Source organism: Haloferax prahovense DSM 18310, assembly GCF_000336815.1.
Lineage (GTDB): Archaea > Halobacteriota > Halobacteria > Halobacteriales > Haloferacaceae > Haloferax > Haloferax prahovense.
In genome coordinates, this window is record NZ_AOLG01000053.1 from 1 (window position 1) to 57671 (window position 57671).

At 60.9% G+C, this 57671-nt stretch carries 51 protein-coding genes and 2 pseudogenes (1 of these 53 running past the window's edge); 22 read left to right on the forward strand and 31 right to left on the reverse strand.

What is annotated here, in order from left to right; all coding sequences use genetic code 11:
- Nucleotides 1-132 (forward strand): annotated as a pseudogene (locus C457_RS15410) (IS5/IS1182 family transposase); the annotation flags it as partial.
- A 35-nt stretch (nucleotides 133-167) separates the two neighbouring features.
- Here the strand turns inward: C457_RS15410 and C457_RS15415 are convergent.
- Nucleotides 168-728: pseudogene (locus C457_RS15415) on the reverse strand (IS5/IS1182 family transposase); the annotation flags it as partial.
- Nucleotides 729-961: 233 nt separating this feature from the next.
- On the opposite strand from C457_RS15415, the gene C457_RS20205 reads away from it, so the two are divergent.
- Both C457_RS20205 and C457_RS19810 read left to right on the forward strand, forming a co-directional pair.
- Complete coding sequence (locus C457_RS20205) at nucleotides 962-2599, forward strand: hypothetical protein (protein WP_152420034.1); 1638 nt, start codon at nucleotides 962-964, stop codon at nucleotides 2597-2599.
- Between the two features lie 614 nt (nucleotides 2600-3213).
- On the forward strand, nucleotides 3214-4533 hold the full coding sequence (locus C457_RS19810; RefSeq protein ID WP_008096078.1) for a sulfatase-like hydrolase/transferase: 1320 nt from the start codon (nucleotides 3214-3216) through the stop codon (nucleotides 4531-4533).
- Between the two features lie 19 nt (nucleotides 4534-4552).
- On the opposite strand, the gene C457_RS19815 is transcribed toward C457_RS19810, so the two are convergent.
- Entirely contained in the window at nucleotides 4553-5662 is a 1110-nt protein-coding gene (locus tag C457_RS19815; protein WP_161611451.1) for a glycosyltransferase, read from the reverse strand.
- A 145-nt stretch (nucleotides 5663-5807) separates the two neighbouring features.
- Here C457_RS19815 and C457_RS19820 point away from each other — a divergent pair, with 145 nt between their 5' ends.
- Nucleotides 5808-7250 (forward strand): oligosaccharide flippase family protein, encoded by a 1443-nt coding sequence (locus C457_RS19820; protein WP_008096082.1) that lies wholly within the window; start codon nucleotides 5808-5810, stop codon nucleotides 7248-7250.
- A gap of 39 nt (nucleotides 7251-7289) precedes the next feature.
- Here C457_RS19820 and C457_RS15425 read toward each other — a convergent pair whose 3' ends face one another.
- The gene (locus C457_RS15425) at nucleotides 7290-8534 is read right to left on the reverse strand and encodes a glycosyltransferase family 2 protein (RefSeq protein ID WP_008096083.1); all 1245 of its coding nucleotides are present in this window, start codon (nucleotides 8532-8534) and stop codon (nucleotides 7290-7292) included.
- 210 nt (nucleotides 8535-8744) lie between these two features.
- On the opposite strand from C457_RS15425, the gene C457_RS15430 reads away from it, so the two are divergent.
- Nucleotides 8745-9278 carry a metal-dependent hydrolase gene (locus tag C457_RS15430; RefSeq protein WP_049913645.1) on the forward strand — a complete coding sequence of 178 codons (534 nt, stop codon included), beginning with the start codon at nucleotides 8745-8747 and terminating at the stop codon, nucleotides 9276-9278.
- A 382-nt stretch (nucleotides 9279-9660) separates the two neighbouring features.
- Nucleotides 9661-9816: a DUF7837 family putative zinc-binding protein gene (locus C457_RS21250; protein ID WP_008096085.1), complete on the forward strand. Its 156-nt coding sequence runs from the start codon at nucleotides 9661-9663 to the stop codon at nucleotides 9814-9816.
- Between the two features lie 113 nt (nucleotides 9817-9929).
- Here C457_RS21250 and C457_RS15435 read toward each other — a convergent pair whose 3' ends face one another.
- Nucleotides 9930-10370: a type IV pilin gene (locus C457_RS15435; RefSeq protein WP_008096086.1), complete on the reverse strand. Its 441-nt coding sequence runs from the start codon at nucleotides 10368-10370 to the stop codon at nucleotides 9930-9932.
- Between the two features lie 313 nt (nucleotides 10371-10683).
- Between C457_RS15435 and C457_RS15440 the strand changes: the two genes are divergently transcribed.
- Complete coding sequence (locus C457_RS15440; RefSeq protein ID WP_008096087.1) at nucleotides 10684-11463, forward strand: hypothetical protein; 780 nt, start codon at nucleotides 10684-10686, stop codon at nucleotides 11461-11463.
- A 541-nt stretch (nucleotides 11464-12004) separates the two neighbouring features.
- Here the strand turns inward: C457_RS15440 and C457_RS20450 are convergent.
- The 4 genes from C457_RS20450 to C457_RS15455 all read right to left on the reverse strand — a co-directional run bounded on the left by C457_RS20450 (nucleotide 12005) and on the right by C457_RS15455 (nucleotide 14941).
- Nucleotides 12005-12238 (reverse strand): hypothetical protein, encoded by a 234-nt coding sequence (locus C457_RS20450; RefSeq protein WP_147302754.1) that lies wholly within the window; start codon nucleotides 12236-12238, stop codon nucleotides 12005-12007.
- A 128-nt stretch (nucleotides 12239-12366) separates the two neighbouring features.
- Nucleotides 12367-12540, reverse strand: a complete 174-nt coding sequence (locus C457_RS15445; protein ID WP_008096089.1) for a hypothetical protein — start codon at nucleotides 12538-12540, stop codon at nucleotides 12367-12369.
- A gap of 31 nt (nucleotides 12541-12571) precedes the next feature.
- Entirely contained in the window at nucleotides 12572-13891 is a 1320-nt protein-coding gene (locus C457_RS15450; protein WP_008096091.1) for a class-III pyridoxal-phosphate-dependent aminotransferase, read from the reverse strand.
- 246 nt (nucleotides 13892-14137) lie between these two features.
- The gene (locus C457_RS15455) at nucleotides 14138-14941 is read right to left on the reverse strand and encodes an IclR family transcriptional regulator (RefSeq protein ID WP_008096093.1); all 804 of its coding nucleotides are present in this window, start codon (nucleotides 14939-14941) and stop codon (nucleotides 14138-14140) included.
- A 373-nt stretch (nucleotides 14942-15314) separates the two neighbouring features.
- Here C457_RS15455 and arcD point away from each other — a divergent pair, with 373 nt between their 5' ends.
- Complete coding sequence (gene arcD, locus C457_RS15460) at nucleotides 15315-16784, forward strand: arginine/ornithine antiporter ArcD (RefSeq protein WP_008096095.1); 1470 nt, start codon at nucleotides 15315-15317, stop codon at nucleotides 16782-16784.
- Nucleotides 16785-16797: 13 nt separating this feature from the next.
- On the opposite strand, the gene C457_RS15465 is transcribed toward arcD, so the two are convergent.
- The 4 genes from C457_RS15465 to C457_RS15480 form a co-directional block, all read right to left on the reverse strand.
- On the reverse strand, nucleotides 16798-18045 hold the full coding sequence (locus C457_RS15465; protein WP_008096098.1) for an ABC transporter substrate-binding protein: 1248 nt from the start codon (nucleotides 18043-18045) through the stop codon (nucleotides 16798-16800).
- An 84-nt stretch (nucleotides 18046-18129) separates the two neighbouring features.
- Nucleotides 18130-19341 (reverse strand): ABC transporter substrate-binding protein, encoded by a 1212-nt coding sequence (locus C457_RS15470; RefSeq protein WP_049913646.1) that lies wholly within the window; start codon nucleotides 19339-19341, stop codon nucleotides 18130-18132.
- Between the two features lie 161 nt (nucleotides 19342-19502).
- Nucleotides 19503-20516, reverse strand: coding sequence for an NADP-dependent oxidoreductase (locus C457_RS15475; RefSeq protein ID WP_008096101.1), 1014 nt, complete (start codon nucleotides 20514-20516; stop codon nucleotides 19503-19505).
- Between the two features lie 126 nt (nucleotides 20517-20642).
- A complete protein-coding gene (locus C457_RS15480; protein WP_008096103.1) occupies nucleotides 20643-21326 on the reverse strand; it encodes a transcriptional regulator in 684 nt (227 codons plus the stop codon).
- Nucleotides 21327-21435: 109 nt separating this feature from the next.
- Here C457_RS15480 and C457_RS15485 point away from each other — a divergent pair, with 109 nt between their 5' ends.
- The 5 genes from C457_RS15485 (at nucleotide 21436) to C457_RS20690 (ending at nucleotide 26600) form a co-directional block, all read left to right on the forward strand.
- Nucleotides 21436-22875, forward strand: a complete 1440-nt coding sequence (locus tag C457_RS15485) for an ATPase domain-containing protein (protein ID WP_083864313.1) — start codon at nucleotides 21436-21438, stop codon at nucleotides 22873-22875.
- A gap of 32 nt (nucleotides 22876-22907) precedes the next feature.
- Nucleotides 22908-24320 (forward strand): PAS domain S-box protein, encoded by a 1413-nt coding sequence (locus C457_RS15490; RefSeq protein WP_008096109.1) that lies wholly within the window; start codon nucleotides 22908-22910, stop codon nucleotides 24318-24320.
- 81 nt (nucleotides 24321-24401) lie between these two features.
- Nucleotides 24402-25046, forward strand: a complete 645-nt coding sequence (locus C457_RS15495; protein ID WP_008096110.1) for an SDR family oxidoreductase — start codon at nucleotides 24402-24404, stop codon at nucleotides 25044-25046.
- Between the two features lie 86 nt (nucleotides 25047-25132).
- Complete coding sequence (locus C457_RS15500) at nucleotides 25133-26341, forward strand: MFS transporter (RefSeq protein ID WP_008096111.1); 1209 nt, start codon at nucleotides 25133-25135, stop codon at nucleotides 26339-26341.
- Nucleotides 26342-26450: 109 nt separating this feature from the next.
- Entirely contained in the window at nucleotides 26451-26600 is a 150-nt protein-coding gene (locus C457_RS20690; RefSeq protein WP_008096112.1) for a DUF7535 family protein, read from the forward strand.
- A 105-nt stretch (nucleotides 26601-26705) separates the two neighbouring features.
- Here C457_RS20690 and C457_RS15505 read toward each other — a convergent pair whose 3' ends face one another.
- The 3 genes from C457_RS15505 to C457_RS15515 are packed head-to-tail and all read right to left on the reverse strand — an operon-like array spanning nucleotide 26706 to nucleotide 29985.
- The gene (locus C457_RS15505; protein ID WP_008096113.1) at nucleotides 26706-27848 is read right to left on the reverse strand and encodes an ABC transporter permease; all 1143 of its coding nucleotides are present in this window, start codon (nucleotides 27846-27848) and stop codon (nucleotides 26706-26708) included.
- Entirely contained in the window at nucleotides 27845-28522 is a 678-nt protein-coding gene (locus C457_RS15510; protein ID WP_008096114.1) for an ABC transporter ATP-binding protein, read from the reverse strand. The genes C457_RS15505 and C457_RS15510 overlap by 4 nt, the downstream gene beginning before the upstream one ends.
- The gene (locus tag C457_RS15515) at nucleotides 28519-29985 is read right to left on the reverse strand and encodes a hypothetical protein (protein WP_049913648.1); all 1467 of its coding nucleotides are present in this window, start codon (nucleotides 29983-29985) and stop codon (nucleotides 28519-28521) included. The genes C457_RS15510 and C457_RS15515 overlap by 4 nt, the downstream gene beginning before the upstream one ends.
- A 282-nt stretch (nucleotides 29986-30267) precedes the next feature.
- On the opposite strand from C457_RS15515, the gene C457_RS15520 reads away from it, so the two are divergent.
- Together C457_RS15520 and C457_RS15525 are read left to right on the forward strand one after the other, a co-directional pair.
- Nucleotides 30268-30615: a transcriptional regulator gene (locus C457_RS15520; RefSeq protein ID WP_008096117.1), complete on the forward strand. Its 348-nt coding sequence runs from the start codon at nucleotides 30268-30270 to the stop codon at nucleotides 30613-30615.
- Nucleotides 30615-30941, forward strand: coding sequence for a DUF7521 family protein (locus C457_RS15525; RefSeq protein ID WP_008096119.1), 327 nt, complete (start codon nucleotides 30615-30617; stop codon nucleotides 30939-30941). Before C457_RS15520 ends, C457_RS15525 begins: the two co-directional genes overlap by 1 nt.
- A gap of 401 nt (nucleotides 30942-31342) precedes the next feature.
- Here the strand turns inward: C457_RS15525 and C457_RS20695 are convergent, their stop codons facing one another.
- Together C457_RS20695 and C457_RS15530 are read right to left on the reverse strand one after the other, a co-directional pair.
- Entirely contained in the window at nucleotides 31343-31504 is a 162-nt protein-coding gene (locus tag C457_RS20695) for a hypothetical protein (RefSeq protein WP_162832776.1), read from the reverse strand.
- 130 nt (nucleotides 31505-31634) lie between these two features.
- On the reverse strand, nucleotides 31635-31916 hold the full coding sequence (locus C457_RS15530; RefSeq protein WP_081909148.1) for an HPr family phosphocarrier protein: 282 nt from the start codon (nucleotides 31914-31916) through the stop codon (nucleotides 31635-31637).
- Nucleotides 31917-32044: 128 nt separating this feature from the next.
- Here C457_RS15530 and ptsP point away from each other — a divergent pair, with 128 nt between their 5' ends.
- Nucleotides 32045-33727 (forward strand): phosphoenolpyruvate--protein phosphotransferase, encoded by a 1683-nt coding sequence (gene ptsP, locus C457_RS15535; RefSeq protein WP_008096124.1) that lies wholly within the window; start codon nucleotides 32045-32047, stop codon nucleotides 33725-33727.
- 64 nt (nucleotides 33728-33791) lie between these two features.
- Here ptsP and C457_RS15540 read toward each other — a convergent pair whose 3' ends face one another.
- The 6 genes from C457_RS15540 to C457_RS15565 all read right to left on the reverse strand — a co-directional run bounded on the left by C457_RS15540 (nucleotide 33792) and on the right by C457_RS15565 (nucleotide 38298).
- Nucleotides 33792-34253: a PTS sugar transporter subunit IIA gene (locus C457_RS15540; RefSeq protein ID WP_008096126.1), complete on the reverse strand. Its 462-nt coding sequence runs from the start codon at nucleotides 34251-34253 to the stop codon at nucleotides 33792-33794.
- Between the two features lie 115 nt (nucleotides 34254-34368).
- Nucleotides 34369-35811, reverse strand: a complete 1443-nt coding sequence (locus tag C457_RS15545; RefSeq protein WP_049913649.1) for a PTS galactitol transporter subunit IIC — start codon at nucleotides 35809-35811, stop codon at nucleotides 34369-34371.
- Between the two features lie 172 nt (nucleotides 35812-35983).
- Complete coding sequence (locus C457_RS15550; RefSeq protein WP_008096130.1) at nucleotides 35984-36280, reverse strand: PTS sugar transporter subunit IIB; 297 nt, start codon at nucleotides 36278-36280, stop codon at nucleotides 35984-35986.
- A 107-nt stretch (nucleotides 36281-36387) separates the two neighbouring features.
- Nucleotides 36388-37065, reverse strand: a complete 678-nt coding sequence (locus C457_RS15555) for a triose-phosphate isomerase (protein ID WP_008096132.1) — start codon at nucleotides 37063-37065, stop codon at nucleotides 36388-36390.
- A gap of 28 nt (nucleotides 37066-37093) precedes the next feature.
- Nucleotides 37094-37870 carry a class I fructose-bisphosphate aldolase gene (locus C457_RS15560; protein WP_008096134.1) on the reverse strand — a complete coding sequence of 259 codons (777 nt, stop codon included), beginning with the start codon at nucleotides 37868-37870 and terminating at the stop codon, nucleotides 37094-37096.
- A gap of 2 nt (nucleotides 37871-37872) precedes the next feature.
- Nucleotides 37873-38298: a secondary thiamine-phosphate synthase enzyme YjbQ gene (locus C457_RS15565; RefSeq protein ID WP_004967184.1), complete on the reverse strand. Its 426-nt coding sequence runs from the start codon at nucleotides 38296-38298 to the stop codon at nucleotides 37873-37875.
- 212 nt (nucleotides 38299-38510) lie between these two features.
- Here C457_RS15565 and C457_RS15570 point away from each other — a divergent pair, with 212 nt between their 5' ends.
- Nucleotides 38511-39272, forward strand: a complete 762-nt coding sequence (locus C457_RS15570) for an IclR family transcriptional regulator (protein ID WP_008096140.1) — start codon at nucleotides 38511-38513, stop codon at nucleotides 39270-39272.
- A 346-nt stretch (nucleotides 39273-39618) separates the two neighbouring features.
- A complete protein-coding gene (locus C457_RS15575) occupies nucleotides 39619-41079 on the forward strand; it encodes an FGGY family carbohydrate kinase (RefSeq protein WP_049913650.1) in 1461 nt (486 codons plus the stop codon).
- 461 nt (nucleotides 41080-41540) lie between these two features.
- Here the strand turns inward: C457_RS15575 and C457_RS15580 are convergent, their stop codons facing one another.
- From C457_RS15580 to C457_RS15605, 6 genes are all read right to left on the reverse strand, one after another.
- Nucleotides 41541-41753, reverse strand: coding sequence for a hypothetical protein (locus C457_RS15580; protein WP_008096143.1), 213 nt, complete (start codon nucleotides 41751-41753; stop codon nucleotides 41541-41543).
- Nucleotides 41750-42868: an ABC transporter ATP-binding protein gene (locus tag C457_RS15585; protein ID WP_008096145.1), complete on the reverse strand. Its 1119-nt coding sequence runs from the start codon at nucleotides 42866-42868 to the stop codon at nucleotides 41750-41752. The genes C457_RS15580 and C457_RS15585 overlap by 4 nt, the downstream gene beginning before the upstream one ends.
- Complete coding sequence (locus C457_RS15590) at nucleotides 42865-43941, reverse strand: ABC transporter ATP-binding protein (protein ID WP_008096147.1); 1077 nt, start codon at nucleotides 43939-43941, stop codon at nucleotides 42865-42867. The genes C457_RS15585 and C457_RS15590 overlap by 4 nt, the downstream gene beginning before the upstream one ends.
- A complete protein-coding gene (locus C457_RS15595; protein WP_008096149.1) occupies nucleotides 43938-44942 on the reverse strand; it encodes an ABC transporter permease in 1005 nt (334 codons plus the stop codon). The genes C457_RS15590 and C457_RS15595 overlap by 4 nt, the downstream gene beginning before the upstream one ends.
- 1 nt (nucleotide 44943) lies before the next feature.
- Nucleotides 44944-45903 carry an ABC transporter permease gene (locus tag C457_RS15600; protein ID WP_008096151.1) on the reverse strand — a complete coding sequence of 320 codons (960 nt, stop codon included), beginning with the start codon at nucleotides 45901-45903 and terminating at the stop codon, nucleotides 44944-44946.
- A gap of 75 nt (nucleotides 45904-45978) precedes the next feature.
- Nucleotides 45979-47721, reverse strand: coding sequence for an ABC transporter substrate-binding protein (locus tag C457_RS15605; RefSeq protein WP_008096154.1), 1743 nt, complete (start codon nucleotides 47719-47721; stop codon nucleotides 45979-45981).
- Nucleotides 47722-47903: 182 nt separating this feature from the next.
- Between C457_RS15605 and C457_RS15610 the strand changes: the two genes are divergently transcribed.
- The 3 genes from C457_RS15610 to C457_RS15620 all read left to right on the forward strand — a co-directional run bounded on the left by C457_RS15610 (nucleotide 47904) and on the right by C457_RS15620 (nucleotide 51988).
- Entirely contained in the window at nucleotides 47904-49166 is a 1263-nt protein-coding gene (locus C457_RS15610) for an amidohydrolase (protein WP_008096156.1), read from the forward strand.
- A 129-nt stretch (nucleotides 49167-49295) separates the two neighbouring features.
- Nucleotides 49296-50552, forward strand: coding sequence for a M20 family metallo-hydrolase (locus C457_RS15615; RefSeq protein WP_008096157.1), 1257 nt, complete (start codon nucleotides 49296-49298; stop codon nucleotides 50550-50552).
- Between the two features lie 617 nt (nucleotides 50553-51169).
- Nucleotides 51170-51988, forward strand: coding sequence for an IclR family transcriptional regulator (locus C457_RS15620; protein WP_008096158.1), 819 nt, complete (start codon nucleotides 51170-51172; stop codon nucleotides 51986-51988).
- Nucleotides 51989-52167: 179 nt separating this feature from the next.
- Here the strand turns inward: C457_RS15620 and C457_RS15625 are convergent, their stop codons facing one another.
- Together C457_RS15625 and C457_RS15630 are read right to left on the reverse strand one after the other, a co-directional pair.
- Nucleotides 52168-53265, reverse strand: a complete 1098-nt coding sequence (locus tag C457_RS15625) for a TrmB family transcriptional regulator (RefSeq protein WP_008096159.1) — start codon at nucleotides 53263-53265, stop codon at nucleotides 52168-52170.
- Nucleotides 53266-54262: 997 nt separating this feature from the next.
- A complete protein-coding gene (locus C457_RS15630; RefSeq protein WP_008096160.1) occupies nucleotides 54263-56413 on the reverse strand; it encodes a glycoside hydrolase family 3 N-terminal domain-containing protein in 2151 nt (716 codons plus the stop codon).
- 515 nt (nucleotides 56414-56928) lie between these two features.
- On the opposite strand from C457_RS15630, the gene C457_RS15635 reads away from it, so the two are divergent.
- Nucleotides 56929-57671, forward strand: the beginning of a protein-coding gene (locus C457_RS15635) for an ABC transporter substrate-binding protein (RefSeq protein ID WP_008096161.1). The gene runs 856 nt beyond the window's last position; the window shows 743 of its 1599 coding nt (coding positions 1-743); it begins with the start codon at nucleotides 56929-56931; the stop codon falls past the right edge of the window.

Below are 57671 nucleotides of genomic sequence, written 5' to 3' on the forward strand. Positions count from 1 at the left end.
ATGTGTGAGACCGTCTTCTCGTCGATCAAGCGCACGCACGGCGACGCCGTGCGTGCGCGAACGTGGTACCGTGAATTTCGTGAACTCGTTTTGAAATGTGTCGTTCATAACATCAAGCGTGCCGCAACATAGCCAAATCAACCGCAGTATGGCGATTCACCAGAGCCGTCTGCTTGTTTGGCCTGTGTAAACTCCGCTGCTATCGAGATCTTTGCGCCGGTTGAGACGATCGTACAGCCGAAGCCGTAGTAGTACTCTTCCACTGTTGGATCGTAGTTCTACGGGGCAGCGTCGTTGTACTGGATCGCCTCGATGTGCGTCGAATCGATGGAGTACGTCGAGTCGAACGGGCCGCGGGCCGCGGCCTGCTCGACGAGTCTCTCGAAGATATCGTCGATGACGTGTTCGAGGTCGGTGAGAAAGCGGTCAATCGTGTCTCTGGATGGAAGTTTGTCGAGTCGCAGTAGTACAGACGAGGCCGTTCTGGAGCTCTCGTGCAACCGGACGTGTGCCGTAGATGTCCTTGTAGTAGCAGTGCAGAAAGCCGCGAAAGAGGTCTGGTGGCCGGTGAACTCATGTTCGCCCCCTCAAGCGGGGGCGAACACGTCGTACTCCAGCAGAAACTCGAACTCAAGGTGCTCGAACAGCGATATGGTCTCGGTAGCCGCGACATTCAAGAAGTCGTCTACCGAAGCTACGTCTTGCAGGGTTGCGCTTGTGTTGGACACATTTCGCGCACCCTGCTGCTTCGTACGTGACGCATCCTATGACACGCTCGTATCCAACTCAACGACACAGATTCGGACGGGAACTTCGAGGGCAACCATCACCTTCGAAGATGCTGGGGGCGCAGCGATTAATCCCAACTTTCATGCAAAGGTGAACGGTGAGCCTGTATGATAGAAAGAACCCACCAACGCACAGACAGATTTATTTGTAGTCACTTAGAAACCAATCTTTGATGGACAGAGTGACAAAAGGGAACCTCATTCTTGCATTCTTTGCGGTCTTCATTGGCGTAGTCGGTGTTCGATTGCAGGAATTTATTTTAATAACTCTCGCCCTACTGGTTTCTGCGTTCCTCGTCATACAACGTTCTAAAAGCGGTGTTTTTCCGGCGACAATCACTCTCTTGTTTCTGTTTCCCGAAGCATCATTCGGAAATTTGTACGGCTTCGACACTCATAGCCCGGTTATCATCGCCAGAGAAGTGTTGAATAACGGATGGCCCGTCTCTGGGATCGAGCTCTCGTGGGGGTATGTCGGTACACCTCTAATGCACATTCATACCGCTGTCGCGTCTGTTTTGCTGAATCTGCCGATCGTCCCAACTTCTGGTTCGAAACTACTTATTTCTGCGTTCTTACCAATCATCTATGCTGCTTCCACATTCTTGTTCATATTTGTTCTCGCGCGGAGATACACCTCTACAAAAGTTGCATCAATAGTTCCAGTTCTTTGTTGGGTTGCATTTTACACGTGGAAAGTTCCATTCTCAAGGCAGGCACTGGGTATTTTCTTTTTCGTAGCATCGGTTCTCTGCGTTCATCGCTTACTTGATTCGCCAAACCGTCGTAATATTGTTCTCTTTTCATTAGTAACGACTAGCCTCATTCTGACACACCACCTTTCATCAGCTATCTTTGGAGTTTATCTCGGGATTGTGGTGTTGAGTGGATTCATCACTTCCCGCCCAGACATTTCAGCACGATTCAGAGTTCCGACAATATTGTACGTACTAATATTCATTCTCTGGTTCGTTCTATCAGGGTTCCAGGACGAATTTGTCCTGATTGGCGCCTCTGTTCTCAGGGGCATGACTGTGTCCACATCAAGCATCTTCCCCGCTTGGCTCACCCAGCATGGGATAAGCTATTCACAGACATTCAGTATAAAAAAGATATACGCTATCTGGGCCTATCAAATTGTTCTCGCGACCCCCATTCTTGCTATTGCACTACTGCAGTTTCGTAAGAGAGAACTCAACCCCCGTACGACGATAGCACTACTATTTGGTGGGGTCATTGCATCTCTTTCAGTCATCGCGTCGCTCACGCCCACATTAGACGTACCTCGACTCATGACATTCTTCGTTGTTGCTGCTGGCTGGTATGCGATTAGTGCGTGGGGCGATGTTGGCGATATCGTGAATTACATCTCAGCGAAGCAGGTCGTTACTGTCGCAGTGGTCTCCTGTATCGTTTTAGGAGCAGTCATGATACCGCTGTTTGAAGTCTCCTCAAGCCAGCCAAACTACTATGATGGTCAGAAAGACGAGAAATTAGGTGACGACGCTCTGAAGATGACGTCATGGGTCGGATCCTTTGTCTCCGAACCAATTTACGGAGATGCACTTGTGCAAGAGATTGTTATCCCGTTTACTCAACAACCAGTAGAATCTGGATTCGAGAACTTGGTTCAAGAACAGCCAGAAGGCACGGTCGTCTTAGCTGAGCGCAACAATTATGTGTACTTTGGTCACTACGAAGGTAGCACCGTGATTATTGATTCATCCCCGGTGATGAATAAAACACACACAATGTCGAAGCCTTATACTAATGGAGGCTATGATATTTATCAAAATACAACTCCTAACTGATTTTAAATAAATAATGTCGCATATCGTAGGAGACCGGATGCGGTTTTACCTGACAACACTCTTGATCGGTGGAGCCATCGCGTTAGTGGAGCATCTCCAAATCGTCCCAGAGTTTGCCGGAATTGTCTCAGTCTTGTTCGTAACCTTTGTGCAGCGATCTATGATTTGGGCTAAAATAAAAACATCTCATCGCCGAGTTAAAACTGTAGTATAAACTTTAATTAACCCATATCGTGCATAATTCCTGGTCTGAGAAGTATGTATGATTTAGATTATCTTGATTCGTATACTGTTGTGACTGAATCTGGGACAAAAGGTACTGTTGCTTGGGGGGGTCCGATTCCAGCTGTGACTCCTCAACTTCGTAGGGGGAATGCAAACCGAGTTTATTCTAATGGAATGGATGCGTGGTACTACCGTAGCAACCGGACATGATGAAGTTGGATGTACGCTAAGATTGGCCCTGTTGACTGATTTTTTGCTTGTCTCCACAAGATTCAGACCTTTGTCAGCATATTTGAACAATAGGGAAAGGAGTCTGTATCTGAACTTTATTGATACCTAATGCAACCACGGGCAAAACAGTAATTAGGATTCATAGAAACATATGCTGCATGACGAATATCGCCCTCGTTGTCTTAGATACACTTCGGAAAGATCGGTTTGATGACTACTTTGGTTGGTTACCTGGACTCAGATTCGAACAGGCATATTCCGCGGCGAATTGGACTGTTCCCTCACACGCAGCTATGTTTACTGGGTACTACCCTAGCGAAGTTGGAGTTCATGCTAAGCACACCACATTTGATTATCCAGGCCCAACTCTCGCTGAAACACTCTCTGAAGCGGGTTACAGAACCAGAGGATTTTCGGCAAATATGCACATTACTGGGCCTCTCGATTTTGACCGAGGGTTTGACGAACTCACTACACCCGGCGCGATAAGGCACCTTGATAGTGAATCTATCTTCGATTGGCAAGAGTTCGGCGAACGTAACGATTCACAGGGGGTGCAAAAATACATTGACGGTCTCCGGGAATGTATCTCATCAGATGTTAGTACTATCCGTTCGCTCATCGCTGGCGTTCGATTCCAGTTGTCGAATGACGATCCAAAATCTGGAACTGAGTATGGTGGTGCCATCGAAGCTACCGAGAAAATTAATGAAATGTCGTTCGGTGATGACGAGTTCCTGTTCCTGAATCTCATGGAGGCCCATGAGCCTTATTCTGTTCCCGATGAATACCAAACCGTTCCAGAACCGGGGTTAACGAATGCGGTCGGAGATATTCTGTATGGTGACGACGACAATACAGGTGTTGAACAGGCCTATGACGATTGCGCACAGTATCTATCGGACCAATACGAAATCGTATTTGAGCTATTGACTAACGAATTTGACTATATCATTACGGTTTCTGATCATGGAGAGATGCTCGGAGAGCGAGGAATGTGGGGACATGAATATGGCGTGAGTCCCGAGTTAGTACACGTCCCTCTCGTCATCTCTGGGCCAGAGATTGAAGATGGTCAACGTCATGACCCCGTTAGTTTGGTTGATATTACAGCTACGGTACAACAGTTGGCAGGCGTTCCATCGTCAAGTGATCGGAGCAGACCCTTGTTAGACAGTGACCAGAGAAGGAGTTGTCTCAGTGAATACTGTGGACTCTCATCGTGGAGCGAACAGGCGCTCAATGAGAACGGGTACAGTAATCAAGTGGCAGAATATGATAAAAAGCTCCGAGGGGTCGCGATAGATTCAGGATACTTCCACGAAACTATGGGTGGATTGTCTGGTAGCGGCTCATCAGAAGCTGCACAAGCAGAACTCAACGAGCTGGTTGATAGTCTGAGTGAACGGAGCGTGAGTACCGATAATGGCGTCCCGGACGAACTCAAAGACCACCTAAAGGATCTCGGCTATGCGTGATTAGACTGTTTTCAGTCTACTATCGATCACTCTGATCTGATAACTCCTCAACTTTATTTTCCATCTGGTTGTAGAAGTGTTCCTCATCGAACTTCTTGGCCTGCTCAAAGCATTCCTCTCTCATATCCCTGAGTTCCTGCTTACTAGCTGACTCAATCTTGTGTCTGAACTCATCTTTGTCTAGTGGTAGCAGCCAGCCTGTTTTCGTATCAACGACGGTCTCCTTGTATCCCCCCTCGTTAACGGCTATTACTGGCTTGCCTGACGCCATCGCTTCGACGGGTGTTAGTCCAAAGTCCTCATCCTTTGCAACTGTAACTAATCCCTTGCACATAGAGTAAAGATTCTTTAATTCATCCCATTGAACACTCCGTAGTAATTCGACATTCTCGTTTGCCATCTGCTTGTACTTTTCATAATATTCTTCTCTGTCGGGGGATCCAACGATTTTAATATTCTCTCCCGTTTTATTGAAAGTATCAATTAAGAATTCAATTCTTTTTCCAGGCCCTAATCTGCTAACATTTAGCCAAAAATCGCCTACTTCTTCAAAGTGGAATTGGCTTGTTTCTACTGGAGGGTAAATGACTTCTGGTTGAATACCATAGTACTTCAGACACCGCTGTTGAATATTTTTGCTATTGCAGGTAATGGTGTCGATCTGATCAATGTCTCCTTGATCTAGCGGTCTCATCATCGAGGTGAATATCTTGAATGCTGCTGCTTTCGGGAGGGATCGCTGTTTAAGCCAGTTGTATCTGAATTCATTTGCGTCGTATAGATGACGTTCCGGCGAGTGACAGTAGTATATCGTCGGAGTGTCTGCTGCTCTGGCAATACTCTTTGACCAATCTTTGTTTATAATTATCACGTCATATTCATCAAACTGACCGGTGTATGCTCTGAGGAGATTCTTAAACCAGATTTTCGACTCTCTAGCCCCAAATGGGTAATTCTCCACACTCCCAAGGCTTATAAATTCTATATCACTGAACTCTGATGAGTCCGGTGGGTCAAACGTTGCTATCGGTGCATCGAAATGACGGGAGGTCTTGATTGCATCCCACTCTGCACCACCGATACTAAAAAAGAAATCATGCAGCACTAAAACACGAGGTTCGTTATTCATTGATGTCACAGTGTTATGATTTACAAATACACCAACCTGCATAATAATATTCATCCAGCCATCTCTTCCCAATTCTTTATGTCATGTTTTTAGTCCGCAAATACTATTACTTAACACCTGAACAAATCAACTGACGGTAAGAACTATGTTCAATAAAGACTCCGCTGACTCTCTCAGTAAATTTGTCAGGGACCTTGGGTGGTATTCAATTGCTGGACTAATTCCCTCTGTTCTCGGAGTTATCGCGCTTACGGTATTCACACGAATATTTGACCCAACGGCTTATGGCCGCTATGCCTTAGCGATGGTATTTGTTTCCGTTTTATCGACTGGGTTATTTGATTGGGTGCGTCAAGCTGTTCTTCGCTATAACTCAGATGAGGAGAATATCACTCCGACTATTCTCTCGTTGTTGTTCGGCGTTTCAGCACTTGTGGTTCTTCTCGGAGTGTTTGCATACTTTCTTCTCGATTCTGCTCTAGGGGTGTATCGCGTGTACTATTTCGCTGCCTTAGCTGCTGTCATCTCAATTGGCGGATTCAACGTTTGTACTGCTATATTTCAGGCCAAACTCCAATCAAGGGCCGTGATGAATTTTAAATTAATTAGGGGAGTGCTGAGGCATGGTCTCGGATTCTTAATCTCTGTTTATCTACTACAGAGTATTGTGGGATGGATTTGGGGTGCCTTTGTGGGTAGCTTTTTGGTATTCTTATTAATGGTATACGAACTAAATGTAAGCAAGCTTGATTTTGACCGCCCTGCTGTAATTAAACTAGTCAGATATGGCGTCCCAATGATGGGTTGGTTATTTGGGTTTACTCTCCTCACATTTGTAGACCGAATTTTAATCGAGGTCCTGCAAGATACCCAAGCAGTTGGTATTTACACAGCGAATTACACGCTAGTTCAAACTGGGTTACCTTTAGCACTCGTCCCAATTATTGAAACAGTCCACCCAATGATTATGGAACGGTGGAACGGGAATAACACTGATGAGATTGCTGAAATGATATCCAAGTACAGTCGGTATTTTCTCCTCATTGGGATGCCTGCGATGGTATTTGCTGGGATTATCAGTCGCCCCCTAAGTTATATCGCCCTTGATTCTGGGTATCATGCTGGGTTTATTGTCATCCCAATAATTGGTGTCGCATTATTTCTCTGGAATTTCTCAATGATTGGGCACAAAGGGTTAGAAGTCCAAGACAACACCAAGATGATGACTATCGGGGTTACAATCGCTGTCCTTGTGAACCTTGGTTTGAACTATCTGCTAATCCCGGTATTGGGATACATTGGTGCAGCGGCAGCCACTTTGGCAAGTTCTAGTGCATATGTCGTGTTTGCGTATGCAACTTCATTCCGCACAGTTCGTTGGTCGATCCCGATTCATTCAGTACTCCGAATCGGATTTTGTAGTCTCGTGATGGTTGTTGTTGGATATGGTGGCTATCTACTTCCAGAATCCCCCGTCTTAGGGCCGATCATCAGTGCTATACTCAGCGGAGGCGTCTATCTAATTCTAATTGTATTATCTGGAGAACTAGACCCTAGCGAGATTAATCAAATTCGATCAATTCTGTAACCCGAACACCCGTTCGGCAAAGAGAATTAAAATAGACGCTTAAGCGTTCACCGAACCCAACAGGAACGACCCGAACACCATCTGCAGGCCAACGACCACAGCCACGGTGGCCACAACGTCGGCAACCGCGATCGGCAGCGCACTGAACCCACTGGTCACCCACGTCACTGCAAGGTAGCCACCGTAGGCCAACCCACCGAGGAACACGAGCGAGCCGATCGTCGCCCCTCGCTCGAGCGAAATCCGCTTCGTAAACCAGGTCGTAAACGGGTCAGAAGCCCCACGAACCGGGTCAGACGACACCGTCGAGAAGGCTCCGAACAGCATCAGTTGAAACCCAGCGAGCGTCAGCAGGCCACCACCAATCCCGGTGTGAATGCCGAACTGCGCACCACCGATCTCCAGACCACTCCACGCCAGCACCAGCGCCAGCACACCAACCACAGACAGGCCGAAGCCGGGTGCCGAAAACAGGTAGCCGGGCGCATTGACCAACATAAACCGAACGTGTCGCCAGCCATCGGGGAAGCTCTCCAGATTGGCCTCACCCTCACGCGGGTGATACGTAATCGGCTTCTCCTCGATCTCGAGGTCCTTCGCGCCGGCCTCCATAATCATCTCGCTGGCGAACTCCATGCCCGTCGACGAACACTCCATGGTCTCCCAGGCGTCTCGAGTAAAGACACGCATCCCACTATGCGCGTCACTCACGCCAGCGCCGTAAAACACGTTCAGGAATTTCGTCAACAATGGATTGCCGACGTGTTCGTGCAGCGGCGGCATCGACCCAGGCAAGATTTCACCCTCCAGCCGCGAGCCCATGGCCATATCCGCATCACCGGACCGAACCATATTCAACAGCTTGGGAAGCTCCTTGAAGTCGTAGGTGCAGTCGGCGTCGCCCATGGCGATGTACTGGCCGCGGACGCGCTCGAAGGCGTACAGGTAGGCGTAGCCGTAGCCCTTGCCGTCGGGTTCGATGACGACCGCACCATTCTCTGCCGCAATCTCGGGCGTGCGGTCGTCCGAGCTGTCGGCGACGACGACCTCGCCGTAAATCTGCATGTCCTCGAGGGCGGCTTTGACCCACTCGATACACTGGGCGATACCACCTTCTTCGTTGAGGGTGGGCATCACGACCGAAAGCGTGGGCGTGATCTCGCTGTCTGCGGACAACAGCAACTCATCACCGCTTAGTCTGACGTCCGATACTGACGTACCGCTCTTGCCGTCACCCAGCTGTTTCGCATGCTGAGTGTCGTTGTGTGCGCTTGACGTTCCCATAGAGATTGACCACCTGTTTGTGAGCGCCGCCGAATCACTGTGCAGTGTTCGGTGCACTCCACGAACGGCTTCTATTGTGTTGACTCGGAGAGCCTCGTAAAGAGTTTATCGTCTGAGCACTCTGTGTAGACAGAATATAATATTGAGAATATATATGCGAAAACAATTTCGATGAATGAGTTTATGGGCGGGACGCGCCTGTATCGGCGTGTGTATCCCCTTGGCCACCTCGCATTCGGCTATCTCTCCGTCGTGGCCCTCGCTCGCGTGCGTGACTGGGAGTTCCGCTACCCCCACGGCCTGACGCTCGCCCTCCTCGCGGTCGGGACGCAACTGCCGGACATTATCGACAAGCCGCTGGCCTACGCGGGCGTGCTCCCCAACGGCCGGTCGCTCGCGCATTCACTCCTCATCGTCGTCCCCGTCGTGTTCCTGGGCGTCCGGTATCTCTCGCGTCGAGGCTACGGCACCGAAGCACGCGTCCTCGCGGTCGCAATCGGGTCGCACCTCCTCGGTGATTCGTATCTCCTTGTCGTCCGCCAGGAGTGGCGCGAACTCGGCTTTCTGTTGTGGCCCGTCGTCCCAGCCCTCCAGTACCCGAGCGACGACATCGCCCCGTGGGTCCGGATTCTCAACGCGGGGTTCGACAGCCCACAGATGCAGTTCCAGTATCTGTTGTTCGCCGGTGCCGTAGCCATCTGGCTCGTGAGCGTCTATCGACGACGCCGGCGACCGGCGGCGTGACACTCCAAAGATATAACGTACATATGTTTGTTTCACAAGTCGACGTCGAGAACGGTTAGAATACCAACTATTTTGTTCCGTGCTAACATACGCCAGTATTGGGGGTAGGAACGAGTTGTCAGCTCGGCACCCAACATCGAACGACGACTGCGCATCTGAGTGACCACCACAGCGGTCGGTGAGTCACCGACTCGGGACGCTTGCAGGGGATTGGTTCCCGCAGTCTCCGCTGAGAGAGTGGCGTGCGTGCCGTCGAAGACCACTCCCTGGTCGGCGTCGATCTCATACGAACACGGGTTAGTGCAATCCCAATCGATATACTCGTGGTTCCGGTAGTCAAGGCTAGGAGCACGCACGTACGACACACGCTCCCAGCCACCCTATGATCGACGAGTCAACGACGATTGGCCGTTGCCCGGACTGCGAGACGGAACTCCACGAGTATCACGTGTTAATCGAGTTCGAGACGGAAGACGACGAGACTGGCGTGTTCGCGGACTGTCCTGAGTGTGATGACGTCGTTCGGTTGAATCGGTGACGTTCACCTGCGTGGTTGGACGACGTCTCCGAGCCGTGTCTGCGACTGCGCGCTACGGCACGGTGAATTCTCTCTGGGGTATTAGTGCGCTCCCGAAAAAAGCGAAGGACTGTTTAGCCGTTGTACGTCCAGCTCTGCAGGGTTGCAGAGTTGGAGCCGGATTCGGAGGTCCAGACAATGCGGATAGTGTTGCCCGAGGAGACTGAGAGGCCGTCGGTGGGGTTGTCAAACGTCGTCGAGTCGCCTGCGTTGACGTTGTCGTCAGAACCGGTATCAGCAGCTGGCCACGCTGCGTCGAGGCCACCGCCAATGACTTTCAGGCGAGCGGGGTCGATGGCGTCACCGCTTTCGTGGGTGATGATGAGTTCAGGCGTCGCATCATCGTAGTCGAAACTGAAACTCGCCTGCGGGGCAGTGTCGCCGATTTGGTCGCCGAGGCCGAGAACGAACGTCCCGATGACGGCCGCGAGGATGACGGTAATCGCGACCATCAGAATCACGCCGATAACGGGCGAAACAGCGGAGTCGTCGTTGAAGAGGTTGGTAAGTTGCATTGTATATTTCCTGTGCCCGAACAGATGGCTGTCGACGAGTAGTCGACGCGTGTCGCACGCAACGAACAGATGAATCACCTGTTGGGTACACACGACCTCTGTGAAGGCTTACAACCAAACATATGTTGGGCATGCTAATAAAGATAGATTGAGTGACTATCTCATAGCACGGAACAATCACAAACACAGACAATTCGAGAGGAGACCCACCGAACCAACCCAGCAGAACCGGTCTCACGAGCCGCCATTGTTACGTTCGTCCTGAATGTCCCGAACCACGATAGTTATCTCTGAGCAACACGTTCAGGCTCTCATGCCGCTTGCGACGGAGCCAGCAGTCGCGCGGACGTACGTAACGCCGGTCGACGACGCGTGGGCGTACGTTCTGCAGTATCGCGAGACGATGGACTACGTCGCGGCCACCCCCGACAGGGGGTCGACCGCAGTCAGTACCACCCTCGACCTCCCACGGAGTCGCGTCCGCGAGTGGATGGATGGAAGCGTCCCGGACGTGGTCCGCGGGCTGAACACGGCCATCGAACGCGGTTGGTTCCCCGAGTCACTCCGCCAGCCGGCCGCCCGCGCGCTCAACCGACTCGTCGCCGCGGTGTTCGCGACGGGGAGCATCGCCCTCGAGAACTACCGGCCGTCGTTCGTCGTCGACGACGCGACCCGCGACGTGGTCGCTGACGCGCTCGCAACGCTCGGCGCGGGCCACCGAACGGTACACACTGACGACGACCGACGCGCGACCGAACTCGTCCCGCGACGCGACGCCGCGGTGTTGGGTCGCGTGCTCGCCGCGGCCGGTGCGCCGGTCGGGCCAAAGACCGGCCATGAGACGCTCAGGCTCCCCACGTATCTCGATGACGCGCCGCTGTCGATTCAAGTCGATTTCGTCGAACTCTATGTCGACAGTCGGGGGACCGAACTCGACGGGAAGGCGACGACCCCGCTGCTCGAACAGCGCAACGAGGCGTTTCGGCGCGACCTCGCAGCGCTCGTCTCGCAAGTCACAGACGAACCCGTCTCGGTCGGCACCAACGGCGTGTATCTGTCGGCGACGGCCGCGCGTCGACTCGGCGTGCGGTGAGTCCGCTGGCCGAACACAGACTGTGGTGTCGACTATCCAGATTGAAATCTATTCTTGTTGAGTGACTAAATTGACTCAGCTGAGGTCAGGTGAGTATCCGAAACTTCAGTAGCAGAATAAATTTCGCAGTAAATACGGAAGTATGACAGATTATACCGCAACTGGTAGAGATATCTCCCAGTATTTGGAGGTGAGAAATCGACGATTCTCGATCAAAGATGTGTCGTGTGACGTATTATATCTAAATCATTACACAGACCATACATAGTTTAATTCGAACTGTCGACCCGGGTGAGTGCGTCTGGATGACGCTCCCCTGGAGTTTCTATGCACACGATAATATTATCGGCTGCATACTGATCGACCGCGAACACGAACTGGACTGGGTGGCGTCCCAGTTCACGCGAGTGACCGCTATCGAGTCGATTCGTCTGGTGTGATGGCACTGTTCGAGACCGAACGGGAAGCGTCGCTGTCTCGGGTGGCGCATCGCTCGACGACTGGTATCGCAGGGAGTTGAGAACGGCGTCAATCGACGGTGTTAGTCCGACTGGTCGGTCACGCCGTCGCACGCACAGAGTTGCAGCGCATTCCGAAGGTGGAAGTCCTTCTCGACGGGATCGTCTGTTTCGAGCGCTTTGTGCAGATGGACTTTCGTCTGCTCGACGAACGACGACGGTTCACTCATCGCCCCAAGTACGAAGTTCACCAGCAGGCGTTCGGAGGCCACGCACGGTCCGGTCCACGAGAGGTTCGGATTGTTGCAACATACCACTCATGTTTCCTAGCTAACCTTATTCTCAAAAGTGTTTCTAGACGGTTTCTGTCCCTGTGGCCGTGTTTCAGTGGGTTTCGATGCGAATATCGATAGCTAGGTCCACAAACAGTCAATCGACACCCCACTCACCACTCGGCGAGTCGGCCGTCGTCGTGGTGCCAGACGGGATTGTACCAGTTGACCTCGCCGCGAGAGCGCTCGCGGACGTACGCCTCGTCCACGTCGATACCCAGTCCCGGGTCGGTCGGCCGTTTGACGAAACCGTCGGCGAAGTGGAACTGGTGGGGGACGGCGGACACGTCGACCGCGAGCGTCCGCCACCCACTTGCATCACGCTCGCGGCGTGCTGACGACGCTGTCGAGGGCGGCTTCGAAGCACTCGAGTGCCAGGTCGAGTTCCCGGTCGGTCACGTCGAGCGGCGGCAGGAATCGAAGCGACCGCTTACCGCAGCCGAGCGTGAGAAGCCCCTCGGACAGCGCAGCCTTGAGAACCGCGTCGCGACGGTCCTTGGTATCGAATTCGACGGCAGTCATCAGCCCGAGACCACGCACGTCGGTGAGACAGGGGGTCCGCTCGGCGAGCCGCGAGAGAGCTGCACGGAGCTTCGTACCCTTCTCCGTGGCGTTCGCCATGAGGTCCTGTTCCTGAATGACGTCGAGCGTCAGCGTCCCCTGAATCGACGCGAGGATGTCGCCCGCACCCCACGTCGATGACAGTCGCGCTTCGGTGTCCGGGAACAGTTCTTCGTTCGCCACCGTCGCGCCGACGCGAAGCGCCTTCGCACTGGTGATGACGTCCGGTTCGAGGTCGTAGTGGTCCGAGGCCCACAGCTCGCCGGTCCGACCCACGCCGGACTGAATCTCGTCGGCGATGACGGGGATGTCGTGTTCGTCGCAGATGGCCTGCACCTCGCGCATGAATTCCTCGCTCGGGACGTGATAGCCACCTTCGCCCTGAACGGGTTCGAGGATGAGAAACGCGACCTGGTCGGCGGGGAGGTGACCGTGGGTGTCGTCGAGTTTGTCGCGCAGCGTCTCGAGACCCGCCATCGAGTACGGTACGTCGTGGATGCCGCTCACTTCGGGGAACGTGCGACGGTGGACGGACTTCGAGCGGTTGAGCGACAGCGCACCGAGCGTGCGGCCGTGGAACGCCCCGTCGAAGGTGATGCCGTACTTCGGAGTCTCGCAAGCGTCGTAACAGATTTTGATGGCGTTTTCGACCGCCTCGGCCCCGGAGTTCGACAGGAACACCGTGTCGAGACCGTAGTGGTCGGTGAGGTCGGTCAGGCGGTCCATGAGGTGGGCCGGTCCGGGCAGCGACGCCGTCTCGGGCGACCCACCGGTGCTCACGTAGAAGTCCTGGCCCGCGATTTTCATCGGGTCGACGAGGTCGAGGTCGTCGAGGCGGGACTGCAGTTCGGGGTTGTTGTAGCCGAGCGGGGCGGCCGCGACGTGGCTCGTGAAGTCCAGCAACACGTTGCCGTCGGGGTCGGTACAGAACGGACCGACGGCGTCCTTGGTGATGTCCCACACGAACTCGTAGACGTACGTGCTCGTCGCGGCGGTTGAGTGGTGATACTCGACCCACTCTGAGGCCTTCGGTCCCGGGAGCGACGTGACGGTCGGCTCGACTGAGTCTCGATCCATACGAACACCCTGATGGACAATGTAACATAAATCTACCTAGAAAGATGAGTAACGACCTTAAAATCATCACTCAGCAACCAATCGTCTGATTCTTTGAGAGAGTAGTTTGGTAATAACGAACTATCTCGGCGCGTGCGAACGCGTCGCAGGTCGCGAATCGGCGGCGGTTCGCGCCGAGGGAGCCCCTCGTGAAGAAACTCGCCACGCGCCGGCGTCACAGGGCGTTTGGCATCGTCAAAGTCCGGGTCATCGGGACGGGTCGAACGTGGTCGTTTCGAGGTTCACCTCGATGATGTTCGCCGCCTGCATCACGAGTTCGGGGATTTCCGACCGAAAGCGGTCCCCGGAGAGTCGGCTCGTCGGCGCAGTAACGCTGACCGCCCCGCAGACGTCGCCGTCGACACCGCGAATCGGCGCGCCGATAGAGCGCATGCCGCGAAGTTCCTCTTCGTCGTTGACCGCGTAGCCTCGCTCGCGAATCCGCTCGAGTTCGTCGAACAGCCGGTCGGTGTCGGAGATGGTGTTGTCGGTCTGCTCGACGAGCCCCTGATCGTCGATGATGTCGCGGACGCGGTCGTCGTCGAAGTGGCCGAGCATCGCCTTCCCGGTCGCCGTACAATGGAGGTACTGCGGGGCCTCGCGCATCCGCAGGTGATAGTCCGTCGCGACCGCGTTGTCGCCGCGACTCTCGTAGATGGTCACCTCCTTGCCGCGGGAGACGACCGTCAGGTGGACGTACTCGCTGGTCTCGTCCGCGAGCTTGTCCACCTCGAGTTGTCCCGCGCGGTACAGCGGCGTCTCGTTGCGCACGGTTTCGCCCATCGTGACCAGTCGGAGGCCGAGGCGATAGCGGCCGTCGACCTTCGCCACGAATCCTTCTTCTTCGAGCGTCGCGAGATAGGTGTGGACGGTCCCCTTCGAGGCGTCGAGTTCGTCGCAGACGTCGCTGAACGTCGGGTCGGGCCGTCGCTGTATCGCGGCCAGAATCTCGCTCGCCGTCTGTACGGATTTGATTCGACGCGGGCCGTCCGCGGGGCGACTGTCGTCCATACGAACCCGGACTCGGTGGAGTGCCATTAGTTCTGTTATATCAAACTACGATTCGACTGATAACGCCGTTTGTCTGCTATCGACGCAATCGTGTTTGTCTTTCTCAAACATTACGCGCCAAAATCTCCAAATAAAAATTTATATGGGACATTCATGATTGTTCGAGTGGTATGGATTATCAACCATCTGGCCGCCGCCGGGACACGCCCGCGGTGGGCCGGGTGCGAGCGCGCACGTATCGGCTTCCAACGACGGTCGGTGAACGCGGACCAACGGTATGCGCCGACCGCGCCGCCCCGGTCTCGGGCGGACTCGTCGGCGGAACACCGACGAGTCGGGCGGGCGATAGACGGCGACCGGTGGAGGTGCCACGATGGGGTTAGCGTTCGAGCCCCGCCTGTACGAGGAACTCGACGCCGACGAGCGACCGTCGCTGCTCGAAGCGTTGGTCCCCGTCTTCGGGATGCTCGTCTTCCTCGGTGTCGGCATCGTCGTCTACGGCCTCGACCCGCAGTTCCCCCTGTTTTGGGGCATCACCTTCACCGGGCTGTTCAGTCGGTACTGGCTGGGCATCTCCTGGGCGGACCTCTACGACGGCATCACCGACAGCCTCCACATGGGGATTCAGGTTATCCTCATCATGTTCGTCGTCTACGCGCTCATCGCGACGTGGGTCGCCGCGGGGACGATTCCGAGCCTGATGTACTACGGCCTCGACCTGCTGACGCCGACGATATTCCTGCCCATCACGGCGGTGCTCGCGTCGATCGTCACGTTCGCAATCGGGTCGTCGTGGACGGCCGCCGGCACGCTCGGCGTCTCGTTTATCGGCATCGGCGCCGGACTGGGGATTCCAGCCCCGATGACCGCGGGTGCCATCCTCTCAGGAGCGTACATGGGCGACAAACAGTCGCCGCTTTCGGACACGACGAACCTCGCGGCCGCCGTCACGAACACCGACCTGTTCGACCACGTCAACGCCATGCGCGACAGTTCCCTCGTCGCGTTCGGCATCGCCGTCGTGCTGTACGCCGTCCTCGGCGTCCAAGCCTCCGGAAACATCCCGGTGGGACGCATCGCCGAGATTCAGGGCGCGCTCACCGGGTCGTACGCGATCTCGGTGCTCACCTTCGCCCCGCTCATCATCACGTTCGGTCTCGCGCTCTACGGCGTTCCCGCGTTGCCGGCGCTCGGCGCGGGCGTGTTCGCGGGCGCAATCACCTCGGTCGTGATGCAGGGAACCGCCTTCGGGGCCGTGTGGTCCATCGCGCAGTCGGGGACCTCGCCGTCGACCGGGATGGAACTCGTCGATGGCCTGCTGGCCAGCGGGGGTATGATCGGCGGCGCGTGGGTCGTCACCATCGCCATCGCAGCGCTGTCGCTCGGCGGGATGCTCGAACGCGCCGGCATCCTCGCCGTGCTTGCACACCACCTCGGCCGACTGAGCCGCGGTGTCGCGAGCCTGACCGGCGTGACCGCCGTCTCCGCGGTGTCGATGAACGTCCTCGCCGCCGAGCAGTACATCAGCATCGTCGTCCCGGGCATCACGCTCCGGAATCTCTACGAGGAACAGGGACTCCAAAGCGAGAACCTCTCGCGGGCCATCGAGTCCGCGGGGACGACCACGAGCGCGCTCATCCCGTGGAACAGTGGGGCGCTGTTCATGGCCGGTACGCTCGGCGTCGGGACCCTCGAGTACGCGCCGTACTACTTCTTCGGCCTGCTGTCGCCGCTCGTCTTGCTCCTCATGGGCGTGACCGGCTGGCAGATCACCTACCAACCTGGCGCGGCCCCCGATGACGCCGGCGACCGTCCCGGCTCGCCCTCGTCGACCGACGACTGACGAGGAACCGCCCCTACAGATTCTCGCCCGCGACGATTTCCTCGACTCGCCCGTGGTCGAACAACTGTTCGTCGGCCCCGAAGTCGGGGTAGTCGTCGCCGTCCTGGTAGGTCGGCCAGTCGCCGAACTGGTCGGGATACAGCTGTTTGGCGGTCATCTCGGTCTGGAACAGGTTCATGAGCGGGCCCTGCCACCGGGTACCCTGCGGGTAGACGCGGTCGTTCTGGACGGCGGCCAGTTCGCGGCCGACCGGGTCGTCCCGGAGGTTCTGTTTCAGCCCGTCGAAGTCGACGGTTTCGGTGACCGTCCACAGCGACAGAATCACGTCGGGGTCGGCCTCCAACAGCGCCTCCATATCGACCTCCTGGAACGGCCCCGTGAACTCCTCGTCGCCGAAGGCGTCGACCGCGCCGAGCGGCCGCGTGTGAGCGTTCCAGTAGCCGGGCGCGTTCAGGCGAAGGAGATAGATGCTCGAGAGGTCGGTCGAGAGAGAGAGGTACGCGGCGGTCGGGCGCTCGGAGTCGCCCGGAAGCCCGTCTTCGACGGTGGTGAGCTGCTCGTCGCGGACGGACTGCAGGGCCTCGTAGCGCTCGCGCTCGCCGTACAGCGACGCGACGCGGTCGAACAGCTCCCAGAGGTCGTAGTGCTCGTAGCCGTCGGCCCACTCCTCCGGGGGCGCGGCGTTGAAGTTGCTGTAGTAGTTGCCGAACCACGGGCCGATGTTGTCCGCGACCTCGTCGATGTCGGCTTGGTTCCAGTTGTCCTGCGTGGACACCCACGCGGGGTCGACGAGGTGGAGGTCGCTGTCGAGTTCGTACAGCCGCTCTTTCGTGAAGCCGTACTCGCCCGCGGCGTCAGCCCACTCGATGTCGAAGTCGTCGAAGCCGGCGGTGAAGTACTCCAGGCCCGCGACGGTGCCGTCCCACCAGAGGTTGTTGACGGTGTCGCCCTGCCCGAGCGCGCTCGCCATGTCCGGGAACCACGGGAAGTGGGTGAACACGTTCGTCGGCGGCTCGTCCAGTGTGACCGTCCCGACCGGCGACAGTTCGGCCTCGTAGCTCGATTCGGGCGTCGCGGTCGTCGTCTCGGCGGTGTCCGTCTCGGTCTCGGTCTCCGTGGCTGTCTCGGTCGCCGTCGTCGTCGACGTCGTATCGCCCGACTGCCCGGCACACCCTGCGAGGAGTCCCCCACTGAGAAGTGCGCCACCGTACTTCAGGTAGTCTCTCCGCGTCGGACCCGCGTTCTCGTCGGTCTCGTTCATACGAATTAGGGCCACCTAAACCAATATAGATGCTTCGAAGTTTAGGCGGGGCTAAAAATCATTGGCACGAGCTGAACAGTCGGCTTACGACACCGCTCCGGTGATGATGTCGGCGACGCGCTGGTGGTCGAACAGCTGTGCGTCCTCGTCGTGAAGGGTCTCGATGCCTTCCCACGCGCCGAACTGTTCGGGATAGAACTGCTTGGCCACGATTTCGGTCTGGATGAGGTTGATGATCGGTCCCTGATACGACGTGCCGCCGCGGTAGAGCCGGTCGTTTTGGACCGCGGTGAGCTGCTGGCCGAGTGGGTGGTCGCGAAGCTGCTCCATCCGTGCCTCGAACTCGCTGTGTGAGAGACTGGCGAAGCCGTACGGGAAGACCAGGATGTCCGGGTCGGCTTCGAGCAACTGCTCGTAGTCCCAACTCGCGTAACTCCCGTCGATGTGGGGACCGAACCCATCGACGATGCCGAGGTCTTGATACTGCTTTTTCCCGTTTCCGGCACCGATGGGGTACGCGTCGAGCGACCCCTCCGAGAAGTCGGAGAACGACGAAATGAGGCCGATTTCGGGGCGCTCGCGCTCCGGGGGGAGCTTCGCCTGGATGTCGGCGATGAGCGTGTCGTGGACCGTCCGTATCCCCTCGTAGCGCTCGCGTTCGTGGAACACCTCGGCGACTTTCTCGAACGCCTCGTACAGCGAGTAGTACTCGTAGTCGTGCCAGTCCTGGCCGTGCCGCCGGATGTAGTTGCCGACCACCGGGCCGACGTTCGACGCGATTTCGTCGAAGTCCGCGGCCGAAAAGCCGTCGTGTTTCAGGCTGACGAAGTGGGGGTCGAGCAGGTGCACGTCGGCGTCGAGTTCGTAGAACACCTCTTTGTCGAACGTCCCCGACGAGAGCTGACGGACGCCATCAAACGAGACGTCGACGCCGGGAAGCGTGTCGTAGAACTGCAGCGGCCACCCCTCGCGGTAGACGAGCGCCTCCAGCGAATCGAGTTTGCCGAGGGCGATGCCCATGTCGCCGTAGTTGCTGTAGTACGCCATCCACGTCTCCGGAACGGCGTCGAACGCAACGTCGCCGGCGGGAGCCATCGTCACCGTGTACGACGTGTCTTCCGGCGTGGCCGTCTCGGTTGCCGTCGGTGTCGCGGTCTGCGTTGCGGTCTCAGTCTGCGTCGCGGTCGAGTCGCGCTGCGAGCAGCCGGCAAACAACCCGCCGCCGAGGACCGCCCCACCGTACTTCACGTAGTCTCGTCGCGTCGGACCTCCGCGTCCGTTGTCATCTGTTGGCATGCATTTTTAGGCTCGCCTAAACCAACATAATCACTTCGGTTCCGCGGTGTTGGCCGCCGCTGCTGTCGCGTCCCACCCAGCGCGGCCGCTCGAAGTGTGTTCGACACCGAGTCTCAGTTTGCGGCCGTCGCCCCGACGACGCCCGGCGGCGAAGCCGCGCGTTAAGGTTCCGACACGGCGACGACCTGCTTGCCGATGTTGTCGCCGGAGAACAGGCCGAGGAACGCGTCGGGCGCGTTCTCCAGCCCGTCGACGACGGTCTCGCGGTGTTCGAGGTCGCCCGAGGCGACCCACGACCCGAGCTGTTCGCTCGCCTGGCCGAATCGCGTCGCGTAGTCGCCGACGAGCAGTCCCTGCACCTTCGCGCGCGGCGCGATGAGCTGTGGGAGCTTTCGCGGGCCGGTCGGCACGCCCTCGTCGTTGTAGTGGGCGATCTGTCCGCAGACGGCGACGCGGGCGTCGAGGTTCAGCTTCGTGAACACCGCGTCGGTGATGGGGCCGCCGACGTTGTCGAAGTAGACGTCGACGCCGTCGGGCGCGGCGTCGTCGAGCGCAGCCCGGTAGTCGTCGACGTCCTTGTAGTTGATTGCGGCGTCGAAGCCGAGGTCGTCGGTGAGCCACGACACCTTCTCGTCGGAGCCCGCGAAGCCGACGACGCGACAGCCGTTGAACTTGGCAATCTGGCCGACGACGGAGCCGACCGCGCCGGCCGCGCCGGACACGACGACCGTCTCGCCGGGCGAGGGGTCGCCCACCTCGAGCAGGCCGAAGTACGCCGTCCGGCCGGGCATCCCGAGCACGCCGAGATAGGCGGGGAGGTCCGCGACCGAGGGGTCGACGGGCGCGACCTCGCTGGCGTCGAGGACGGTGTAGTCGGCCCACGTGCCGTTGCCGGTCACGAAGTCGCCGGCGTCGTACGCCTCGCTTTCGCTTTCGACGACTTCGCCGACGACGCCGCCCTGTAGCGGCTCGCCGACCGACCACGGGTCGGCATAAGACTCCGTGTCTCGCATCCGGCCGCGCATGTACGGGTCGACAGAGAGGTATCGCACGCGCACGAGGAGTTCCCCGTGTCGCGGGTCCGGGACCTCTCCCTCGCGGAGTTCGAAACTGTCCATGTCCGGTTCGCCCTCGGGGCGCTCGGCAAAAATCCACTCGCGGTTCGTCTCTCGCATACTCGAACACCAACCCCCGACGGTAACGACGGTGTTGCTTCCAGCAGCACCGTCCGGTTCGACGGGGCGGTGTTGGGTGGCGAGGAACTGTCTGTCGTTTTGCGCTGTCTGAGCGCGGAGCGGACGTCAATCGCCGTGTCCCGTCTGCAGAACCGTCGACTCGATCGTGTCCAGAAGGCCAGCGATATCGACATCTTGGTACGGTGCGAAACTGACGGAATACAAGGTTCCATCCGAGTCTTGGGCGATGAGTAATGCTTCCGGGTCGAAAAAGTACACCTGTGCCCAGCACTCTTTATTTGGGATATTCAGATCTAAATTAACCCGGCGAAACGCCAGTTCTCGGGCACCGTCTGTCAGTTCCTGTTCTGTGTACTCGGCGAGTGCGTCATCATCGGCGTACAAGAGTCTGGCTGCATCTCCATCGTACATGCCGACGAACCGGAGTTTGTCTCCGAGTCGGTGGGTTACTGTTTCGACGAGCCGGCTGCTTGTCTCAGTCGTCGGATCGGGGTCCTGCCACTCCACCTGTAGAATGTCCGTACGGAGATGCTCCCACGCCTCCTCACCGAAATCAGTCAGCCCGTAGTATCGTCCAACAGTTCGCTCTTCTGGCGCGTGGAGTTCCACAATGTCCTCCTCGCGTAACTCCGAAATCGCCCTGGAGAGATGTGACCGTTGGAGCGCCGTGTTTTCTGCGAGTTCGGTTGGGGTCGCAAGGGTAGCTCTCGCCAACCCCTTTAGCACGTGCTTTCGGTATTTGGAACTGAGGACGAACGAGCGTGCCGCTTCGATCCTGTCTCGTTCCATTATCTCATATACAGCGAGCCGGTGTTATAGGCCATGTGTTGGTATACTTTCACATGTGTACCAGTCCGGTACCAGAACGAATATACTCTGGTACACGGAGATAGAAACGATGGACAGCATCAGTTCAGGAATCCCCGGGCTGGATACGGTTCTTCATGGAGGGTTTGCCAGGGGAAGAATGTATCTGGTGAGAGGCGAGCCAGGTGCCGGAAAATCGCTGCTTGGTGCACATTTCCTCGAAGCCGGTCTCGAGGCGGGTGAATCGGTTGTCTATATGCACGGTGAAGAATCGAAAGCGAACGTCTTGCTGAATGCGAAGCAAGTCGATATCGACATTTCTGGGGCGCATTTTCTCGACCTCGGCCCGGAAACCGAGTTTTTCACCGAAGACCAATCGTACGATCTCGTCGAGCCGGGTGATGTACAGTCGGAACGACTCACCGAAGACATCATGCACGCGATCGAGGAGTACAATCCGTCACGCATACTCATCGATCCGATAACGCAGCTCAAGTATATCGAGACAGACCAGTACCAGTACCGTAAACGTCTCCTGTCGCTCATGCGGTATCTCCGTGACCGAGAGACGACAGTCGTCGGGACACTCACGACCAGAAGTGACGACAGCGGGAACTGGCCGGAGGACGCCGAGTCGCTGAGTGACGGACTGCTCGATCTCACAAATGGAGCTGCTGGACGCCGATTCGAAGTGAAGAAACACCGCGGGCTCGGTCAGGAGGCTGGGACACACGGACTTGAGATCCGCGCGCAGGGGCTCGAAGTGTATCCGCGGATCGCCCCCCAACAGCGAACAACGCCGTTCGACCCGAACGTCCTCACTTCGGGGAACGACAGTCTCGATGCACTGCTGGGGGGCGGTATCCGAGAGGGCTCTGTAACGTTCATTAGCGGCCCGAGCGGCGTCGGGAAGACGACGACTGGAACACAGTTCTTACACGGCGTTGCCAGCCAAGGCAAAACCACCCTCGGGTTCCTCTTCGAGGAGTCGACGGACCAGTTCAGCTACCGTGCTGAAAAACTCGGGACGCCTGTCGGAGACCTCGTCGATCGCGGGCTGTTGGAGCTACACGGTATCGAACCGCTCGTACGCTCGCCTGAAGAGTTCGCACAACTCGTGCTCGATGCCGTTGAACGACGGGATCCAGAGGTCGTGCTGATCGATGGCATTGCGGGCTACAAGATGTCGATTCGGGGTGCTGACATGCAACTCGTCCGACGGCTTCACACACTCACACGGACGTTGAAGCAGCGAGATATTTCGGTCATCATCACAGACGAAGTTGGCAGAGTGACCGGGGTTGAGTCGCCGACGAGCGCAGGTGCCAGCTACCTGGCGGACAACGTCGTGTTTCTGTCGTACGTCGAGCAGGCAGGAGGGATGGAACGGATGATTGGCGTGCTGAAAAAGCGCCTCGGCGATTTCGATAACCAGTTTCACCGGTTCACGATCGAAGATGCACAGGGGCTGCAACTGCACGGGCCCTTTGAGACGGCCCCAGACATCACTCGCGGACTCTTCGACGAGTGAGCTGTCCCACGACTGTTTGGCGGTCTTAACTGATGTTTGAGACGAGACACGACGAGACGACGGTTCAGTTGCTCGTGAGTGGTGAACAAGACCAATCAGCAATCCGCGACCTGCTGTTGTCGGAGTACGATGTCGTCGTCGACGACGAGATTCAACCCGCGTCGTGCTACCTGATTGAAGACCGCCTCCTCCCGAAATACGGCTCTCAGCTATTAGCGCACAAACAGGCCGAACATCCGACGTTTTGTCCGGTCGTGGTGATCAAGCGTCAGGACTCCTCGTTCAGCCTCGGGGGTACACAGCAGGTGTGGCAGCGAGAGCAGGCCGTCGTCGACGATATCGTCGCTGCACCGATCAACGAGCAGGTCCTCAACTATCGTCTCGAAAATCTCTGTATCCGACGGGTACAATCTCGAAAGCTGACGACCCAGTACGAACAAATCGAAGCGCGATACGAACGGCTGTTCGAGTCCGCAGAGGAGGCCATCATCGTCGTCGATGTCGAGTCGAACGAGATCGTCGAGTGCAACAGGGCCGCTTGCGAACTCTTCGGCTACTCCAAGTTCGAACTACAGCGACTCGACCCGTCGGGCGTCATCCAGTTCGAAGACGGCTGTGAGTTCACCGAGTTCACCGAGCACCTCTCCCAACAGGATGCTGGCGTCACGAAAACACTCATCTGTACCACACAGTGGGGACAGAGCGTCCACGCCGAGGCCTCTGCAGCGGCGATCGAACACGCCGAACAACAGTCGGTGCTGCTGTTAATTCGAGACATCTCCGAACGGGTCCGGCGACAAAAGCAGATCCGTGTACTCAATCGGGTGTTGCGACACAACATCCGAAACAGCATAAACGTCGTCAGCGGGTACGGCGAACTCATCTCCGAATCGACGGCCGACGACGACGTCAGTGCGTTCGCAGCGAAGGTCGTCGACCGCTCCAAAGAGTTGCTCGATCTCAGCGAGAAGTCCAGAACCGTCAGTAACGCGCTCCAGGCGGGAGATGAGTTACAGTCACTTGACGTCGTTGCGGTACTCGACCGAATTCGAGCAGCGCTCTCCGACGAGTATCCGCATGCGCGAATCGAGCTGACCGCCCCTGAGAGTGCGCACGTCTTCGGAAACTCGTATCTGCAGACCGCGCTGTACGAACTCTGTGAGAACGCGATCGTCCACTCGACGCAGGACGCGCCGCTCGTCGACATCTCCGTAACTGAGGCACAATCAGCCGTAACGGTTCGGATCGAAGACCGTGGAACCGGTATCTCCGAACAGGAGCTTGCGATGCTCGAAGGCGAAGAGACCGCGTTACGTCACGGGAGCGGGCTCGGTCTGTGGATGGTGAACTCCGTCGTCGACGGTATCGGCGGCGAGCTCGATATCAGCACCGACAGCACTCGGGGAAGTGTGGTCACGGTCTCGCTCCCGCAACCTGCGGACTGAGTCGCGCTGTTCTCGCGGACCACCTTCACCTTCGCCGACCCCAGCCCCTATCTGGCCCGGCCGACTACGCGACGGCGAACCATGCAGGTCGCAGTCATCGGCGCGAACGGCGGTATCGGACGACAGCTCCTCCCCCGGCTCGCGGACGCCGGCCACGACCCCATCGGCGTCGTCCGGGACGAATCGCAGTTCGAGGCGGTCCGCGACCGCGGCGGCGAGCCGCGACTGGGTGACCTCGAAGGCGACTTCGAAGCGGCGCTCGATGGGGCCGACGCGGTCGTGTTCACCGCCGGCTCCGGCGGGTCGACCGGCGCGGACAAGACGCTCATGGTCGACCTCTGGGGCGCTCGACGGGTAGTCGACGCCTGCGTCGAGGCGGGCATCGACCGCTTCGTGATGGTGAGCTCCATCGGTGCTGGCGACCCGCTCGCGGGGCCCGAGCCCCTACGCCCGTACCTGGTCGCCAAGCGCTGCGCGGACGACTACCTCAAACAGTCGTCGCTCGATGCGACGATTCTCCGCCCCACGAGGCTTACCGACGCGGACGGCACCGAGGCCGTCTCGCTGACCGTCGAGAGTCTCGACGGCGACACGCCCGAGATTCCGCGGGCCGACGTGGCGCAGGCGGTCGTCGCCTGTCTTGACATCGACCGGACGGTCGGCGAGACGCTGCATCTCACGGGTGGCGAGACGCCCATCGAACGGGCGCTCCGCGGAGACGACTGAGTCGGTGAGGCTCGCGGTCACCGCGAGCCGAAAGCGGACCGACATCAGGCGGTTTCATACGCTCCCAACGTGCACGTTGTGAAACCGTGAGTACGACACCGGACACGGCGGGCACGCGACGCGAGATACTGGGCATCGTCGTCGGCTTCTTCCTGCTTTCGACGGCGGCGGCGGCCTACGAAATCGCCCCGGCGAGCGTGCTGCCGGTGATTCAAGAGTCCCTCGGGCTGAGCGCGAGCGCGGCAGGCTGGCTCGTGAGCATCATGTACGCGACGGCGGTCGTCACGAGCGTCCCCATCGGCGTCGTCCTCGACCGCTTTTCGGTGCGCCGCGTGGTCGCGCTCGCGACCGTCGCCCTCGTCGTCGCCGGCGGGTGGGGCTGGTACGCGGCCACCGCCGGGGCGTACGGCTGGCTCCTCGTCTCACGGGTGCTCGGCGGGCTCGCGTACGTCACGTTCTGGAACGCGGGCGCGAACGTGGTCGGCAGCGCGGTCCCCCCGGAACAGCGCGCGACCGCGGTCGGCGTGTTCACCGCGAGCGCGCCCGTCGGCTTCGCCCTCGGACAGTTCGGGAGCCCGCTCATCGCGAACGTCGCCGGGTGGCCCGCGATTCTCCCGCTGTACGCCGCGGTCGCCGTCGTCGGCGTCGTGGTTTTCTTGCTCGCGACCCGCCGGCGCGTCCCCGGCGTCGACGCGCCCGCACCCGACCGGGCGGCGCTCCGCGAACTGTTCGGCAGCCGGGCGGTCTGGACCGTCTGCGCGCTCTGTTTTCTCGCCTACTCGCTGTACCTCTTCGTCAACACGTGGCTGCCGAGTTTCCTCGCCAGCGAGTTCGAAATCTCGCTGGCCGCGAGCGGCCTCTTGACCGCGCTGTTCCCCGCCATCGGCGCGGTCGCACGGTCGAGTAGCGGCGTGGTCACCGACCGCGTGTTCGGCGGTCGTCGCCGTCGCGTCATCGTCTCGTCGTTCGCCGTCGCCACGCCGGCGGTCGTCGCGTTCGCGTTCGTCTCGGAACTCAGCCTCGTCGTCGGCGCGGTCGTCGTCGTCGGCTTCGCCATCCAACTCGTGACGGGGCTCATCTTCTCGTACATCGCCGAACTCGTCGCCCCCGCGGTGCGGACCACGGCCGTCTCACTCCTGACGAGCGTCGGCCTCCTGGGCGCGTTCGCCGCCCCCATCGCCGCCGGCGCGATTATCGACTACGCGGGATACGCGCCGGCGTTCGTCGCCGCCGGGGGCGTCGCCATCGCCGGCGTCCTGTTGGCGCTTCGAGCGCCTGAACCGAGTCGGGTGTGAGCCTACCGTCGTGCCGTGTTTTCACCCACAACTACCGTCCCCGTTCCCGCGACCATTTATATATTAACTATCCAGTTACATTATGTATGAGGAAATCCGACGGGTACGTATGGCCCGCGCAGTCAACCCCGTTCGAACCGATTACTCGAACACCGAGATGAGCCTCATCGGGACGCTCCTCGTCGCTGGGATTTCGGTGCTCATGATACCGTTCGTACCGTTCATCCTCCTCGGTCTGGTGTGGAGAGCGTTCCATTAGGCGCGTTCCTCTCCCTCTAGGCCGCACGTCAGCACGTGTTTTTCCACCCGTTTGACGTCCGAGTCCGAACCCCCCGACGGGTGTCGGCGAAACGGGGTCGACGCCTCAGCTCCGAAGCGCGTCGACCGGGCGGTCGTTGGCGGCCTTCCACGCGGGGTAGACACCGCTCAGGACGCTCGCCACGACGGCGAATGCGAACCCGAACAGGAGGTACTGAGAGCTGCTCCAGTTGAACACGGCCATCGCGTCACCCGTGAGTAACTGGAACATGACCAGCCCGACCAGGAGCGACCCGAGCGCCCCGATCAACCCGCCGACAGCACCCATGAGGGCGGCCTCGGTCAGAATCATCCGGAGCACCTCACCACGGCGAATCCCGACGGCCCGGAGGACGCCGATTTCGCCGCGGCGTTCGACCGTGCTCATCAGCATCACGTTGAGGATGGCGACGCTCGCCACGACGAGCGAGATGGCACCGATAGCGAGCAGCGCGTAGTTGAGCGTGTTCAGGAACGTTTCGAGGCTGTCTAAGCTCCCGAACGTGCTCACGCGTAGCTCCTCGTCGTCTTCCTCGTTGAACTGGGAGTCGATCACGTCAGCGAGGGCCGTGGCCGCGTCGCTATTGCCGGCGACGACGGTCACGGTGTCGTAACCGTCCTGCTCAGAGAGCGCCGATATCGGCAACACGAGTTGGCCGCCACCGCCGCCGAAGCCACCCGACTCCTCGAGGAACCCGCTGATGCGGTATATCTGACCGTCGTACTCGACGGGGTCGCCGAGTTCGAGGTCGAGTGTCTCGGCGGTGCCGTTGCTGATGAGCGCCCCCGAAGCCAGCCGATTCGGTGCGTCGCCGTTCGTGAGGTTGTACAGCGCGGCCGCGTTCGTCACCCCCGTGACGCTCATCCGCGCCTCCTCGCCGTTTCGCGCGGTTAGCGTCGTCGAGTTCGACTTCTGTGGGACCACCTCCGCGTCACTCACGATGTCTCGGAGCGTTTCGACCTGCGCTCGGGTGACGCCGTCGCTGGCGCTGTCCGCGCCGGAGGCAACCGTCACATCACCGCCGATAGAGCCGAGATCGGAGGTCGCCTGCTGTTGGAGTGCTGCACCCGCCATCCCGAGCGACGCAATGGAAATCACGCCGATGACGATGCCGAGTGCCGCCAGCACCGTTCGCGTTCGGTTGCGGCCGAGGTTGCGCCACGCCATGAGCGCGCTCGGATACCGCCACAGGTAATCGGCGATACTCACGGCTGAGCCACCTCTTGGATGACGCCGTCGACGATGCGGACGGTGGTGTCGGTGTAGTCGAGCATCTGGTCGTCGTGGGTGACCGCGACGATGGCGACGTTCTCGTCTTCCTTCAGCCGCGTCAGTTCTTCGAGAATCGTCTGACCGGTGTCCTGGTCGAGGTTCCCCGTGGGCTCGTCGGCCAAGAGGATATCCGGTTCGTTGATGAGCGACCGCGCGACCGCGACACGCTGTTGTTGGCCGCCGGACAACTGGTCGGGCGTGTGGTCTAAGCGGTCGCCGAGACCGACGCGACGGAGCAACTCAACCGCGCGGTCGTGCCTGTCTACCGAGGTGTTCCACATCGAGGGGAGTTCGACGTTCTCGACCGCCGTCAGCATGGGAAGCAGGTGGAAGTCCTGGAACACGAACCCGATTCCCGTCCGACGTTCTTCGGTGAGTTCGTCTTCGCTGAAGTCGGTCACGTCGCGGGCGTCAAGGTGGACGTGGCCCTCGGTGGGCGTATCGAGCAGTCCGATCATGTTGAGCATGGTACTCTTGCCCGAACCCGAAGGGCCGATGACGGTGACCATCTCGCCGCGGTCGGCGCTGAAGTCCACGCCCTTGAGCGCCTCAACCGTTTCCACACCACTCTGATAGCGCTTGATGACATCCTCGAGTTCGATGACGCTCATGACTGTTGTCGCCGCCAGTAGACACCAGCAGCACCGACCGCAACGGTGAGTGCGAGACCGAGCGCCGCCACGGAGAAACCGCTGCTGCCACCACCGGAACTACTGCTCGCGGCCGCATCGCCTTGCGCGGCCGACTCGCTCGATGCGAGGTCGACAGCGACCGTCCGGACGAACTGCTCACCGCCCGCAGAGTAGCGGATTTCGACGGGAAGGCTGTCGACTGAGCCGTTTGAACCCGTATCGGCAGTCAGTTCGAACGTGGCGAACTCGCTCGACTCGACGGTGCCGACGAAGTACTCGCCGTTCGGCGCGGCCGGGCTGACCCCGGCGGCGTCGCCGACGCTCATGAGCACGGAGTCTGCGTCACTGCTCCCGACGTTCGCGGCTTCGCCGCTCAGCGTGACGGTCGAACCGCTCCGCGTCGCTTCGATACCGGTCAGTTCGATGTTCGACAACTCGCGGGGGTTGTAGTCGATGGTCGTTTCGGTCGTGTGCGCGTTACCACCGGCGGTGTACGCGGCGACAATGGTTACCGCACCCGTGGGAATGTCGGTCCCGCTGAGTGCGAACGTCTGCGACGACTTGGGGTCGACGTCCGAGACGAGGGCGCGTTCAACCACCGTTCCGTCGACGACCGCCCGGAACTGAACGTCGGTGAGGCCGACGTTCCCATACTCTGTGAGCGTCGTCTGAATGACCGACGACCCGTTCGACTCGGCCACCGTCGCGGTGAGACCGGTGTCGATATCAGCGGTTTCGGCGGTCACCGCCTTCTCGACGGTCGCTGTCCGCGTTGCTCCGGTCGCGGTTTTGTACTGGACCGTGGCGCGGAGCGTGTGCTCACCGGCTTCGGGAAATGTCACGTTGTACGTGTAGTCGGCCTGCGAACCGGGCGCGAGCGAGGCGCTCACGCGCTTCGGGTCGTCCACATTCGCGTCGCCGCCGAGCGTGAGCTTGACGTTCGAAATCGCGTCGGTGTCACCGTTGGCGACGGTCACCCCGACGGAACGCTCGTCACTCGCGACGGGGTCAAGGGATTCGAACGAAATCGCGGCCTCGTCAGGGGTCTCGACGTCTACGTATATCGGGTAGCTCACCCGTGTGTATTCACCGCTTTGTCCTCTAACGGCCGCCTGAACAGTAAGCCGTTTTCTCCCCTCTTCGTCGAGGGTGACGCTCATGGGAACGCTCATCTCGCGTCCCGAGATGAGCGATCCGAGATCTTCAGCCCGCGCGTATTCGGCCCCGCTCGGATCGCGGAGATACACGTCGGTCACCTCGGCTGACTCGTCGCCGACGTTGCTCAGGTTGACGGTGACTTCGAACGGTTCGCCCGGTGCGGGGTCGCTCACGGACGCGTCGGCATCGATGGCGACTTGGGTCGCACCTGCCGTACTCGCGACGGCACCGACCGACGATGTGAGCAACAACAACGCGAACACAGCGGAGCAGAGTCGCTTCACCGAGACTCCACCTCGATTACGCTCCGGCGACGTGCGAGTCGTCGTCCACTCGATTGGCAGTGCAATACTCGAACATGGCCATCGGAGGCTGGCTGTCGTTTCACGAGAGAGCAAGCGGGAGATAGGTGATTAAACACCGACACAGATTTTCTGGGTCGGAAAGTTTGACCGGGTCACAGATGTCCGACTGCCGTCTCGCCCCGAGAGCATATAGGGCGACGCACGTTTTCTGGGCCAGAAAATCGACGCACCGATAAACATCACTCACGATGATATCCCGTTGTGTGTGAGGAGTCCGCATCGGAGGAAGTCTACCGCCTCCTCGACGACGAATACGCACGAACCATCCTCACGTCGACAGACACGACAGCGAAGTCCGCCAAAGAGCTTAGCGAAGTGTGCGACGCGTCGCTCCCGACGATTTACCGGCGCACCGAGCGCTTGATCGACTGCGGGCTTCTCGAAGAGCAGACCGAACTCGAAGGCGATGGGCACCACTACAGCGTCTACAAAGCACGACTCAAGCGCCTCACGGTGGAATTAGAGAACAATGAACTCAAACTCACAATCGAAGAACGGGAGCCCGAAACGATGGCGGACCGCTTCACGCGAATCTGGGAGGAACTGTGATGCAACCGCTTCAGATTGACCTTCTTACGCTGCCGATACGCTACGTGACGCTGTTCGTCGCGTTCTTCGTCACAATCGTGATGGGTCTGTTTATCGTCTTCCAGGCCTACCACGGATACCGTCGGAACGCGAACCGACGAATGCTGTTTCTCGCGGTCGGCCTCGCGTTCGTCACCGTCATTCCACCGCTCATGTCGCTCGCCACCGCCTCGTTTGGGCTCCACGTCGACATCTACATGTTTTATCTGCCGCTCGGGACCGCGATAAGCCAAATCGTCGGACTGTCGTTTATCATCTACTCACTTGCGCTTCGGAGTGGGTCCTAGGGGTCAACCGAGTCCGAGGCGCTTCCGACTTCCGTGTCGTTCGCACGCGCTTCAGAACCCGTCCAGCACCGGAGGCGACTCGGTCTCCGTCGTTCTCGGTAACGAACGTCACTCCGGAGTGGGGAGACCGTTCGTGGCAAGGACATACTATCATAAATCAGAAATAGATTTTCGAAATATGAGTTTTTGCTGTCAATTAGGCTCGGAAATACGCGAGTACGCTGATTAATTCAATATCTGGCCAGCTAGGCCAGATTATCGATACTCGAATAGCAGTCTAAGACAAATACTCCTCAAACACCGATAGATGGCCTGATACGTCTATTTATATGTACTGTCCGAACAGACCTAAAATGACATATCTTTAGATAATCTCCATTCCCCTCAATTATTGTATGTTTCTATCTCCGAACGAGAGACACAGACACCCCGCGAGGCCGCTCCCCCCCGCGGTCGAACTCGTCGTCGACCATCGCCAGCGCCCCGCCGGAGTTGAACAGCAGGCGGCTCACGATGGCGACCGTCAGAACGAGGCAGAACATCGGCTTGACGGCGATGCTCATCTGTCGTCATCATCCCGGCCGGCGGTCGCGAGCGTCGGTTCGGCGTCGAAGGTGCAAGCGGCTTTGTGGCCGCGGGTCGCGCTCGCCACGCCGTCGAGCGTCGCGGTCGACCGCGAGCCCGGGCGGCCGTCTACTGATCGAGGTCGAAGTCGTTCTGGACGAGTTCGACGAGTCGTTCGATGGCCTGTTCACCGTCGCTGCCGTCGGCGGTGATGACGATTTCCTCGTCCGGGCCGACACCGAGCGAGAGGACGGCGATGCTACTTTTCGCATCTACTTCCGTCTCCCCGCCGGCTTTCCGCACGGAGATGTCCGTCTCGAACTTCGACGCCGTCTGGACGAACATCGACGCGGGGCGTGCGTGGAGACCGGTCTCGTGCTCTACGACTACTGTCGCTGATTTCGCTGCCATCCGTGCCACCATTTCCCACGCCGGTACTAAGGCCTTTCCGCTTGGCGAGCGTTTTTGCCGGCGGACGTGGACTAGTCGCACGCCATGTTCGCAAGCGCAGCGTATCCAGCGGTAGCTACGAGGGACCGATGAGCGACCGTAGAATCTCGGGCGTCGGGGTGACGCCGCTACGTGGTGTCGGCACGGTCGTCCAGTACGATTCGACGGTCGACCTCGACGAGAGCGAGCGGTCGGCGGCCGACCCCGAAACTGAGCTTCAGCGGTTCGAGGCGGCACGGGAGACAGCCGCGGACGAACTCGCCCGTGAGCAGTCACAGACGGCCGAGCGCGTCGGCACCGAAGAGGCGGAGATATTCGACGCGCACCAGCAGTTCCTCGCCGATCCACAGATAACCGAGGGCGTCGAGACCGCGATCAGCAAAGACGGCGTCACCGCCGAGCGCGCCGTCTCGCGGGCGTTCGAGGACCCAATCGCCACGTTCGAGGAGGCAGACGGGATGTTCGCCGAGCGCGCTGACGACCTCCGAGATGTCCGCGACCGACTGCTCCGTATTCTGCTCGACCACGACCGGGTTGACCTCTCGGCGCTCCCCGAGGGAACGCTGCTCGTCGCGGAGCGGCTCACCCCGAGCGACACCGCACAGCTAGACCCCGACGCAGTCGCCGGGTTCGTCACGGTCGAAGGGGGCCGCACGTCGCACGCCGCCATCATGGCTCGGTCGCTGGCGATTCCGGCGGTGGTCGGCGTCGACCCCGACGCCCTCGGCCTCGCCGACGGCACGCGTCTCGTCGTCGACGGCACCACGGGCGACGTGACCGTCGACCCAGACGCCGACGCCGTCGCCGCGGCGCGGGAATCGAGCGGTGCAACGGTGGAACACGACCCCGTCACGACGGCCGGCGGCCGACACGTCGAAGTCGCCGCGAACGTCGGGACGCCGCGGGAAGCGGTGGCGGCCGCCGAACGCGGTGCGGACGGCGTCGGGCTCTTTCGAACGGAGTTCCTCTTTCTCGACCGGGAGACGCCGCCGAACGAAGACGAGCAGTACGAGGCACTCAGCGAGGTGTGCGAGACGTTCGCTGGGTCGCGCGTGGTCGTCCGAACGCTCGACATCGGGGGCGACAAGCCGATTCCGTACGTCGACTCCGACCCCGGCGACAACCCGTTTCTCGGCGTTCGCGGCGTCCGGTTCGCGCCGGGCGAGCGACCCGAACTGTTCGAAGAACACGTCCGCGCGATTCTGCGTGCGGCCGCCGGGCCGGCGCAGCTCGCCGTGATGTTCCCGCTGGTGTCGACGGTGACGGAACTCGACGCGCTCCTCGACGAAGTGAGCGCAATCGCCGCGGAACTGGACGGCGAAGGCGTCGACTACGCGGTTCCCGAACTCGGCGCGATGGTCGAGACGCCGGCGTCGGTCTTTCTCGCCCACGAGTTCGCCGACCGCCTCGACTTCCTCAGTATCGGGACGAACGACCTCACGCAGTACGTGATGGCTGCGGCCCGCGACGACGACCGCGTCGCCTCCTTACACGACCCGCTTCACCCGCCGGTCCTCCGCGCCATCGCGCGGACGGTCGAGGCCGCCCACGAAGGTGACGCCTGGGTCGGTATGTGCGGTGAGATGGCCGGCGACCCGGCCCTCACCGAACTGCTCGTCGGGCTCGGCCTCGACGAACTGAGCATGAGCGCCGTGACGGTTCCCGACGTGAAAGCGGGCGTCCAGGGCATCGACGACGAGTCGGCGGCGGCGCTCGCCGAGGCGGCCCTCCGCGCCGAGACCCGCGAGGACGTGCGAGCGCTCATCGACTGAGAACTGGAGTGGAGTACTGGCCGCTCACTCGTCGTGACGCGCCACTCCATGGCGTCTCGTCTTTTCAGCCGTCGAAATCGACACAGCGCTCGACGACGAGGTCGAGCAAGCCGTCGGCGTCGCGGCGCTTCGTCATCTCGGCGAACTCCTCGGCCTGAAAGAGTTTGGCGAGGTTCGAGAGGAACGACGAGTAGCCGTCGGTGTCGGTCACGAGGAGTAACACGACGACTTCGGCGGCGACGCGCTCGTCGGGGTTGTCCATGCTTCGGAACGCTATCGACTCGCCCGCGGGCGGCAGTCCGAGGAGCACGGCCTGTTCTGTGACGTGGTCGGGGTCGGCGTGGGGGATGGCGATGCCGAATCCCATCGTCGGAATATCGAGTCCCGTCGGGTAGTCGGCTTCGCGTGTCAGAAGGGCGTCGGCGTAGCTCTCGTCGGCCCAGCCTTGGTCGTAGGCGTACGCGCCAAGTTCCGTGAGGACCGCTTCGTCCGTCTCGCCAGTCAGTTCGAGGCTTTCGGTTCGCATCGATGAGTCGTACGCGAGTCTCCGAGAAAAGTGTTGGTACCGGTTCGCCGACGGTTCGGCGAAGCACGGTGTCTCGTCGCGGTCGGGCCGCGGACGTCAACGGGGAACTGCGCGGTTAGTCGTCGGAGCGACCCTCTGCGCCCGCCGTGTCGACAGTCGAGCCGATTTTGTTGGGCAGGAGGCCACCGCCCTTGCCGGTGTGACGACGTTCGACGGTCTCCTGCGCTTTCTCTTCGGACGCACCGGCGACCATGTACATCCGCTGGGGCCACGTCCGAAGTGCGACCCAGATGCCGAGGACGATGACGAGTCCGACCGCGAGGGCGACCGGTGCCGGGATGAGGGCCAGGATGCCCGTCGCGGGCGACCCCGCGTCAGCGACGGGCGACGTGATGAGCCCGCGGCCACCGAGGTCGAAGCCCGCGCTTCCCGCCGCCTGCGTCAGGAGGGGAGCCACCGCGGAAGAGATGTAGTGCAGCGGAATGAGCAGGATGGTCCCCGTGACGACCATCTTCACGATGTTGCCGTTCATGATGGGAACCATCAGCGCGAAGAAGAACGGGAACGTCGCCAGGTCGATTCCCCACAGGACGTCGTTGCCGGGGAGGATGATCGACATCACGATGGCGATGGGAACGATGAGCAGGCTGGACGCGATGACTGACTCGTGGCCGATCAGGATGGCCGAGTCGAGGCCGATCGCCATGTCGCGGTCTTCGAACCGCGAGGTCATGTAGTTCCGAATCGACTCCGAAAGCGGCGTCAGCCCCTCCATGAGGATGCCGACCATCATCGGGAGGATATGCATCACCGCAGCGAACGAGATGCCGGCGGTGAGGATGGCGTACCAGCTCTCGGCGACGAAGAGCGCGTTACTGTAGGCGGCGATACCGATGACGAGTCCGATAGCGAGACCGACGAAGATTGGTTCACCGAGGATGCCGAACCGGTCTTGAATCGCGTCGGGGTCGGCTTCGATGTTCCCGAGCGGCGTCTTATCCACCGCCCAGTGAATCGGAATCGCGGCGACGGCGTAGGGTGCCGAGGTCCCGTGCGGAATGGAGATGCCGGGCGTGTCGAACGTCTCTTCGACGGCCGGTTGCGTCCAGTCTGCGGCCACGAGGACGAACAGCCCCAGTGTCAGCCCGACTGCCACCGAGTACAGCCAGTTGTTCGTGCTCATGTAGACCAGCCCGCCGATGAAGGCGAAGTGCCAGTAGTTCCAGATGTCCACGTTGAGCGTGTAGGTGAAGCCGATAGCGAAGAGGACGAGGTTCATCGCCACGAACAGCGGAATCATCCAGACGCCGAGTTCCGCGATACCGAAGGCGATGGCTGCGGCGGCGGGCCAGCCGACGTCGACCGCCGGCAGCGTGATACCGGTCACCTCGACCATCTGTTGGGCCAGCGGACTGATGTTCTCGCTGAACAGCCCGATGACGAGATTGATGCCGATGAAGCCGATGCCGATGAGGATGGACGAGCGCGCCGCCTTCAACACGTCCACCCGGAACGCGAGCGCGATGAGGAAGATGATTATCGGAAGGAGGACGCTCACGCCCAACGATTGGATTACGCTGTTGATAGAATTCAACAGGGAACTCACACCACTCTGTAAGAGTACTTCTGGTACTGCCATGCTATTAACTCACAACCCTGTCTCAGGATGAGAGTGATCCCACATAAATATTGCTATCGTTCGTGAAAAATCAGCGTCGGCGACGTATCAATCAGTCTTGGAGCGCCGCGACGATGTCGTCGAGGACCTCGTCTTGACCGATACCGGTCATGAACGCCGTCGTGTGGATGACCGGGATGTCGAACTTGTCTTTGTTGAGTTGCGTCGTGGTGACGATGAGGTCGAAGTTCCCCGAGGAGACCTTACCAGGAGCTTCCGTCGCCTTCGCCTTGGCAATGGTCCCGATGTCGAGACCACGCTCCGGGAGCTTCTCTTTCAGCGCTTCCTTGACGACCGTCGACGTTGCGACCGATGTGCCACACACTACGAGGATGTTTTTCGTTGTCATTGACGTGTATTGCACATCATCGATGATCACTAAAAAGATTGCGCCGGTCTGACGCGCCGCAGTCACCGAGCGGAGCGAGACGGGGCGGCCCGCTGTCGGCGGTCGTCTCAGGGGAAACTCGCGGCGATGTCGCGGAGGAGCGACTCCGGGTCCGACGCGAGCGACACGGCCGACGCTGCACCGGTCGCATGGCCACCCTGTTCGAAGGCGAGGCGGACGTCCTCGGCGGTCGAGATGCCGCCGCCGACGAGGACGCGAGTGCGCGGGTTCTCCGTCTCGACCATCGACATGAAGTCGCGAACGCGGTCGGGGTGGGTCTGCGTGATCGCGCGGTCCGACGAGATGTCTTCGGGCATCTCGTATATCATCGAGTCGGGGTCGAACTCCGCGACCGCGCGACCCATCTCGATGCTGTCAACGCAGACGACCGAGTCGAGATCGAGGTCGCGGCAACGCTCGATTTTCCACACGAGGTCGGACAGCGTGTCGCGGTTCTCGGCGTGGTTGATGACGACGCCGTCGGCCCCCGCGTCCGCGACGGTCTCCGGGAGGATTTTCCCCATCCCGCGACCGGGCTCGACGGCGTCCATCGCGGGCGCGGTGACGGCGAGGTCAGTGTGTTCGGTTATCAGTCGGATGTCCGGCAGTTGGGGCGTCAACACGAAGCGCGCGTCGGTCTCCGCCTCTATCGTTTCGAGCATCCGCGCGAACGAGAGCGCGTCCTCGCCGCTCGTGTCCGGGTACACCTTGAAGTTGACCTGAAAGTGGGGGTACGGAAGGTTCATCAGTGGGTTTGAGGGGTGGTTCGGCGGGTCATAGCAACGTCTCCGCCTCTTCGATGGTCGCGCCCTCGTGGACGATAGCCGAGAGTGCGTCGATGATGGCGGCAGGGTCGTCTCGCTGCCAGACGTTGCGGCCGAACATCACGCCCTGCGAGCCGGCTTCGACGGCACCGTGGACCATCTCCAGTACCTCTCGGTCCGTCTCGACGGTGGGGCCACCGGCGATGTACGTCGGCACCGGCGCGTTGTCTACGATGCGCTCGAAGCCCGTGGGTGGATACGGCGTCTTCAGGATGTCCGCGCCGAGTTCGAAGCCCAGGCGGTTGGCGTTGGCGAGGTAATCGGTGTCGAACTCGTCGTCAGCGCGCTGCCCCCAGAGGGTCGGCTCGACGATGAGCGGAATCCCCGCGTCGTCGCAGTCCTCGGCCGCGGCCGCGACAAACTCGGCGTTCTCCTTCAGCACGTCGGGGTCCTCCCGGCCGAAGACGAGCGCGACCTTCGCGGCGTCGGCCACGTCGGCGCAGTCCTCGACGCTGAACACCTGAGAGTGGATTTCGGCGTTTTCGATATCGCCCGGCATCGTCGAGTCGTACAGGAGGTCGAGCGTGCCGATGGTGTGGACGTCGGCGGCGGCGATTCGGTCCTCGAAGCGCTTCAGGAAGGGAACGCTCGCCAGGATACCGTCGGGGCCGGCGTCCAACACCGTGTCGAGGAGCGCCGCGGGGTCCTCGAACCCCTCGAGGGAACCCCAATGGAGGCCGTGGTCGATAGCGACAGTCACCGATCGTCCGAGTGGTTGGTCCGTCATGGCTATTGTAGAATCGTCGTGGTAATCGTTCGCTCGCGCGGGCCGCACAGTTCGAAGAACATGACCTCCTCCCAGGTCCCGAGGTCGAGCTCCCCGTCGCGGAGGACGAGAAGGACCGGTCGCTTGATCATCGCGGAGATGAGATGCGCGTGAGCGTTCGGCTGCTCGCCCGCGGTGATGTGGTCGAGGTCGTGGTAGTAGCCCTCGTCCGGGGGGGCGATCTCCTTGAACTTGTCAATCATGTCGTCGAGGAGCTTCTCTTCGTACTCGTTGGTCGAGAGCGCCGCAGACGTGTGCGGCGTCGACACGTACACGAGTCCATCGGTCACGCCGAGGTCCTCGATGGTCGCTTCCACCTCGGGAGTGACGCTCAGAATCTCGAACCTGCTGTGGCTCTCGATGGAGAAGCTCTCTGTCTGTATCTCCATACACCGTAGCTCAGAGAGTGAGCGTAAATAGTTTTTGCCGACAGTTTTCCGAACACCGCACAGCGGCCCTTAGACACCAAATACATCGGTTCCACGCTTCTTGCTCCGCCGTTCGAACGGTGTCGACGGTTCTCCCCGCTGTCTCGCCGAGTCGAACAGCTGTTCTACTCAATGGAACAAACTATTTAGGGTTGCCTCGACGACACGCAGTCATGACAGAGAACGCGCCCCACCGGGTCGAAACGAGTCGAAAGACGATTCGGGTGCTCGACGCGCTCCGAGAACACGGGTCAAGCAGCGTGACGTTCCTTGCTCGGGAACTCGATATGAACAAGAGCACGGTCCACAACCATCTCAGCACGCTCGAAGCCGAGAAGTTCGTCGTCCGCGACGGGACCGATTACGATCTGAGTCTCCGCCTGCTCGGATTCGGGGGGTACGTACAGCACCGCCACCCGCTGTATCAGGTGGCGAAGCGCGAGGTCCACCGATTGGCGTCCCAGACGGGCGAACTCGCGAACCTGATGGTCGAGGAGTACGGACAGGGAGTCTATCTCGCCTCCGAACAGGGTGAGCGGGCGGTCGATTTAGACATCTATCCCGGCCTCAGACGGCCGCTTCACGCCATCGGACTCGGAAAGGCGATACTGGCGCACCTCCCTCCCGAGCGCGTCGACGACATCATCGACGAACACGGCCTTCCCGCGGAAACCGACCAGACAATCACCGACAGAGCGGAACTCGACGCACAGTTGGCGACGGTCCGTGACCGGGGCTACGCCGTGGACAACGAGGAACTCATCCGAGGGCTCCGGTGCGTTGGCGCACCCATCATCGCAAAAGACGGGACCGTCCTGGGTGCAATCAGCGTCTCGCAGCCCGTCAGCCGCATGAATAACGAACGGTTCACCGACGAGGTTCCCGACATCGTCCAGAGCGCCGCCAACGTCATCGAACTCCACGCGAATCACTAGGGATTACATATATATTTTTGTAATGCTCGTTTCGACTACGCTTGCAGGCCGCCGCCGGCCCTGACGATGCGGTTCAGACGGGGTGAACGACTGTTCTTAGATACAGAATAGAGAGAATGCCGACGATAGTTCGTGTTTGTTCGTTTATCGCTCATATTTCGGTGTCAACTCTCGGAATGACAACGTCATCGAAACGGATGTCAATTGAACGTGCTCTCGACCAGATTGTATGCTAACACCCACCAAATGAACTCCGCTGCGGTCAGTCGGCCAAACTGCGCGCTCGGGCGCTCGACGGGTCACTACCCTCGGAAGGACTTAACTGCGTCCTACGTGACCCCGTGGTATGGAGAGCCCGCAACTAGTCGGCGTTCATCTCGGTACTGCGAGCGTGCACGTCGATGTGTACAGCACCGACGGCGAACGTCTCGCCGGCGATGAGGCGCCGGTCGCCGAGCAGACGACGCTCGCGTGGGAGCGAGCGCTCCACGAAGCGGCACCGGCGCTGCCACAGACCGGTATCGGCTCGGTTGCGAGTACGTCGGGGACGGCCGTACTCGTCGATAAGTACGGCGAGCCGGTGTTCCCACCGCAGATGTACTTCGATTCCGCGCCCGAACAGGCGTCGAAGCTCCGCGACCTCGACCTGTCCGGCCTCTCGATTAACCAGAACATCGCGTTTTCTCCGACCAGCCCCCTGCCGAAGATTCTGAAGCTTCGCGCGGAACACCCCGAAAAGTTCCAGCGAGTGGAGTGGATTCTCAGTCCGACGACGTGGCTGTTGTATCGGCTCCGGTTCGACGCGTCGACGCCGTGGCGCGACATCGAGACCGACTGGACGAACGCGTTGAAGTTCGGTGCCGACGTGACGACGCCCCTTCCCACGTGGTTCGAGTCGCTGTTCGAGACGCTCGACCTGCCTCGGTCGCTCTTTCCGGCGATTCGACCCCCGGGGTCGTTCATCGGTGTCGCCGACGGTCAGTTAGCCGAGCGGACCGACTTCGAGGGCATCAAACTCTTTCAGGGGCTCACCGACGGCAACGCGTCGGTGCTGGCGAACGGCGGCGTCAAACCGGGGGATTTCAGCATCACCTTCGGCGCGTCGAGCGTCGTCAAGTACGTCTCGGAATCCGTCTCACCGCATCCGGCGCTGTACTACCACCGTCATCCCATCGACGGCTATCTGCCCGGCGCGTCGTTCGACACCGGCAACCTCCTCCGGTGGTTCTTCGACCGCATCCTCAACTGTACGCCGGAGCGCGGGCTCGAACTTGCCCGACAAGTCCCGAGCGGCCACGGCTACGAGATGTTTCTCAAGGGCAACCGAAGCCCGTTTTTCGACGCCGACGTCGCGGGGTCGCTCCTCGGCCTCAACTACGATAACTCCCTGTCGACCGAGGAAGTCCACGGCCGACTGGCGCGCGGACTCATTACCGGCATCATCCTGACCGAGTGGACCTACATCTCGCTGGTGGAAGAACACTTCAACACTGACATCGACCGCGTGCTCGTCATCAACGACGGGACGCCGACGCTCGACGGCAACTACGACTGGTGGAACACGCTCCGCGCGTCGATATGGGACCGCCCGGTCGTCGAGATGGAACCGCGGACGACCGCCGGTGCGGTCATGGCCCCCGCGCTCATCACGTCGATTTACAGCGACGTCGAGACGGCAGCGGAAAACCTCCTCCGCGAGCGCGACGTTATCGAGCCCGACCCGTCGGTCGGTGCGGACTTCGATACCCAAAAAGAGACGTACTTCGACCGATGGCGAGACATCGCGGAGTTCTATCAACGGGAGTGACGCCGAGGGCGGCCGTTCGGTAGCCCGGACACCTCATCGCGGGCCAGTTGCGTCGTGCGCTCGATTCACAACGAGCGGGCGGAGTCGAGATGGCGAGCGACTCTGACCTTGGGGTGGCTACGTCCAGATTCCAAACGACAGTTCTGGCAGATCTCAGTACATGTCAGATTCAACGAGTAGTTTCGTTCGGTGGGTTGTCGGGTGATTCTCAATATCTCGTAGTACCGAGCGAATATTGCGATATATCTCGTTTTGGGGGTTCGGTATCTCTCGAACGTACTAGATGATGGAATAGATTCGAAATCCCAGTATGTTCCACTCTCGGCCCCTCAAACATCTATATTCAGAAATTTTCAAAAATTCAAGTGGTACTACCTACTGTGTTGAACTATTGAGTTATAGTCTGTTATCTTTCATATCGTACTTCGAGGACAGGATACGGACGATGCCCCCGTCGATTGCTACCCCCCGCGGTCGAACTCGTCGTCGACCATCGCCAGCGCCCCGCCGGGGTTGAACAGCAGGCGGCTCACGACCACCCACGTCGGCACCGCGAGGACGACCAGCGCGACCGTGCTCACGACGGGTGACAGCGGCGGCAACAGCCCGCGGTAGAACCACACGATGGCGAACGTCAGGACGATGCGGAGCATCGGTTTGACGGCGATGCTCATCTGTCGTCGTCACCCCCGCTCCGACCCCGGCCATCGGTCGCGAGCGTCGGTTCGGCGTCGAAGTTCTCGATGCTGAACCGCTCGTCGACGTCTTGCGCGGCGCTCGGGACGCCCGCACCGACTTCGAACTCGTCGACGTGGATGCAGGCGGCCTGGTGGCCGCCGGTGGCGCCCGCCACGTCGTCGAGCGTCGGGTCGACCGACGTGCACTCCTCGGTCGCCTCGGGACACCGCGGATTGAACGAACAACCGGACGGCGGGTCGAGCGGCGAGGGAACCTCGCCTTCGAGCACCTGCCGCTGGCGCGCCAGCTCCGGGACCGGCTGGGGAATCGCGCCCAACAGCGCCCGCGTGTAGGGGTGTTGGGGATTCGAAAACAGCTCGTCGGCGTCCGCGAGTTCGACGATTTCGCCGAGGTACATCACGGCGACGCGGTCGCAGACGTGGCGAATCACGCTGAGGTCGTGAGCGATGAACAGAAGCGTCAGGTCGAACTCCGCTTGGAGGTCCTCGAGCAGGTTGAGTATCTGCGCTTGAATCGACACGTCGAGCGCGGAGACGGGCTCGTCGGCGACGATGAAGTCGGGGTCGACCGCGAGCGCGCGGGCGATGCCGACCCGCTGGCGCTGGCCGCCGGAGAACTCGTGCGGGTAGCGGTTGGAGTACTGCGGCGGCAGGCCGACCGTCTCCATGAGTTCGTCCACGCGGGCGTCGCGTTCGCCCTCGTAGAGGCCGTGAATCTCCATCGGCTGTTTGATTATCTGGCCGACGGTCTTCCGGCGGTTGAGACTCGACGCGGGGTCCTGAAAGACGATTTGGATGCGCTTTCGCATCTCCGTCATCTCCCGGTCCGACAGCGCCGTCAGGTCGGTGCCGTCGTAGCTAACCGTCCCCTTCGTGGGTTCGTCCAGCCGGAGAACCGACCGCGCCGTCGTCGACTTGCCGGAGCCGGACTCGCCGACGAGTCCGAGCGTCTCGCCGCGCTCAATGTCGAACGAGACGCCGTTGACGGCCTTCACGGTCTCGTCGGCCCCGAGTAGGCGGTCGATGAAGCCGTCGTTCTGCGTGAAGTACTTGTGGAGCCCCGAGACGGACAACAGCGGGTCGTCGCTCATTGCGATGCACCTCCGTCGGTCGCGGGAGTCACAGGACTACCGCCGTCAGCTTGCACGCCTTCGGTTTCGATGGTCGACTTCGAGAGGTTGTAGCCGCGCGCGTGGAGACACGCCGCTTCCCGGCCGGGTTCGACTTCCCGGAGCTCGGGGTCGTACGACTCGCACTCGGCGGTCGCGTGCGGACACCGCGGGTGGAACGAACAGCCAGACGGCAGGTCCGTGAGGTTCGGCACGTCGCCTTTGACGGGCGTCAGCCGGTCGGTATCGTCGGTGAGCCGCGGAATCGACCGCATGAGGCCGCGGGTGTAGGGGTGTCGCGGGTTCTCGAAGAGGGCGTCCACCCCGGCGCGCTCGACGACGCGGCCGCCGTAGGCGACGGCGACGCGGTCGCAGGTCCCGGCGACGACGCCGAGGTCGTGCGTGATGAGGATGATGCTCATCCCGTACTTCTCCTGGAGTTTGTCGAGGACGTTGAATATCTGCGCCTCGATGGTCACGTCGAGCGCGGTGGTCGGTTCGTCGGCGATGAGCACGTCCGGCTCGCAGGAGATGGCCATCGCGAGCAGCGCGCGCTGGCGCATCCCGCCGGAGAACTGGTGCGGGTAGTTGTCCACGCGCGAGGTCGGCTCTGGGATGCCCACGTCGGCCATGAGTTCGATGGTCCGCTCGCGGGCCGTCGCGTCCGACACGTCCTGGTGGGTCTTGATGACCCGGCTAATCTGGTCGCCGACGGTGAACACGGGGTTGAGACTCGTCATCGGGTCTTGGAACATCATCGCGATGTCGTTGCCCCGAATCGACCGCATTTCGGCCTCGCTTTTTTCGAGCAGGTCGTCGCCGCGGTAGCGGACGCTCCCCCGCTCGATGCGACCGGGGCTGTCCACGAGTTGGAGCATCGACAGCGCGGTCACGGACTTGCCGGAGCCCGACTCGCCGACGATGCCGAGCGTCTCGCCCTCGTAGAGGTCGAACGACGAACCGTCGACGGCCTTGACGGTTCCCTCGTCGGTGTAGAACCGCGTGACGAGGTCGCGGATTTCGAGCACCGGCTGTTCGTCCGGTTCGGCGCTCATCGCTCGCCTCCGTCGTTTCGGGGGTCGAGCGCGTCGCGCAGGCCGTCACCGAGCAGGTTGAACCCGAGGATGGTGACGACGATGACGAGGCCGGGGAACACCGAGTACCACCACTCGCCGCTGTAGAGGTAGCCGCGGGCGTTCGACAGCATCAACCCGAGGCTCGCGTTCGGCGGCTGGATGCCCAGCCCGAGGAACGACAGCGCGGCGCTGGCGAGGACGGCCGTTCCCATGTAGAGCGTCCCTTGGACCACGACGGTCGGCAGGGTGTTGACGGCGATGTCCTTCACGAGGATGTGTCGGTCGCTCGCGCCGAGGGACTTCGCGGCGTCGACGTAGTCTTCTTCCATCTCTTTGAGGACCGACCCGCGCATGACGCGCGCGAAACTCGGGATGTAGACGACGCCGATGACGGCGATGACCTTCACGATGTTCGGGAGGGTGAACGAGCCGTACTCCGTGCTTCCGACCCCGAGCACGCCGAGCACCGCGATGGCGAGGATGAGGCTCGGGAAGGAAAACAGGATGTCCATGAAGCGCATGACGACCTCGTCGACCCAGGTGTTGCGGTAGTAGCCCGCAATCGCGCCGGCGGTCACGCCGAGCGCCATCGCGAAGCCGACGACGCCGAGCGAGACGGTCATCAGCGTCCGCAACCCGTAGATGATGCGCGAGAGGATGTCCCGACCGTGGTGGTCGGTGCCGAGGTAGGCCGTCGTCGTGCCGACGACCTCGCCGGCGTCGTTCTCGACGATCATCTCGGTGCCCATCGGCATCGGGTTGTGTTCGCCGTCCGGTGCCTCGAACTGCGTCGTCGGGTCGTGGGGGGCGAGAAACGGCGCGAGCAGCGCGGTCAGGAGCATCGTGAGGATAATCGCGGTCCCCACGAGCGAGAGGGTGTTCTTGCGGAACTCCTTCCAGAACATCTCGAACTGACTGTGGTGCGTACCGGGGGCTTGCGCGGCCGGCACCGCCTCGTCCGTGTGGTCTGTCGTTGCCATGTTAGTTTCCATCGTGTCTGATGCGGGGGTCGAGGTAGGCGTACAGCACGTCCACCGCGAGGTTCGCGAAGACGAACACGCTCGCGATGAACAGGATGAGCGCCTGGATGATGCGGTAGTCGCGGCGGTCGATGGCCAGTATCAGGAGCTTGCCGATACCGGGGAGGTTGAACACCGTCTCGGTCAGAATCGCGCCGTTCATCAGTTGGCCGAGGCCGACGCCGATGACCGTCACGACGGGGATGAGCGCGTTCTTCGAGGCGTCCTTGAGGACGATTTCGCGCGCGCCGATGCCCATCGCGCGGGCGGTCTTGACGTAGTCCTGACTGAGCGTGTCCAGCATCTCCGAGCGCATCATCCGGGCGATGAGCGCGGAGTAGGCCGTCCCGAGCGTGATGACCGGGAGGAACAACTGCTGGAGATTCGCCACCGGGTCGACCCACGGCGGCGTCCAGCCGCCGGTCGCCCACGGGAACGAAAACTGCACCGCGAAGATCATGATGAGGATGATACCCAGCCAGAAGTCGGGAATCGAGATACCCGACAGCGCGGCGATGCGCGCGGCGTGGTCCGCGGGCTTGTCCTTCCGGACGGCGCTGATGATGCCCGCCGGGATGGCGATGAGGACCGCCGTAATCATGCTGAGAATCGACAGCTCGACCGTCAGCGGGATGCGCTCGACGATGATGTCGGTGACGGGCGTCCCCTGTTTGACCGTCCACGACACGCCGAAGTCGCCCTGTATCGCGTCGAACACCCACATGCCGTACTGGACGTACAGCGGGCGGTTGAGCCCCATCTCCAGTCGAATCTGCCTGACGAGCTCCTCGCTGCTGAGCGGGCCGAGCATCACCCGCACCGGACCGCCCGGCGCGAGGTGGACGAGCGCGAAGACGACGACGCTCACCCCGAGGAGGACGGGAACGCTCAACAGCAGGCGTTTGAGGACGAACCGGAACATGCTCACGGCCGAGTCACCTCCCGGGTCGCCGTCTGCGGTCGACGAGTCTGACGCGAACGCGTGTGCATCGGCTCCTCACTCACCCTTCGAGACGAAGCGGTAGTTGTCCTGGAACGTGCCCACGTCGTAGTCGTTGACGGCGTTGCGCCACGCTTCGAGCTTGTTCACGTAGGCGATGTCTATCTGGATGCCGTGTTCGACGAGGTACTCCTCCAGTTCCCAGACGATTTCCTTCTGTTCTTGTTCGTCCGTCGAGGCCTGTGCCTCGCGGAGCTTCGAGACGTACCACTCGTGACCGTTCGAGAAATCGCCCTCGGCGTCGTCGGGTGCGGCGGGGCCGCTCGGCGCGTAGATGTCTTCGAGGTCGTCGGATGGGTGGTGCCAGTTGTTGTGGTTGTGGTTGTTGTCGGCGTAGCCGGCGTCGAGCCACGACGTGGCGACCGGAATCGACTGCGCCCAGTCTTCCATCGCGGCGTGCCACGTGTCCGTGCTGTACACCTGGTTGAGGAGCGTGGACTTATCGACGGCGGTGACGCTGGCTTCGATGCCGATTTTCGACAGTTGGTTCTGGATGACGACGGCCTCGTCTTTGAACCACGAGCCCTTGGTGGCGATGATGTCCATCTCGAAGCCGTCGGGGTTGCCCGCGAGTTCGAGTTCTTTCTTGGCCTTCTCGGGGTCGTACATCTGCATCTCCTTGAGCTTCGGCGAGGTCCAGTCGCTGTCGGGGTACCACGGTCCCTTTTGGACCGCGCCCTGTCCGTAGAAAATCTCGTCGAGAATCTCCTCGCGGTCGATGCCGAACAGCACCGCGCGGCGGTTGTGCCGGTTGCTCATCGGGTTACCCTCGGACTCCATCATGTTCACGTACAGCACCTGCGTGAAGTTGCCAGGGACGGACTCGGTCGTGATGTCCGGCTGGCCGCTGAGGCTCTCGAAGTCCTTCGGGGGGACCTTGTCCGTCAGGTCGAGTTGGCCCGAACGGAGGTTTGCGAGGCGCGTGGAGTCCTCGCCGATGAAGTCGAACTTGAACTCGTCGACGGCGGGCGCGCCCTCCTTCCAGTAGTCCTCGTTCTTCTCGAGGAGGACGTGACTCCCGCTTTTCCACTCGACGAATTTGAACGCGCCGGTGCCCGCGCCGGAGGGGTCCTTCGTGAGGTCGGTCGCGAGGCCGCTCGGTCCCTTCCCGTCCGCGGTGTCGCCGCGGGAGCCCTCGGGGACGATACCTTCCAGCCCGCGCGTGAGCCACCAGTTGAGCGTCCCGAACGGCTGGGAGAGGTTGAGCCGGAGCGTCCGGTCACCGACGATTTCGGTGTCCTCGACGAACGGGAGGCGGCTCTTGACCGGCGACTTATTGTCGGGGTTGAGAATCCAGTCGACGGAGTACTTGAAGTCCTCGACGGTCACCTCGTCGCCGTTGTGGAACGTGATACCCTCGCGCAGCGTGTACTCGAAGGCCGTCCCACCGTCGACCGGGTCGGGAACCTCGGTCACGAGGCCGGGCTGGAGTTCGGAGTCGGGCGTCAGTTCGATGACCTCGTCGTAGATGAGGCCGCCGATGGTGCTGGTCGCGGTGTCCGTCCAGAGCGCGGGGTCGAAGTTCCACGGCTCCGCGGCGAGCGCGACGTTGACGCGGACGGTCTCGCCCGAGTCGCCCGACGAACCGCCGTCGGTGCTCCCGCCGCTCGTCTCGGTTCCGTCGGAGCCGCCGGAATCGCCGCCGGTACAGCCCGCAAACCCGGTTACGCCGACCGCGCTCGCGGCCGCAATAAATTGCCGTCTGTCCATGTTTATCTCGGTAATGTTGTCGTCTGCCATTGTTTTTCGGAGCTACGTACACACCCTTGTAGCGGTACGCGTGATACCTTAGCTCATGAAACACCGTTATTTATATCTTTGGCAACCTCTCACAATCTTGGTACTATATCTCAGTGGAGCCCCGGCGAGATTGTGCTACCGCTTCCCAAACAGTTTAACGGGGTGGTTGCAATGTCGGCTTCATGGCGTACGCCAGCACGCTCTCCCTGCGAGAGTTACGACAGGACCTTCACGCCCACCCCGAGTCCGGGTGGAAGGAGTTCCGCACGACAGCCCTCATCGCCGCCGCGCTCGACGAACGCGAGTTCACACTCCACCTCGGCCCGGACGCCGTCGCCGAAGACGAGCGACTCGGCGTCCCCGACGACGACGCGGTCGCGGCCGCAATCGAGCGCGCACGCGAGGAAGGCGCACCCGAGGCCTACCTGGACCGGATGGGCGATATCACGGGGCTCGTCGCCGAGAAGACCTTCGGCGACGGGCCGACCGTCGGCGTCCGCGTCGACATGGACGCCCTCGAACGTACCGAATCGAGCGACGAGGCACACCGTCCCGCGAAACTGGGCTTCGCGAGCACGCACCCCAACGAGATGCACGCGTGCGGCCACGACGGCCACACCGCCATCGGCCTCGGCATCGCCCGCGACCTCGACGACGACGGCGGGTTCGACGGCACGCTTCGGCTGTTCTTCCAGCCGGCGGAGGAAGGCGGCCGCGGCGGCAAGCCGATGAGCGAGACCGACCTGCTCGCGGACATCGATTACTTCCTCGCGCTCCACCTCGGCCTCGGCAACCCCACGGGGACGGTCATCGCCGCCTACGAGAACCCGCTTTCGAACGCGAAACTCGACGCGACCTTCGAGGGCGCGCCGAGCCACGCGGGCAACGCGCCCAACGAGGGGCGCAACGCGCTGCACGCGGCGACCGCGGCTGTCCAGAATCTCTACGGAATTCCGCGCCACGCCGACGGTGCGACCCGCATCAACGTCGGGAAGTTCGAGTCCCCCAACCCGCAGAACATCATCGCAGAAGAGGCGCGTCTCCGCGTCGAGGTCCGCGGCAGGACCGCCGAACTCAACGACTACATGCTGGAAAAGGCCCGCCGCGTGCTCGACCACGCCGCGGGCATGCACGACGTGTCGGTCGAGACGGGGCTGTACGGGAAGACGTCGACGTTCACGGCCGACGACGAGATGGTCGAGGCCGTCCTCGCGTCGGCGGCCGTGAACGTCGACGTGACCGAGACGGTCCCGCGACTCGACATCGGCGGCAGCGAGGACGCCTCCTACCTCATCCGACGCGTCCAAGAACACGGCGGGAAGGCGACCTACGTCGGCATCGGCGCGAGCAACGAGTTCGGCCACCACACCTCGCGGTTCGACATCGACGAAGACGCCCTCGACATCGGCGTCGACGTGGTGTGTCAGACGATTCGAACGCTTTAACGCGGCGACTCGACCCGGCTGTTCGACCCCGAGCAGCCGCGTCTCTCGCCCGTCGTCGCCGCCAGCGTCCCGTAGAATCTGCCACGAACACGCACAATTATTAGACATCGTTTGCGAGTTGAGCCGCATATGCAGGTCTCCCAGCAACGACTCCGCGAGGACATCGAAGCGAACGCCCGCTTCGGCGACATTGACGCGCCGGCAGGACGCGGCCGAACTGTCCTGACCGGAAGCGACGCCGACCGACGCGCCCGCGAATATTTCGTCGAGCGACTGCGCGACGCCGGCCTCTCGGTCCGCATCGACGCCGTGGGCAACGTCGCCGGGCGGTGGGTCCCAGCGGGAGCCGACCCCGACGCAGCCCCCGTCGCCGCCGGCAGTCACCTCGATTCGGTCCCCGAGGGCGGCATCTTCGACGGCCCGCTCGGCGTCTACGCGGCGCTCGAAGCGGTCCGAACGCTCCAAGAACGAGACGCCGACGTGAGCCTCGACCGGCCCATCGACGTCGTCTCGTTCACCGAAGAGGAGGGCGCGCGCTTCTCGCACGGCCTGCTCGGGTCGTCGGTGGCGACGGGGGCGCGCGACGCCGACGACGCGCTCGCGTTCCACGACGCCGACGGCACGACCCTCGAAACCCACCTCGACGCTATCGACTTCCGCGGGACCGACACCATCGACGCCGCGGCGTGGGACGCGTGGGCCGAACTCCACATCGAACAGGGAACGGTGCTGGAGTCAGCGGGCGCGGGGGTCGGCGTCGTCGACGCCATCACCGGTATCACGACCTGCACGGCTGACATCGTCGGCGAGGCAGACCACGCCGGCGCGACGCCGATGGACGAGCGCCGCGACGCGCTGGTCGCCGCCAGCGAGTTCGTCGTCGACTTCCGGGCCGCGGCCGACGACGTGGCGCAGAACCAGAGCGCCACCGCCGTGGGGACCGTCGGCCAGTTCGACGTGACCCCGAACGCCCGCAACATCGTCCCCGGCGAGGTCACGCTGCAGATGGACATCCGCGACGTGAACTACCGGGCGATGAACGCCATCGCGGAGCGAGCCGACGCCGCGCTCGCGCGCCTCGAAACCACCCACCCGGTCGAGACGAGCTTCGACCGCTATCGCGACCAGCGTCCGAGTCGGATGGCCGACGACTGCGTCGACGCCGCCCTCGACGCCGCCGCGACCGAGGATATCGACGCGAAACGGATGCACTCCGCGGCGATGCACGATACTGCAAATGTTGCCAGCGTCACCGATGCCGTACTCCTGTTCGCTCCGTCGGCGGACGGCCTCTCGCACAACCCGCGCGAATGGACCGACTGGGTGGACTGTGCGACCGCAGCGTCGGTTCTCGCGGGGACGCTCGCACGCCTCGCCGGCGCGTGAGTTGCGACCGGCGGCCTGCCCCGTTGTGAACTAGGTTCCCGCTTTCAGACATTTCACGGCCAGATTCGCGTCTCTGCCGCGATTCCGTCGCGGCCGCGGTGTCTGTCTCGATATGTGGCACGCGGCCCCGAACTGGACCGTCTCCCGCGCAGACGTTCGTATTCCGACGGTCTGGGGGCGCTCGAACGCGAACCACAGTTTTTCCGTGCCGCTTCGGTCGAAACGTCACCTCGTGGGTCATCGGGTTTATCCTGCGAAACCTGCAGCCATTCGCTCTGCTCCGCGGTGTTGTCATCAAATACAACGATTCTTCGAGTCGTGTGTGGTTCGACCGCGAAGAGCGTCGCCGAGCGTCCGGGTATCGAGGGAGATACCGATTCCATGCATCTGACAAGCGAAGTCGCGGGCGGCGGCCGTCGCTTCCGGTGTGTCTCGGGGGATACGCATATTCGCGCTCGCGCTGGGCGAGGGTGGTGGGCGGCTCCGGCTTCGAGTTGGGTTGACAATTATCGACCGAAACCGCCTTCGAGCGGCGGTCTCAACACCGATTGTCCGCATCACGTTTCGATTGCAAGATATTCGGAACAGCTATGACACCCGATAGACGTTCTCGTAGCATGCCCGAGAACCCCAACACCGATGCGCCGTCGCGGACCCTCAGCACGGTGGACACGGCGGTCAGCGTCGTCAGGGCGCTCGAGGAGTTGAACGGGGCGCGCGTCGCCGAGTTGGTCGACTACCTCGACCTCTCGAAGTCCACGGTGTACAACCATCTCGCGACCCTGCGGAAGAACAACCTCGTCGCCAAGGACGGCGACAGCTACCATCTCAGCCTCCAGTTCCTGCTTCTGGGCGAGTACGTGCGCAACCAGCAGATACTCTACCAAGTCGGCAAGGAGGAAGTCGAGGCGCTCGCGGAGAAGACCGGCGAGTACGCCCACCTCTCGACCGAACAGCACGGCCTGCGAATCAGCCTGCTCAAGGTGCGCGGCGAGCGCGCGGTCGGCAGCCAGTACCAGCGCTCGAAGATTCAGCGCCCGGACAACCTCCACGCGTCGTCGACCGGGAAGGCCATCCTCGCGTTCCTCCCGCGCAGTCGGGTGGAGGAAATCGTCGACCAACACGGCCTGCCGGCGAAGACCGAGGCGACGATCACCGACCGCGAGGCGCTGTTCGACGAACTCGACGCCATCCGCGAACGAGGGTACGCCTGCAACGACGAGGAGGAAATCGAAGGCCTCCGCGCCGTCGGCGCACCGATTCGAGACCGCAACGGCACCGTCCTCGGCGCGCTGAGCGTCTCCGGGCCGACGAGCCGAATCAAGGGCGAGCAGTTCCGCGACACCATCCCCGAGATGGTCACGAGCACGGCCAACATCATCGAGGTGAACATGAACATGGCGGCGCGGAGTTCGAACGCCGGGCGCTTCGGTTGAACCGCCCACCCCCGACAGCCATGACACAGATATGCCCGTAATCTTTTGCGACATCTCATCCGGTTTCGGGTGCGGTGTCCGGCCGAGCGGTTCGGCGTTCTGACCGTCGTCCCGACCGTTTCACCGGGGGCCGTCCCGCAGCCGTCGTCGGTCGCTCGAAGCGAGCGAGAGCTGGCCCGTCAGTCCCGTCTCTCGTGGGTGAACGGAGTCTCCCCGATGTCGATACGCTCCAAAGTGATCGTCCGAATCTCCATGTCTTCGAAGACAGCACCCCATCCGCCAACGACGGCCGTTTCATCGCCCGTGTCGAGTGTGAGGTTCTTGTACGCCCCCAGGTCGGACAGCGCCAGCCGTGACGGCGGTCGCTCGTCTCCGTAGAACGAGATGTCGGCGACGCTCCCTTCGACAGTCGTCTCTCCGCCATCCGCAAGGTCGATGCCTTCGACGGTGACCCCGAGTTCGAACCCGCGTTCCCAAAGCGGGACGATATCTCGAATGAACTCTTCGATGGTAACGTAGGTGTACTGGTCTTCGGCGTCGAGGTAGACGGTCGGGTAGAGGTTCCACAGACAGGTGAGGAAGAACCAGTGAAAGACAAACGGCAGGATACGGTCGTAGACGAGGACGCCGTAGTCTTCGTCGGAGCGGGGGTTCGGTCCGAAACACGTCCGGTTTCGGTCGATGACGACGAGGTACGGTCCCGGAATGGTACACACACGAAGTTCCGAGAGTACCCCACTCGGGTCGAACGCCGCGGGTGGTTCATCATCTTGGTCGATGTAGACGGCCGCACGGACGACGACACCTCGGTCACGGGCCTCTCGAAGCGCCGGAGAAAGCGACTGGAGTTGTTCGAACGACCCGGCGACCTCCACGACGGTTTCTGCGTCGTCGATGAGGTCCTGTGCGTTCTCGACTGCTGTCTCGACACGCTTGGTGACGCCGACTCTCGCGTCCATCCGCTCGGGAGTACGGTATCGCTCGCGGACCGCTTCGGCAGCATCGTGGAGGAGTTCACCCCTGGACTCTAGGTCCGCCATCGCCGCCTCCGGGTCACACGGTTGAACGTACAGTTTCTCTCGTTCGATCGTTTCGACGTATCCCTTCGATTCGAGGCTCCGGAGAACGTCGTACACTTGCGAGACGGGGACGGCGCTCTCACGGCCCACTTCGATAGCAGGCGAGACGCCCATCTCGAGGAGTGTGAGATAGGCGTCGGCTTGGTACGACGTGAGGTCCGCGTACTCGAGTGCTTTCGTCAGCGTTTCGCGGTCCATACCCGTACTCACACAATCGTTCACTATGAATACTTCGTTGATGTCCGACCTCGTATTCGTGGAGCCGTTTGCGTTCGACCAGTTCGTGGTAAGCCGCCTGTGTGGGGGAGTTCGACCGCTTCAAAACGACTGCCGTCGCTCGCGAACGACTCACCGTTCGGGTTCCACCAGAAACAGTTACTTTTCTGCCAACAATTTGGATGTCGTTGGTGGGCGATATACTACACCCGGGAGGCCGTCAGAGACACCGCCACCGAGATTCCGACTCACCCAGAGCCAGTCGAATGTACGGTGCCTGTCTCGAGGCACGATTCAACTGCTGAGTGGTTGTCCGAGTATCCCGTGTGGAACGCTGTGAACGGCGGGCACACCAAGCCATTACAGGCCTACGTCCGTAATAGATATGCCGCCTACGACCCGGATATACTCTACGATATGATAGCTGAGCCGGCGACACGGCTTCGTGTCCCTACCGAGCAGCGAATCAATTCGGTCGACATTCTCAGATACGCCGTTAGAAGCCGTCAATCAGGAGTTTGGGATGTCGTCATACTTATTTTTCATCGTCCTATACAGAAAATCTGCTTGTGTCTGATTTCTTAGTTTTCAAATCCACCTGAAACAGAATCACGACTTATATGCCTTCTAAGCCCTGATTAAGGAGTCAGAGTGTTCTCGACAAACTTATGCTACGCTGATTTGTTTTCTCAATCTCTAATCGAAATGACCTGATATCCTGTATATGTGTGTTTCATGTGGCCGAATGTCAGACAATGGATGCCCGTAGAATACCGAACGATGGCCCGAACGGTCGTCGACGAGAGCCTCACGAAACGCGGGCGACGGCTCAACAGGAGACAGTTCCGTGTCCGTTCTCGCCGCGGCGTCGAGAGGGGGACACGTAGTGGCGGCGCTCTCTCCACGAAGAACCGCCAGGAAAAATATCGCCGCCGAAAACCTCGCTCGGAACGGGTTACGCAGTCTGCGACGAGGCCGGTCAGTCGGACTTCGGTTCGACGGTAATCGTGACAGCTTGCTCGCCGACACGAAGGGTGTACTCACCCGGAATCGCCGACACCCTCCCGGTTTCGTCGACGCGCCCGATCGATGCCGCATCGATGGGGACCGACACCGTCTCTGTGGCTCCGGGGTCGAGCGAGACACGCTCGAACCCACAGAGTTCCCGGACCGGGGTTACGCGCGTTCCAGCCTGGTCGGTGACGTACACCTGTACGACGGTCGAACCGCGTCGGTCCCCGACGTTCTCCACGGGGAGTTCGACTGTCGTGGTCCCGTGGGGTGACATCCGCTCGTTCGTCACGGTCATCGAGCCGAACTCGAACTCGGTGTAACTCAGCCCGTGACCGAATTCGAAGAGTGGGTCGTACGACGGGAGATGTTCGTCGGGACCGATCGGTGTCGGGTGCGGGAAGTGATTGAACCGGGTGGGAAGGTGACTCGCGGACCGAGGGAACGAAATCGGTAATCGCCCGCCGGGGTCGCACGCCCCGAAGAGCGTCTCCGCGACGGCTTGGCCACCCATCGTCCCCGGGTAGTACGCCAGCAACAGCGAGGGGAGATTCGCTGCCATCCACTCCACGGCCAGCGGTCGACCCGTGACGAGGACACCAACGACAGGCGTCCCCGTCTCGTACAACGCTGTCACGAGGTCGCGCTGCGCATCGGGGAGTTCGAGCGTGGTTCGGTTCGGAAACTCGTCGGGAGCGGTACCGCTCTCCGCGGTCGGCCCGAACTCGTGGATATACCAGTTTTCCCCGACGGCGACCACCGCGATATCCGCATCCTTCGCCGCTTCGACTGCGGCGTCGATATCGACTGCTTCGGTTATCGTCGTCCCCTGCTCGTAGGTCACCGTCCCGTCACACGCGGATTCGATTCCGTCTTTGATTGAGATGACGTCGGTGCCCGCCTCGTCGGGGACACTCCAGCCACCGAGTTGGTGGATGGGGTTGTCCGCGTTCGGCCCAGCGACGAGGACGTCGGCAGCGGGGTCCAAGGGGAGCGTGTCGTCGTTCTGCAGGAGCGTCATCGACTTCCGCGCCGTCTCTAATGCCTCGGCACGATGCGCCTCGGCACCAACGACGTCTCGCGCTTCGTTCGCATCGACGAACGCGTCTTCGAAGAGTCCGAGCCGGAATTTGAGGTCGAGGACGCGCCTGACGCTCTCGTCGAGCACGTGCTCTGCAACCGCACCCGCTTCGACGAGCGACGCGAGGTGGTCCGCGTGCGCGACCGCATCGACTGATGCGACATCGAGTCCAGCGTTGCGAGTCATCCGGACCGACTCACGGTGGTCGCTCGCGACGTGGTGGTCTTCGTGAAGCATCCGGACACCGTTCCAATCAGAGACGACGGTTCCATCGAATCCGAGTTTCCCTCGGAGAAGGTCCGTGAGATACTCGCGTGAGGCGTGTGCGGGTTTCCCGTCGATTGCGTTGTAGCAGGGCATAACGGACGCGACACCCTCGTCAATCGCGTCGAGGAACGACGGTAAGAAGACGTTTCGAAGGAGGTACGAAGACACTTCGACGGGGGCAGTATCTTCCCCCCGTGCGGGCTCGCTATAGGCCGGGAAGTGTTTCGCGGTTGCCGCCACGGAGTTGGAGTCGTCGAGGCCGTCGCCTTGGTATCCACGTACCATCGCACCTGCCATCCGGCCGCACAAAAATGGACTCTCGCCGAACGTCTCGAAGGTGCGACCCCACCGCGGCTCCCGAGCAACGTCGCACGTGGGCGAATAGTTCTGCTGTGCCCCCGACTTCCGGACTTCGGTTGCAGTGACCGCTGCTGCGCTCTCGACACCGTCTTCGTCCCACGTCGCCGCCATCCCGAGCCCGTTCGGGAACGCCGTCCCTTCGGCGACGTACGCGTGACCGTGGACAGCATCCACGTTGAACAACAGCGGGATGCCGAGTCGAGTCTTCGACAACGCGACTTCTTGAAGGTGGTTGACCGTCTCGACGACGTCGTCTATTCGAGAGTCGAGCGCTCCTGCCCATCCGAACGACGCAACAGCACCGACTGCGGATTCGACGATTTCGTCTTCGACGTCTTCGACCGATTTGAACTCCTCAAGTTGTCCCGCCCACGTGCCGACGAGTTGCCCGACTTTCTCTTCGACCGTCATTCGGTCGAGAAGGTCCTCGATGCGCTTCTCAGTCGGGAGAGTCTCATCTCTGTAAGGGGGATGCTTGCTTTCTGACTGCATACAGCGAAGAGAAGACCACTACTACTTATACATTTGCCAACGGGTGGCTAACGTCGCACAGGGGTTGTGTTTCGCGACGAGCGCGAGACCGTGTCGTGCCCTCCGACGCCGACGTGTTCGGGCGGCGCTCTCGGGAGCGTTACAACAACGAACGACCGCACCTAACCAAATATTTATTAACAATGGGTATGGTTTGTTATCAGTACGCCATGTCAGACAGTACTGACCGCTTTAGCGACTTGATTAGCCGGCGCAGTTTCGTCGAACTAACCGGTACAACCGGAATCGCAGCCCTTGCGGGGTGTAGTGGTGCGTCCACCGGAGGGGGAACGACCGACGACGGTGGGTCCAACGGGGACGCGACCGGGTCCAACGGGGACGAGACAGACGGTGACGATTCCGAGACGAGTGGGACGACTGTCCTCGACAAGAAGATGGTCGGTGCCACGAACAACGGTGTCCCGACGAACCTCCACCTGAACCCGGAAGCGACACAGAACTACGACCCACGAGCGGGAAACTTCGTCTTCGAACGGTTCGCCGCCTACAACTTCTCGACCGGTGAGTTCGAGTTAGCCGCGCTCGACTCGTGGTCTATCGAGGGGCAGACGGTGACACTCACGCTCCGGGACGACCTGTTGTGGGATACCGGCGAGGACGTGACCGCGCGTGACGTCCTGACGCAGTTCCGCCTGATGAAGAAGATGAACACGTCGCTTTGGGACTTCACCGAGAGCGTCGAACGGGGCGACGACGACAAGACCGTCGTTCTCAACCTCAAACGACCATCCAACCCGGAGGTCATCAAACACACGCTCGCCAACGGGTCACTCCGACTGTTCGCGTACCATCCGACCTTCGAACAGTTCCTCGACAAAGAAGCCGAGGAGCTCCAGCAGTTCAAATACGAAGGAGACGTGGTCGCGAGCGGTCCCTTCTCGGTCGCGTCGAAGTCGAAGCAGTCGTGGGAACTCACGAGGAATCCCGAATACTACGGCGCTGACAACATCAACTTCGCGGGTATCTCGCTTCTCTCGCGGGGGGACAACACCGCACTCCAACAGGGCCTGATGGGCCGCGAACTCGACTTCGTCACGAGCCTCTTCGCGCCGCCGAAGATCGTCGGCAACTTCCCCGACTCCGTCGAAGAAGTGACCATCTCCGCGAAATGGGGGTA

What these genes read in the sequence shown, in the direction of transcription:
- C457_RS15485 (WP_083864313.1), top strand. Translation starts at nt 21,436, where the DNA reads ATGGACAGCATCAGTTCAGGAATCCCCGGGCTGGATACGGTTCTTCAT.
- C457_RS15620 (WP_008096158.1), top strand. Translation starts at nt 51,170, where the DNA reads ATGCCCGAGAACCCCAACACCGATGCGCCGTCGCGGACCCTCAGCACG.
- C457_RS15610 (WP_008096156.1), top strand. Translation starts at nt 47,904, where the DNA reads ATGGCGTACGCCAGCACGCTCTCCCTGCGAGAGTTACGACAGGACCTT.
- C457_RS15510 (WP_008096114.1), bottom strand. Translation starts at nt 28,522, where the DNA reads ATGAGCGTCATCGAACTCGAGGATGTCATCAAGCGCTATCAGAGTGGT.
- C457_RS15590 (WP_008096147.1), bottom strand. Translation starts at nt 43,941, where the DNA reads ATGAGCGCCGAACCGGACGAACAGCCGGTGCTCGAAATCCGCGACCTC.
- C457_RS15450 (WP_008096091.1), bottom strand. Translation starts at nt 13,891, where the DNA reads ATGGATCGAGACTCAGTCGAGCCGACCGTCACGTCGCTCCCGGGACCG.
- C457_RS15465 (WP_008096098.1), bottom strand. Translation starts at nt 18,045, where the DNA reads ATGAACGAGACCGACGAGAACGCGGGTCCGACGCGGAGAGACTACCTG.
- C457_RS15525 (WP_008096119.1), top strand. Translation starts at nt 30,615, where the DNA reads ATGCAACCGCTTCAGATTGACCTTCTTACGCTGCCGATACGCTACGTG.
- C457_RS15440 (WP_008096087.1), top strand. Translation starts at nt 10,684, where the DNA reads ATGCCGCTTGCGACGGAGCCAGCAGTCGCGCGGACGTACGTAACGCCG.
- C457_RS15585 (WP_008096145.1), bottom strand. Translation starts at nt 42,868, where the DNA reads ATGAGCGACGACCCGCTGTTGTCCGTCTCGGGGCTCCACAAGTACTTC.
- arcD (WP_008096095.1), top strand. Translation starts at nt 15,315, where the DNA reads ATGGGGTTAGCGTTCGAGCCCCGCCTGTACGAGGAACTCGACGCCGAC.
- C457_RS15490 (WP_008096109.1), top strand. Translation starts at nt 22,908, where the DNA reads ATGTTTGAGACGAGACACGACGAGACGACGGTTCAGTTGCTCGTGAGT.
- C457_RS15615 (WP_008096157.1), top strand. Translation starts at nt 49,296, where the DNA reads ATGCAGGTCTCCCAGCAACGACTCCGCGAGGACATCGAAGCGAACGCC.
- C457_RS15425 (WP_008096083.1), bottom strand. Translation starts at nt 8,534, where the DNA reads ATGGGAACGTCAAGCGCACACAACGACACTCAGCATGCGAAACAGCTG.
- C457_RS15565 (WP_004967184.1), bottom strand. Translation starts at nt 38,298, where the DNA reads ATGGAGATACAGACAGAGAGCTTCTCCATCGAGAGCCACAGCAGGTTC.
- C457_RS15475 (WP_008096101.1), bottom strand. Translation starts at nt 20,516, where the DNA reads ATGCGAGAGACGAACCGCGAGTGGATTTTTGCCGAGCGCCCCGAGGGC.
- C457_RS15540 (WP_008096126.1), bottom strand. Translation starts at nt 34,253, where the DNA reads ATGCGAACCGAAAGCCTCGAACTGACTGGCGAGACGGACGAAGCGGTC.
- C457_RS15605 (WP_008096154.1), bottom strand. Translation starts at nt 47,721, where the DNA reads ATGGCAGACGACAACATTACCGAGATAAACATGGACAGACGGCAATTT.
- C457_RS15550 (WP_008096130.1), bottom strand. Translation starts at nt 36,280, where the DNA reads ATGACAACGAAAAACATCCTCGTAGTGTGTGGCACATCGGTCGCAACG.
- C457_RS15570 (WP_008096140.1), top strand. Translation starts at nt 38,511, where the DNA reads ATGACAGAGAACGCGCCCCACCGGGTCGAAACGAGTCGAAAGACGATT.
- C457_RS15575 (WP_049913650.1), top strand. Translation starts at nt 39,619, where the DNA reads ATGGAGAGCCCGCAACTAGTCGGCGTTCATCTCGGTACTGCGAGCGTG.
- C457_RS15495 (WP_008096110.1), top strand. Translation starts at nt 24,402, where the DNA reads ATGCAGGTCGCAGTCATCGGCGCGAACGGCGGTATCGGACGACAGCTC.
- C457_RS15560 (WP_008096134.1), bottom strand. Translation starts at nt 37,870, where the DNA reads ATGACGGACCAACCACTCGGACGATCGGTGACTGTCGCTATCGACCAC.
- C457_RS15455 (WP_008096093.1), bottom strand. Translation starts at nt 14,941, where the DNA reads ATGGACGACAGTCGCCCCGCGGACGGCCCGCGTCGAATCAAATCCGTA.
- C457_RS19815 (WP_161611451.1), bottom strand. Translation starts at nt 5,662, where the DNA reads ATGAATAACGAACCTCGTGTTTTAGTGCTGCATGATTTCTTTTTTAGT.
- C457_RS15555 (WP_008096132.1), bottom strand. Translation starts at nt 37,065, where the DNA reads ATGAACCTTCCGTACCCCCACTTTCAGGTCAACTTCAAGGTGTACCCG.
- C457_RS15470 (WP_049913646.1), bottom strand. Translation starts at nt 19,341, where the DNA reads ATGCCAACAGATGACAACGGACGCGGAGGTCCGACGCGACGAGACTAC.
- C457_RS15625 (WP_008096159.1), bottom strand. Translation starts at nt 53,265, where the DNA reads ATGGACCGCGAAACGCTGACGAAAGCACTCGAGTACGCGGACCTCACG.
- C457_RS20205 (WP_152420034.1), top strand. Translation starts at nt 962, where the DNA reads ATGGACAGAGTGACAAAAGGGAACCTCATTCTTGCATTCTTTGCGGTC.
- C457_RS21250 (WP_008096085.1), top strand. Translation starts at nt 9,661, where the DNA reads ATGATCGACGAGTCAACGACGATTGGCCGTTGCCCGGACTGCGAGACG.
- C457_RS15600 (WP_008096151.1), bottom strand. Translation starts at nt 45,903, where the DNA reads ATGTTCCGGTTCGTCCTCAAACGCCTGCTGTTGAGCGTTCCCGTCCTC.
- C457_RS20690 (WP_008096112.1), top strand. Translation starts at nt 26,451, where the DNA reads ATGGCCCGCGCAGTCAACCCCGTTCGAACCGATTACTCGAACACCGAG.
- C457_RS20695 (WP_162832776.1), bottom strand. Translation starts at nt 31,504, where the DNA reads ATGAGCATCGCCGTCAAGCCGATGTTCTGCCTCGTTCTGACGGTCGCC.
- C457_RS15480 (WP_008096103.1), bottom strand. Translation starts at nt 21,326, where the DNA reads ATGGAACGAGACAGGATCGAAGCGGCACGCTCGTTCGTCCTCAGTTCC.
- C457_RS19810 (WP_008096078.1), top strand. Translation starts at nt 3,214, where the DNA reads ATGACGAATATCGCCCTCGTTGTCTTAGATACACTTCGGAAAGATCGG.
- ptsP (WP_008096124.1), top strand. Translation starts at nt 32,045, where the DNA reads ATGAGCGACCGTAGAATCTCGGGCGTCGGGGTGACGCCGCTACGTGGT.
- C457_RS19820 (WP_008096082.1), top strand. Translation starts at nt 5,808, where the DNA reads ATGTTCAATAAAGACTCCGCTGACTCTCTCAGTAAATTTGTCAGGGAC.
- C457_RS15630 (WP_008096160.1), bottom strand. Translation starts at nt 56,413, where the DNA reads ATGACGGTCGAAGAGAAAGTCGGGCAACTCGTCGGCACGTGGGCGGGA.
- C457_RS15595 (WP_008096149.1), bottom strand. Translation starts at nt 44,942, where the DNA reads ATGGCAACGACAGACCACACGGACGAGGCGGTGCCGGCCGCGCAAGCC.
- C457_RS15530 (WP_081909148.1), bottom strand. Translation starts at nt 31,916, where the DNA reads ATGGCAGCGAAATCAGCGACAGTAGTCGTAGAGCACGAGACCGGTCTC.
- C457_RS15580 (WP_008096143.1), bottom strand. Translation starts at nt 41,753, where the DNA reads ATGAGCATCGCCGTCAAACCGATGCTCCGCATCGTCCTGACGTTCGCC.
- C457_RS15435 (WP_008096086.1), bottom strand. Translation starts at nt 10,370, where the DNA reads ATGCAACTTACCAACCTCTTCAACGACGACTCCGCTGTTTCGCCCGTT.